This is a genomic window from Microlunatus sagamiharensis, assembly GCF_900105785.1.
In the GTDB taxonomy this organism is placed as follows: Bacteria; Actinomycetota; Actinomycetes; order Propionibacteriales; family Propionibacteriaceae; genus Microlunatus; species Microlunatus sagamiharensis.
On record NZ_LT629799.1, the window covers coordinates 3769738 to 3827408 of the forward strand.

The 57671-nt window shown below is 73.2% G+C and carries 47 protein-coding genes, 1 tRNA gene and 1 pseudogene (2 of these 49 only partly in view); 23 read left to right on the forward strand and 26 right to left on the reverse strand.

Annotated elements, in window-relative coordinates; genetic code table 11:
- Positions 1-272 carry the start of an MBL fold metallo-hydrolase gene (locus BLU42_RS17405; RefSeq protein WP_091077325.1) on the reverse strand. 331 nt of this gene lie to the left of the window's left edge, so only the first 272 of its 603 coding nucleotides appear in the window; its start codon is at positions 270-272; its stop codon lies off the left edge, out of view.
- A complete protein-coding gene (locus BLU42_RS17410) occupies positions 269-1420 on the reverse strand; it encodes an S-(hydroxymethyl)mycothiol dehydrogenase (RefSeq protein ID WP_091077329.1) in 1152 nt (383 codons plus the stop codon). The genes BLU42_RS17405 and BLU42_RS17410 overlap by 4 nt, the downstream gene beginning before the upstream one ends.
- A 173-nt stretch (positions 1421-1593) precedes the next feature.
- On the opposite strand from BLU42_RS17410, the gene BLU42_RS17415 reads away from it, so the two are divergent.
- The 3 genes from BLU42_RS17415 to BLU42_RS17425 are packed head-to-tail and all read left to right on the forward strand — an operon-like array spanning position 1594 to position 4225.
- Positions 1594-3018, forward strand: coding sequence for a hypothetical protein (locus tag BLU42_RS17415; protein WP_091077333.1), 1425 nt, complete (start codon positions 1594-1596; stop codon positions 3016-3018).
- Entirely contained in the window at positions 3015-3644 is a 630-nt protein-coding gene (locus BLU42_RS17420) for a DUF4352 domain-containing protein (RefSeq protein ID WP_091077336.1), read from the forward strand. Before BLU42_RS17415 ends, BLU42_RS17420 begins: the two co-directional genes overlap by 4 nt.
- A complete protein-coding gene (locus tag BLU42_RS17425; protein ID WP_091077339.1) occupies positions 3641-4225 on the forward strand; it encodes a hypothetical protein in 585 nt (194 codons plus the stop codon). Before BLU42_RS17420 ends, BLU42_RS17425 begins: the two co-directional genes overlap by 4 nt.
- Positions 4226-4342: 117 nt before the next feature.
- Here BLU42_RS17425 and BLU42_RS17430 read toward each other — a convergent pair whose 3' ends face one another.
- Positions 4343-5011, reverse strand: coding sequence for a hypothetical protein (locus tag BLU42_RS17430; RefSeq protein ID WP_091077343.1), 669 nt, complete (start codon positions 5009-5011; stop codon positions 4343-4345).
- 450 nt (positions 5012-5461) lie between these two features.
- On the opposite strand from BLU42_RS17430, the gene gyrB reads away from it, so the two are divergent.
- From gyrB to BLU42_RS17460, 6 genes are all read left to right on the forward strand, one after another.
- A complete protein-coding gene (gyrB, locus tag BLU42_RS17435) occupies positions 5462-7564 on the forward strand; it encodes a DNA topoisomerase (ATP-hydrolyzing) subunit B (protein WP_091080852.1) in 2103 nt (700 codons plus the stop codon).
- Positions 7565-7972: 408 nt separating this feature from the next.
- Positions 7973-10642 (forward strand): DNA gyrase subunit A, encoded by a 2670-nt coding sequence (gyrA, locus tag BLU42_RS17440; protein ID WP_091077348.1) that lies wholly within the window; start codon positions 7973-7975, stop codon positions 10640-10642.
- A 294-nt stretch (positions 10643-10936) separates the two neighbouring features.
- Positions 10937-12505, forward strand: a complete 1569-nt coding sequence (locus BLU42_RS17445; protein ID WP_157720071.1) for a DUF3566 domain-containing protein — start codon at positions 10937-10939, stop codon at positions 12503-12505.
- Between the two features lie 118 nt (positions 12506-12623).
- A tRNA-Ile gene (locus BLU42_RS17450) sits at positions 12624-12697 on the forward strand.
- Positions 12698-13069: 372 nt separating this feature from the next.
- The gene (locus BLU42_RS17455) at positions 13070-13414 is read left to right on the forward strand and encodes a hypothetical protein (RefSeq protein ID WP_091077355.1); all 345 of its coding nucleotides are present in this window, start codon (positions 13070-13072) and stop codon (positions 13412-13414) included.
- A gap of 41 nt (positions 13415-13455) precedes the next feature.
- Positions 13456-14238: a hypothetical protein gene (locus BLU42_RS17460; protein WP_091077358.1), complete on the forward strand. Its 783-nt coding sequence runs from the start codon at positions 13456-13458 to the stop codon at positions 14236-14238.
- 9 nt (positions 14239-14247) lie between these two features.
- On the opposite strand, the gene BLU42_RS17465 is transcribed toward BLU42_RS17460, so the two are convergent.
- Positions 14248-15075 (reverse strand): glycosyltransferase, encoded by an 828-nt coding sequence (locus tag BLU42_RS17465; RefSeq protein ID WP_197680494.1) that lies wholly within the window; start codon positions 15073-15075, stop codon positions 14248-14250.
- A 163-nt stretch (positions 15076-15238) separates the two neighbouring features.
- On the opposite strand from BLU42_RS17465, the gene BLU42_RS17470 reads away from it, so the two are divergent.
- Genes BLU42_RS17470 through BLU42_RS17480 form a run of 3 tightly spaced genes read left to right on the forward strand, consistent with a single transcriptional unit; the run spans position 15239 to position 21062 of the window.
- Positions 15239-16081, forward strand: a complete 843-nt coding sequence (locus tag BLU42_RS17470) for a class I SAM-dependent methyltransferase (protein WP_091080856.1) — start codon at positions 15239-15241, stop codon at positions 16079-16081.
- Entirely contained in the window at positions 16078-18933 is a 2856-nt protein-coding gene (locus BLU42_RS17475) for a bifunctional glycosyltransferase/CDP-glycerol:glycerophosphate glycerophosphotransferase (RefSeq protein WP_172825818.1), read from the forward strand. The genes BLU42_RS17470 and BLU42_RS17475 overlap by 4 nt, the downstream gene beginning before the upstream one ends.
- A complete protein-coding gene (locus BLU42_RS17480) occupies positions 18930-21062 on the forward strand; it encodes an acyltransferase family protein (RefSeq protein WP_157720072.1) in 2133 nt (710 codons plus the stop codon). The genes BLU42_RS17475 and BLU42_RS17480 overlap by 4 nt, the downstream gene beginning before the upstream one ends.
- Here the strand turns inward: BLU42_RS17480 and BLU42_RS17485 are convergent.
- From BLU42_RS17485 to BLU42_RS17515, 7 genes are all read right to left on the reverse strand, one after another.
- Positions 21036-22583: a stealth family protein gene (locus BLU42_RS17485; RefSeq protein WP_172825819.1), complete on the reverse strand. Its 1548-nt coding sequence runs from the start codon at positions 22581-22583 to the stop codon at positions 21036-21038. The two genes, BLU42_RS17480 and BLU42_RS17485, sit on opposite strands and share 27 nt — an antisense overlap.
- 241 nt (positions 22584-22824) lie before the next feature.
- Complete coding sequence (locus tag BLU42_RS17490) at positions 22825-24555, reverse strand: stealth family protein (protein ID WP_091077375.1); 1731 nt, start codon at positions 24553-24555, stop codon at positions 22825-22827.
- Between the two features lie 145 nt (positions 24556-24700).
- Positions 24701-25978, reverse strand: coding sequence for a peptidoglycan DD-metalloendopeptidase family protein (locus BLU42_RS17495; protein ID WP_091077379.1), 1278 nt, complete (start codon positions 25976-25978; stop codon positions 24701-24703).
- 170 nt (positions 25979-26148) lie between these two features.
- Positions 26149-27132, reverse strand: a complete 984-nt coding sequence (locus BLU42_RS17500; RefSeq protein WP_091077383.1) for a UDP-glucuronic acid decarboxylase family protein — start codon at positions 27130-27132, stop codon at positions 26149-26151.
- 81 nt (positions 27133-27213) lie between these two features.
- Positions 27214-28659, reverse strand: a complete 1446-nt coding sequence (locus BLU42_RS17505) for a hypothetical protein (protein ID WP_091077387.1) — start codon at positions 28657-28659, stop codon at positions 27214-27216.
- A gap of 130 nt (positions 28660-28789) precedes the next feature.
- On the reverse strand, positions 28790-30301 hold the full coding sequence (locus BLU42_RS17510; protein WP_091077390.1) for an FAD-dependent oxidoreductase: 1512 nt from the start codon (positions 30299-30301) through the stop codon (positions 28790-28792).
- The gene (locus tag BLU42_RS17515) at positions 30298-30744 is read right to left on the reverse strand and encodes a GtrA family protein (RefSeq protein ID WP_091077394.1); all 447 of its coding nucleotides are present in this window, start codon (positions 30742-30744) and stop codon (positions 30298-30300) included. Before BLU42_RS17515 ends, BLU42_RS17510 begins: the two co-directional genes overlap by 4 nt.
- A 114-nt stretch (positions 30745-30858) precedes the next feature.
- On the opposite strand from BLU42_RS17515, the gene BLU42_RS17520 reads away from it, so the two are divergent.
- Positions 30859-31530, forward strand: coding sequence for a hypothetical protein (locus BLU42_RS17520; protein WP_197680495.1), 672 nt, complete (start codon positions 30859-30861; stop codon positions 31528-31530).
- An 84-nt stretch (positions 31531-31614) separates the two neighbouring features.
- Here BLU42_RS17520 and BLU42_RS17525 read toward each other — a convergent pair whose 3' ends face one another.
- From BLU42_RS17525 to BLU42_RS17560, 8 genes are all read right to left on the reverse strand, one after another.
- A complete protein-coding gene (locus tag BLU42_RS17525; RefSeq protein ID WP_172825820.1) occupies positions 31615-32391 on the reverse strand; it encodes a 3-oxoacyl-ACP reductase in 777 nt (258 codons plus the stop codon).
- Positions 32392-32421: 30 nt separating this feature from the next.
- Complete coding sequence (locus BLU42_RS17530) at positions 32422-33792, reverse strand: aldehyde dehydrogenase family protein (protein ID WP_091077401.1); 1371 nt, start codon at positions 33790-33792, stop codon at positions 32422-32424.
- An 11-nt stretch (positions 33793-33803) separates the two neighbouring features.
- Complete coding sequence (locus BLU42_RS17535) at positions 33804-35180, reverse strand: glutamine synthetase family protein (protein WP_091077405.1); 1377 nt, start codon at positions 35178-35180, stop codon at positions 33804-33806.
- Between the two features lie 10 nt (positions 35181-35190).
- Complete coding sequence (locus tag BLU42_RS17540) at positions 35191-35919, reverse strand: FadR/GntR family transcriptional regulator (RefSeq protein ID WP_091077409.1); 729 nt, start codon at positions 35917-35919, stop codon at positions 35191-35193.
- Positions 35916-37487 (reverse strand): amino acid permease, encoded by a 1572-nt coding sequence (locus tag BLU42_RS17545; RefSeq protein ID WP_091077412.1) that lies wholly within the window; start codon positions 37485-37487, stop codon positions 35916-35918. Before BLU42_RS17545 ends, BLU42_RS17540 begins: the two co-directional genes overlap by 4 nt.
- Positions 37488-37607: 120 nt before the next feature.
- Entirely contained in the window at positions 37608-38021 is a 414-nt protein-coding gene (locus BLU42_RS17550) for a VOC family protein (protein ID WP_091077417.1), read from the reverse strand.
- A gap of 96 nt (positions 38022-38117) precedes the next feature.
- A complete protein-coding gene (locus BLU42_RS17555; RefSeq protein ID WP_091077421.1) occupies positions 38118-38897 on the reverse strand; it encodes a helix-turn-helix domain-containing protein in 780 nt (259 codons plus the stop codon).
- A 145-nt stretch (positions 38898-39042) separates the two neighbouring features.
- On the reverse strand, positions 39043-39600 hold the full coding sequence (locus BLU42_RS17560) for a type 1 glutamine amidotransferase domain-containing protein (protein ID WP_091080859.1): 558 nt from the start codon (positions 39598-39600) through the stop codon (positions 39043-39045).
- A gap of 112 nt (positions 39601-39712) precedes the next feature.
- Between BLU42_RS17560 and BLU42_RS17565 the strand changes: the two genes are divergently transcribed.
- The 5 genes from BLU42_RS17565 to nagB all read left to right on the forward strand — a co-directional run bounded on the left by BLU42_RS17565 (position 39713) and on the right by nagB (position 45284).
- Positions 39713-40807, forward strand: a complete 1095-nt coding sequence (locus BLU42_RS17565) for a spore photoproduct lyase family protein (RefSeq protein ID WP_091077424.1) — start codon at positions 39713-39715, stop codon at positions 40805-40807.
- Between the two features lie 145 nt (positions 40808-40952).
- On the forward strand, positions 40953-42098 hold the full coding sequence (locus BLU42_RS17570) for an N-acetylglucosamine-6-phosphate deacetylase (RefSeq protein WP_091077428.1): 1146 nt from the start codon (positions 40953-40955) through the stop codon (positions 42096-42098).
- Positions 42095-43060, forward strand: coding sequence for an acyltransferase domain-containing protein (locus BLU42_RS17575; RefSeq protein WP_091077432.1), 966 nt, complete (start codon positions 42095-42097; stop codon positions 43058-43060). The genes BLU42_RS17570 and BLU42_RS17575 overlap by 4 nt, the downstream gene beginning before the upstream one ends.
- Complete coding sequence (gene nagZ / locus BLU42_RS17580) at positions 43057-44490, forward strand: beta-N-acetylhexosaminidase (protein WP_091077436.1); 1434 nt, start codon at positions 43057-43059, stop codon at positions 44488-44490. Before BLU42_RS17575 ends, nagZ begins: the two co-directional genes overlap by 4 nt.
- A gap of 11 nt (positions 44491-44501) precedes the next feature.
- Positions 44502-45284 (forward strand): glucosamine-6-phosphate deaminase, encoded by a 783-nt coding sequence (nagB, locus tag BLU42_RS17585; RefSeq protein WP_091077439.1) that lies wholly within the window; start codon positions 44502-44504, stop codon positions 45282-45284.
- A 13-nt stretch (positions 45285-45297) separates the two neighbouring features.
- Here the strand turns inward: nagB and BLU42_RS17590 are convergent, their stop codons facing one another.
- Together BLU42_RS17590 and BLU42_RS17595 are read right to left on the reverse strand one after the other, a co-directional pair.
- Complete coding sequence (locus BLU42_RS17590) at positions 45298-46476, reverse strand: ROK family transcriptional regulator (RefSeq protein ID WP_091077443.1); 1179 nt, start codon at positions 46474-46476, stop codon at positions 45298-45300.
- Between the two features lie 13 nt (positions 46477-46489).
- Positions 46490-47206 carry a nucleoside/nucleotide kinase family protein gene (locus tag BLU42_RS17595; RefSeq protein WP_091080862.1) on the reverse strand — a complete coding sequence of 239 codons (717 nt, stop codon included), beginning with the start codon at positions 47204-47206 and terminating at the stop codon, positions 46490-46492.
- A 107-nt stretch (positions 47207-47313) separates the two neighbouring features.
- Between BLU42_RS17595 and BLU42_RS17600 the strand changes: the two genes are divergently transcribed.
- The 4 genes and pseudogenes from BLU42_RS17600 (at position 47314) to BLU42_RS17610 (ending at position 51009) form a co-directional block, all read left to right on the forward strand.
- Positions 47314-48420: a substrate-binding domain-containing protein gene (locus BLU42_RS17600; protein WP_197680496.1), complete on the forward strand. Its 1107-nt coding sequence runs from the start codon at positions 47314-47316 to the stop codon at positions 48418-48420.
- A 190-nt stretch (positions 48421-48610) separates the two neighbouring features.
- Positions 48611-49228, forward strand: a pseudogene (locus BLU42_RS21645) (FGGY family carbohydrate kinase); the annotation flags it as partial.
- The gene (locus BLU42_RS21650; RefSeq protein WP_269458047.1) at positions 49211-50044 is read left to right on the forward strand and encodes an FGGY-family carbohydrate kinase; all 834 of its coding nucleotides are present in this window, start codon (positions 49211-49213) and stop codon (positions 50042-50044) included. The pseudogene BLU42_RS21645 and the gene BLU42_RS21650, both read left to right, overlap by 18 nt.
- Entirely contained in the window at positions 50041-51009 is a 969-nt protein-coding gene (locus BLU42_RS17610; RefSeq protein WP_091077454.1) for a ketose-bisphosphate aldolase, read from the forward strand. Before BLU42_RS21650 ends, BLU42_RS17610 begins: the two co-directional genes overlap by 4 nt.
- Before the next feature lie 10 nt (positions 51010-51019).
- Here the strand turns inward: BLU42_RS17610 and BLU42_RS17615 are convergent, their stop codons facing one another.
- The 5 genes from BLU42_RS17615 to BLU42_RS17635 all read right to left on the reverse strand — a co-directional run bounded on the left by BLU42_RS17615 (position 51020) and on the right by BLU42_RS17635 (position 56817).
- Positions 51020-52213, reverse strand: coding sequence for an ROK family protein (locus tag BLU42_RS17615; RefSeq protein ID WP_091077458.1), 1194 nt, complete (start codon positions 52211-52213; stop codon positions 51020-51022).
- A 22-nt stretch (positions 52214-52235) separates the two neighbouring features.
- Entirely contained in the window at positions 52236-53498 is a 1263-nt protein-coding gene (locus tag BLU42_RS17620; protein WP_091077462.1) for a sugar ABC transporter permease, read from the reverse strand.
- Positions 53495-54301: an ATP-binding cassette domain-containing protein gene (locus BLU42_RS17625; protein ID WP_091077466.1), complete on the reverse strand. Its 807-nt coding sequence runs from the start codon at positions 54299-54301 to the stop codon at positions 53495-53497. Before BLU42_RS17625 ends, BLU42_RS17620 begins: the two co-directional genes overlap by 4 nt.
- An 88-nt stretch (positions 54302-54389) precedes the next feature.
- Positions 54390-55502: a sugar ABC transporter substrate-binding protein gene (locus BLU42_RS17630; RefSeq protein WP_091077470.1), complete on the reverse strand. Its 1113-nt coding sequence runs from the start codon at positions 55500-55502 to the stop codon at positions 54390-54392.
- A 331-nt stretch (positions 55503-55833) separates the two neighbouring features.
- Positions 55834-56817: an N-acetylglucosamine kinase gene (locus BLU42_RS17635; protein WP_091077473.1), complete on the reverse strand. Its 984-nt coding sequence runs from the start codon at positions 56815-56817 to the stop codon at positions 55834-55836.
- Positions 56818-57034: 217 nt separating this feature from the next.
- Between BLU42_RS17635 and BLU42_RS17640 the strand changes: the two genes are divergently transcribed.
- Positions 57035-57671: the 5' portion of a MurR/RpiR family transcriptional regulator gene (locus BLU42_RS17640; RefSeq protein WP_269458048.1), read on the forward strand. It continues 254 nt past the right edge of the window; only the first 637 of its 891 coding nucleotides appear in the window; its start codon is at positions 57035-57037; its stop codon lies off the right edge, out of view.

Here is a 57671-nt window from a genome sequence, read left to right on the forward strand (position 1 = left end):
GACTCGGCGGGGTTCAGCAGGACGGGCGCCCCGGTGACGTGCCCGAGGTCCGGGGCGAACCGCACGTGGTCGTCGTGGCCGTGCGTGCAGACGATCGCCACGACGCGGCGCGTGCCGACCACGCCGAGGATCGCCTCGACGTCGTGCGGCGCGTCGATCACGACGCACTCGGCGTCGTCGCCGACGACCCAGACGTTGTTGTCGACGTCGTAGGTCTGCCCGTCGAGGCTGAAGGTCCCCGACGTCACGGTGTGGTCGACGCGCGCGGTCACGCCCCCACCTCGTCGGTGGCCGGGGAGTTCGTCCGGCCGCCGATCGCGACGGGCGAGGTGTCGTCGAGCACGACCACCGAGCGGAGCACGTCGCCGGTCTTCATCCGCAGGAAGGCCTCGTCGACGTCGTCGATCCCGATCTCCTCGGTCACGAAGGTGTCGAGCGGGAGCCGGCCCTGCAGGTAGAGGTCGATGAGCATCGGGAAGTCGCGGTCGGGCAGGCAGTCGCCGTACCAGCTCGACTTCAGCGAACCGCCACGCCCGAAGACGTCGAGCAGCGGCAGCTCGAGCTTCATGTCCGGCGTCGGAACCCCGACGAGCACGACGGTCCCGGCGAGGTCGCGGCCGTAGAAGGCCTGGAGCCAGGTCTCGGGCCGGCCGACCGCGTCGATGACGACGTCAGGACCGAACCCGCCGGTCAGCGCCTGCATCGCCTCGACTGCGTCGGCGTCCTTCGCGTTCACCGCCTCGGTCGCACCCAGCGCACGGGCGACGGCGAGCTTCCGCTCGTCCACGTCGATCGCGATGATCGTCCCCGCGCCGGCCAGGCTGGCGCCGGCGATGGCCGCGGCCCCCACGCCGCCGCAGCCGATCACCGCGACCGAGTCGCCGCGGGTCACGCCGCCGGTGTTGATCGCCGCGCCCAGGCCGGCCATCACGCCGCAGCCGAGCAGCCCGGCGGCCGCGGGACGGGCCCGCGGGTCGACCTTGGTGCACTGGCCCGCGGCGACGAGCGTCTTGTCGATGAACGCGCCGATGCCGAGCGCCGGGGACAGCTCGGTGCCGTCCTCCAGCGTCATCTTCTGCGTCGCGTTGAAGGTGTTGAAGCAGTACCAGGGCCGACCGCGCCGGCAGGCCCGGCAGGTGCCGCAGACGGCCCGCCAGTTGAGGATGACGTAGTCGCCGGGCTCGAGGTCGCGCACGTCGTCGCCGACCTGCTCGACGATGCCGGCGGCCTCGTGACCGAGCAGGTACGGGTAGTCGTCGCCGATCCCGCCCTCGCGGTAGTGCAGGTCGGTGTGGCACACCCCGCACGTCAGGACGCGGACGACGGCCTCGCCCGGGCCCGCGTCGGGCACGTTGATGGTCACCTTCTCGACCGGCGCACCCTTGCTCCGCGCGATGATCCCCTGCACCTGCTGAGGCACGTGACCTCTCCCTCCGCTGCCGAACCGTCCGGTCATCGTAGGGCGAGGGCCCGGCCGGCCCACGGCGCGCGTGATCCGGTCGAGCACCGAGCGAACCCCGCCGTACGGGTCCGGGCGGACCCCGCGTCCCTTACCTTGGTGCCCCGTTCGCCGGTCGAGGGTCGAGGAGGGCAGTGCGCACCGACCACCCGTTCGCGCGCGCCGGCTCGGCCTTCCTGGGCGACGTCGTCGTCCTCGTCCGCGACACGCTCACCGTCTTCTGGCGGCTGTTCCCGCAGATCATGGCCGTCTTCCTGCTCGGCTGGCTCGGGGACGCGGTCGCCGTCCGGGTCGCCGCGATCGTCGGCGACACCAGCGGCTGGGCCGCGGTGGTCGTCTTCTCGTCGAGCTTCCTCTTCACCCTCGTCGCGGTCGTGGTCATCCTGCGGCTCTGCGGCGAGGAGCTCGGCATCCGGGCACTCGTGCCCCGCACCGCCGACGGGGGTGAGGAGGACGACGGACGCGACCGCAGCCTGAGCCGGCTCGTGGCGGTGACGCTGCTGCCCTTCCTCGGCCTCTACTCCGCCTTCGGCCTCGTCAACGACAAGGCCGGCCAGCTCGCCAACGAGCAGACCTTCCGCGGCGGCGTGCTGAACGGCGGCCCCTCGGTGCTCTCGTCCGTACGCGGCCTGGCGACGGAGCACCCGTGGTGGATGGTCGCCCTGCTCGTCGGCCTCTACGTGCTGCGCCGCGTCGTCGACCACCTGCACGAGCGCACCGGGGTCGGCCTGCTCGGCATCCTCACCGCCGTCGTCGAGTCGTTCTTCATCCTCGTCGTGATCTTCGGCGGCTTCGTGCTGCTCGCCCGGCCGCGCCGCTGGCTCGAGGACCGCGCGGTGGCGGCCTGGTGGTCCGAGCTCGGACGGACGGTGGAGAACGCCCTGGCCGCGCTCCACCTCGAGCTGCCCGCGCTGCTCGAGCGGCTCGGCGGCTTCCTCGCCCGCGAGGCCTGGCCCGTCTTCTGGACCGTGGTCTCGCAGCCGATCATCTGGCTGGCCGTCGCCGCCCTGGTCTACGGGTCGCGGGTCCTCTCGCTCGCCGACCTGTGGCGCCGCGGCCAGCCCGCGGCCGCCCGCGTGGTCGGGGCGTCGCGCTTCGACCGGCGCAGCGACAAGCGCGCGCTCCGCCCGGCGGCCCCGCCCGGGGTGGCCCGCGTCGGCAGCGAGGTGCGCGAGGCGTTCCTCGGCGACATCGACGACAAGTACCTGCCGACCTTCCACTCGATCTGGCTGGTGCTGCGCGCCGGCGTGCGCTTCCTCGGCGCGTTCGTGCTCGTCTACACCGCGGTCCTCGTCGCGCAGAACACCGTGCGCCGCATCTACCTGTCGGTCCTCGGCGGCCACGACATCGACTTCTGGTACCGCCTCGGCCCGGTCCTCGACCTCGTCGACGACGTGCCCTGGGAGCCGCTGCGCCTCTGCCTGCTCGCCGTCGCCTTCCGCCGGTGCCTCGAGCTCTTCCACCAGCGCAGCGACGCGGAGGCGGCGGGTCCGGCCGCGGTCGCGCCCGCGGCACCGGCACCTACCAGCACCGTTGCCCCGGCAGGAGCGGGCGCATGAGCGCGACCCCCGCGTCCCCCCGTACGGGCCCCCGCACCGTCGGGCGCTCCCGCGTCGTCGGGGTCGTGCTCGCGATCCTCCTCGTCACCCTCGCCGCCGTCGCCTACCGCCTGAGCGACCCCGGCGCCTCGGAGCAGTACGCCTCCTCCGACCTCGTGCGCGCCCCGCTCGACGTCGCCACGGGCTACCAGTCGGGCCGCGTCGTGGTCAGCGACGTGCGAGTCGCCTCCGAGCTCACGGAGGGTGACGACACCTTCCGCACGGAGGGGCTCTTCGTCGTCGTCCACCTGGCCGTGCAGGCGCCCGGCCGCGACGAGGTCACGGTCTCGGGCAGCCGGCTGCTGAGCCGCGAGGGGACCACCTACCGGCCGGCCTTCTCCCTCGGCACCATCACCAAGGCCGAGCCCGGCTTCGAGACCTCCCGCGACCTGGTCTTCGAGGTCGACCCCGCCCGCATCGACGGCCTCACCCTCGAGCTGTGGGACCAGGGCCTCACCTACCGCTACTTCGACCGGACCCAGACCCCGCTCGGCATCACCGCGGCCAACGCCGCGCAGTGGCGCGAGGCCGGGACCGGCCGCACGGTCGAGGTGCTCCGCGACGACCTCGTGCAGGCGCTCGCGTGAGCGGCCCTGCGGCCGCGCCGGCTCCCCACTCGTCCGCCGCGCCGCGCGCGGTGCCCGACGAGGGCCGGGCCCGGGCCTGGCTGAGTGCGGCAGGAGCGTTCCTGCTCGTCCTGCTCTTCGTCGTCGTCGAGCTGACCTACTCCTCGACGCACCTGCCGCCGCCGCGCTACCGACCGGTCGCCGCCGGCGCGGTCGCCGAGGGCCCGCACGCCGACTTCCGGCTGCTGAGCCTGCGGCAGACCGAGCGCTGGGGGACCGAGAGCGGCGCGCCGGGCTCGCCCGAGCCCGGGGCGGTCTGGGTCGTGGCGCAGCTCGAGGTCACCCCGCGCGAGAAGCAGGACTACCTGCTCTGCACCATGACGCTCGTGTCGGCCTCGGGTCGTGCCTGGGAGCCCGTCGGGATCGGACCGACCCACGAGGGCGAGTCGTGCGCGCCCGAGCCGGAGGCCGCGGTGGTCGGCACGACGTACCCCTTCGTGCTCGGCTTCGAGGTCCCCGCCGCCGATGCCGACGACCTGGCCGGGCTGGCGCTGGAGACCTACAGCTGGCGGGCCTCGCCGCTGCTGCGGCCGCCGGCCTGAGGTCGGCAGGACTCCGCTGCGGCGGTGCGGGGACGCCAACCCCTTCGGGGCCCTTCGACAGGCTCAGGGAGCGTCAGCCCCGTTGCCCTGCGACGGGCTCGGGGGCGTCCAGCGGGCTCAGTACTCGGTGTCGGGGAGCCGCTCGAGCGGCACGGTCATGGTCGAGGCCTCCGCCGTCGCACGCCAGCCGAGCTCGTCGCTGAAGAGGTAGGGCGTCGTGTACTCCTGCTGGAAGACCGCGAGCAGGATGCTGTCGCCCGGCTCCACCGCGAAGCGGAAGGTCAGCGTCACCGGCACGGCCGGCAGGCCCGGGGTCAGGTTGGCGATCCGGTCGAACCCGCTGCCGTCGCCGATCCCGACGGACCGCACCGCCTGGGACTCGCCCGTGCCGAGGTCCTTGGCGTAGAGGAAGCCGTTGTCACCCGTGCCCGGCGCGATGCTCGTGGTGCCGGTCGTCCGCGCGGTGCCGCGGGCGACGACGTCCCAGGTGTCCTCCGAGGTCCGGTGCTGCAGCGTCGCGGAGGTCAGGCTGATCTCGTACGGGCCGGTGGTGATCACCGAGCCCACGGCGACGGGCGTGATCAGGTCCGTGCGCCGCTCGAACCCGCCGAGCAGGGCGACGACGGCCACGACGACGACCAGCACGGCGGCGACGCCGGCGGTGATCAACCGCCCTCGCCGCAGCCGCGCGCGGGCCTCGTCGGCCTCGCGCTCGGCGTCCACCGTCCCCTCGCCCGGGGCGCCGGCGTCGGGACCGACGTCACGCTGCGGCACCGGGTGGGTCACGGCGGTGAGTCTAGGGTCCGGCGGGGTCGGGCGGGCCGGGTGGCGCGAGCGCCCGCCTAGCTCGCGCCGAGCCCGCCGGGATCCGCGCCACGGCGGCTCTGCGCGGTCGGGCTCCGCCCCCGTACGGGGACCCCCGATCCGGGGTCGATCGTCTCCTGGGCGCCCTCAGGGGCCGCTGCCGCGGACCGGGGTGGTGCTGGACGGCCCGGCGGCAGCCCTCGCTCGTGGGTGAACGGGTAGGATGTGACGTAGTTCAGGACGTCGTCGGTGGGCCACCCGGCCCTCGCGTGACGTCTGCCGCGACGTGCCGAACGAGCCGGGCCCCCAGCCCGGGTCCTCCGCGCGCGCCCGCGGCGATCCTCCGACCCAGGGAGACCTCCGCCAGTGCCCGACCAGGACGACACGCGCCAGCCCGACCAGCCCGAGGATCTCGCGAACGGCCCGCACGTCCTGCCGCCCTCGGCGACCGAGGCCCCGGACGACGACGTCACCGGCGGGCTCAGCGGTGACGAGGACGGCGTCGCCGGCGTCCCGCACCCCGACCTGGCCGCCGACGACGAGCGCTCCGACTTCGACATCGCGCGGCTGCGCGCCTCGAACGTCGACGAGGGCGTGTACGACTCCTCCTCGATCACCGTGCTCGAGGGTCTCGAGGCGGTCCGCAAGCGCCCCGGCATGTACATCGGCTCCACCGGCGAGCGCGGCCTGCACCACCTCGTCTACGAGGTCGTCGACAACTCCGTCGACGAGGCGCTGGCCGGCTACTGCGACACCATCGACGTCGCGATCCTGCCCGACGGGGGCGTCCGGGTGGTCGACAACGGGCGCGGCATCCCGGTCAAGGAGCACCCGACCGAGCACATCCCGGCCGTCACGCTCGCCCTGACCGTGCTGCACGCGGGCGGCAAGTTCGGCACCGGCGGCTACAAGGTGTCCGGCGGCCTGCACGGCGTCGGCGTCTCCGTGGTCAACGCGCTGTCCACGCACCTGACCGTCGAGGTGCGCCGCGACGGCTACCGCTGGAGCCAGTCCTTCTCGCTCGGGGTGCCCGACGGGCCCCTCGAGCAGCACGAGGCGACCGAGGAGACCGGCACCACGGTCACCTTCTACGCCAGCTCGGAGATCTTCGAGACCACGTCGTACTCCTACGACACCCTCGTCGCGCGCTTCCGCGAGATGGCCTTCCTCAACAAGGGCCTGACCATCACCATCCGCGACGAGCGGCCCGATCGCGTCGACGAGGAGGGGCTCCCCTTCACCGACACGTTCTGCTACCGCGACGGCCTCATCGACTACGTCAAGTACCTGACGGGGTCGAAGGAGACGCTCAACCCGTCGGTGATCGCGCTCGAGGCCGAGCGCGAGGAGTCGGGGATGAGCCTCGAGCTCGCGATGCAGTGGAACACCTCCTACCAGGAGTCGGTCCACACCTTCGCGAACACGATCAACACCCACGAGGGCGGCACCCACGAGGAGGGCTTCCGCACGGCGCTGACCAACACCGCCAACCGGTGGGGCGAGACGTGGGGCCTGATCAAGAAGCGCGAGGACCGGCTGTCGGGCGACGACATCCGAGAGGGCCTGACCGCGATCATCTCGGTCAAGCTGGCCGACCCGCAGTTCGAGGGCCAGACCAAGACCAAGCTCGGCAACACCCCGGTCCGCTCCTTCGTGGTCCAGGAGATGAACGACAAGCTCGGCGCGTGGTTCGAGCAGAACCCCACTGAGGGCAAGATCATCGTCCGCAAGGGCCAGGCCGCGGCCATCGCCCGGATCGCCGCCCGCAAGGCGCGCGACGCCGCCCGCGACCGCAAGGGCCTGCTCGGGCGCAGCGGCCTGCCCGGCAAGCTGCGCGACTGCTCCTCGACCAACCCCGCCGACTGCGAGGTCTTCATCGTCGAGGGCGACTCGGCCGGCGGCTCCGCGGTCGGTGGCCGCGACCCGCGTACGCAGGCGATCCTCCCGATCCGCGGCAAGATCCTGAACGTCGAGAAGGCCCGCATCGACCGGATCATGCAGAACCAGGAGGTCCAGGCGATCATCTCCGCGCTGGGCACCGGCGTGCACGACGACTTCGACGTGGACAAGCTCCGCTACCACAAGATCATCATGATGGCGGACGCCGACGTCGACGGCGCCCACATCCGTACGCTCCTGCTGACGCTGATGTTCCGCTTCATGCGCCCGCTGATCGAGGGTGGGTTCGTCTACCTGGCGCAGCCGCCGCTGTTCAAGATCAACTGGACGAACGCGACGGCCGAGCTCGCCTACACGGACTCCGAGCGAGACGCGCTGCTCCGGGTCGGGCAGGAGGCCGGCCGGCGGCTGCCCAAGGAGAACCCGATCCAGCGCTACAAGGGTCTCGGCGAGATGAACGCCAGCCAGCTGTGGGAGACCACGATGGACCCGGAGGGCCGGATCCTGCTCCAGGTGACCCTCGACGACGCCGCACGGGCCGACGAGATGTTCTCGATCCTCATGGGCGAGGACGTCGACCAGCGCCGGACGTTCATCCAGAGGAACGCCAAGGACGTGCGCTTCCTTGATATCTGAGCTCGCGGCGCTGGGTCTCTCGGTTGGGTTGCCGCCGGGTCGTGGGGCCCCCGTCCCGCCCTCGCCGCTCTGCTCCGCGAGCGCTCCGCAGGGCGGCAAACGCCCGACCAACCCGGACGGGGGCCCCACGACCCGGCTTCCCGTTTCGCCCCGCTTGCTCTCCAACGCAGCCGTGGTCGGTCCGGGTTTGTCGTCGAGTGCGCGCAGATCGCGGCGACACGCCGGCGTGTCGCTCGATAAGAGCGCACTCGACTTCGGACGCCGCCCTCGCGCCGGCACGGACCTGCCCCGTTGCTGCGCATTTCTCCCGACCGCGGACCAGGCGCACCTCGCGTTCCCCCCAGGGGTAGCACCGGACCCGCGCGCCCCCCGTACGCACACCGCCGTCACGACCCGAGGAGCTAGCCGATGACCGAGACGCCGCAGGTGTTCGACCGGCGGGAGCCGGTGGACCTCCAGGACGAGATCCAGAAGTCCTACCTCGACTACGCGATGAGCGTCATCGTCGGGCGCGCGCTGCCGGACGTGCGGGACGGGCTCAAGCCCGTGCACCGCCGGATCCTCTACGGGATGTACGACGGCGGCTACCGGCCCGACCGCGGGTGGAACAAGTGCGCCCGCATCGTCGGCGAGGTCATGGGGCAGTACCACCCGCACGGCGACGGCGCGATCTACGACACCCTCGTGCGCCTCGCGCAGCCGTGGGTGATGCGCTACCCGCTCGTGCTCGGGCAGGGAAACTTCGGCTCCGCGGGCAACGACAAGGCCGCGGCCATGCGCTACACGGAGTGCCGGATGGCGCCGCTGGCCATGGAGATGGTCCGCGACATCAACGAGAACACGGTCGACTTCAAGCCCAACTACGACGGCCGCGCGCAGGAGCCGGTCGTCCTGCCGAGCCGCTTCCCCAACCTGCTCGTCAACGGCTCGACCGGCATCGCGGTCGGCATGGCGACGAACATCCCCACGCACAACCTGCGCGAGGTCGGCGCGGCCGTGCAGTGGGCGCTCGAGCACCCCGAGGCGACCGCGGAGGAGCTGCTCGAGGCCGCGATCGAGCGGGTCAAGGGCCCGGACTTCCCGAACGGCGCCCTGATCGTCGGGCGCCGGGGCATCGAGGACGCGTACCGCACGGGGCGTGGTTCGGTGATCATGCGGGCGGTCGTGAGCATCGAGGAGGAGCGCAACGGGCGCACCTCGCTCGTCGTCACCGAGCTGCCGCACATGGTCAACCCGGACAACCTCTCGCTCAAGATCGCCGAGCTGGTCAACACCGGCCGCCTGAATGGCATCGCCGACATCCGCGACGACACCTCGGCGCGTACGGGTCAGCGGCTCGTCATCGTGCTCAAGCGCGACGCGCAGCCGCGGGTGGTGCTGAACAACCTCTACAAGCACACCCAGCTGCAGGACTCGTTCGGCTGCAACATGCTCGCGCTCGTCGACGACGTGCCGCGCACGCTGCGCCTCGACCAGTTCATCTCCTACTGGATCACCCACCAGATCGAGGTGATCAAGCGCCGTACGCAGCACCGCCTGGAGGACGCCGAGGCGCGGGCGCACATCTACCGCGGCCTGGTCAAGGCGCTCGACGCGCTCGACGAGGTCATCGCCCTGATCCGGCGCAGCCCGAGCACCGAGGAGGCGCGCGAGGGCCTCAAGACGCTGCTCGACATCGACGACCTGCAGGCCACCGCGATCCTGGACATGCAGCTGCGCCGCCTGGCCGCGCTGGAGCGTCAGCGGATCGTGGACCAGCTGGCCGAGTTCGAGCGAATCATCGCCGACCTCGAGGACATCCTCGCCAAGCCCGAGCGGCAGCGCACGATCGTCGGCGAGGAGCTCGCCGAGATCATCGAGCGCTACGGCGACGAGCGGCGTACGCAGATCATCGCGGCCGACGGCGACCTGTCCGACGAGGACCTGATCCCCGACGTGCCGGTGGTCGTCACGATCAGCCGGGGCGGCTACGCCAAGCGCACGACGACCGACCAGTACCGCGTGCAGAAGCGTGGCGGGACGGGAGTGCGCGGGGCGTCGCTGCGCGCGGACGACGAGGTCGGCCACCTCTTCGTGACGACCAACCACCACTGGATCCTGTTCTTCACCAACAAGGGCCGGGTCTACCGCGCGAAGGCCTGGCAGCTGCCGGAGGCCGGGCGCGACGCCCGCGGCGGGCACGTGGCCGGGCTGCTGTCGTTCCTGCCGGACGAGGACATCGCCCAGGTGCTCGCCGTCCGCGACTACGGGGCGTCGGAGTACCTGCTCCTCGCCACGCGGCGCGGCCTGGTGAAGAAGACCGAGCTGAGCCTGTACGACTCGCCGCGCCAGGCCGGCATCATCGCCGTGAACTTCCGCGACGAGGACGACGAGCTCATCGGCGCCGACCTCTGCGGCCCGACCGACGAGGTGCTGCTCATCTCGACCAAGGGGCAGGCGATCCGCTTCCCGGCGAGCGACGAGGAGCTGCGCCCGATGGGTCGCGCGACCTCCGGCGTCACCGGGATGAAGTTCCGTCCGGGCGACGAGCTGCTGTCGATGTCGGTCATCCGGACGGGCGAGTCGGAGGACGACCGCTACGTCTTCACGGTCACCGACGGCGGCTTCGCCAAGCGGACGGCCGTCTCGGAGTACCGCCAGCAGGGCCGTGGCGGTCTCGGCATCAAGGCGATGAAGCTCGCCGAGGAGCGCGGCTCGATCGTCGGCGGTGTCGTGGTCAGCGAGGGCGACGAGCTCATCGCGCTCAAGGCCAGCGGCCAGATCACCCGGAGCCCCGTCTCCGAGGTCGCGGTCAAGGGCCGCGACACGATGGGCGTGAAGTTCGTCGGCGTCCGCGACGGCGACTCCGTCGTGGCCATCGCGCTCTACCCCGAGGTCACCGAGGCCGACGTCGAGGCCGTCGAGGCCGAGGTCGAGGCGGTGAGCGGCGACCCGGACGTGGTCACCGAGGCCGCCGAGACCGGCGTCCCCGAGCAGGTGCTCGAGGCCGAGGAGAGCCAGGTCGGTGACCAGGCCGGCGAGTCGGCGCTGCCCGACGAGGTCGGCGACGACCCGGCTGAGGACGACTCGATCGAGTAGTCCGTAGGTCGACGTCTTCTACGACCCTGGGCCGGACCTGAGCAGGTCCGGCCCGGTTTCGTTTGGAGGGGTTGCCCGTGTACCGGACAATAGGAGGACCGGACGCCCAGCAGGGGCGTACGGCAGGGTCGGGTGCCGCGCGGTTCCGGACCTGGGCCGCGGCGTCGTGCCACGATGGGTGAAGCACGGCAGGACCGGCCATCGCCGACCTCACCGGAGGGGTCGACGGAGCAGCCGACAACACGGTCCTCGCGACGCCGACGGGCGCAGCGCGGGGCCAGGAGGATGGTCAGCGTGAGCGAAGGCACGCCGGGACGCGGTCCCGACGCCGACACTCGGACCGACGCGGGGGCAGGGCAGGGCGCGGCCAACGGCCGCCCGCCGGCACCGCCGGTGCGCTACGGCCCCCGCAACGGCAACGCCCGCACCGAGACGACGGCGCCGGGCGGTACCAACGGACGACCCGCGGGCCGTACCGTCCCCGCCTCGCCGCAGCAGTACCGCGCCCCGCAGCCGGGCACGAACGGCAACGGGTCCAACGGCAACGGCGCGAACGGGTCCAACGGCAACGGCACGAGCGGTGCCCCCCCGCAGGCGAAGAGCCCCGAGGCACCCCAGCCCGACGGCCGTGGCCCCGCGTCCTACAGCCGTCCCCGCCCGGGCGCCCAGCCCGCGGGCAACGGTCGGCCGAGCGAGCAGGACCGCGCCGTCGCCGACGCGCGCACGGCCGCCGCGGCCCGCAACGCCAGCGTCGCCAAGGGTCGGAACGGCTCGTCGGCCACCGCCGCACCGGCTCCCGCGGCCGTCGACGACACGGCCGTGATCCCCAAGGTCGAGACAGCGCCCACCGAGGACCGTGCCGAGACCGCTCCGGCTGACGCCCCGGCCTCCGGTCCGGCGACCACGGAGACGCCGAAGTCCCCGGGCCTGCGCAACCTCCTGCGCGACCGTCGGCCGAAGAGCTCCTCGTCCGCCCCGACCGCTGCGGCCGGTGGCGCGGGGGTGGCCGCCGCCGCGTCGTCCGAGACCGCTCGCGACACCTCGACCCCGGACTCCTCCGCTCCCACCTCGACCGACGAGAGCTCCTCGGAGCCGACCAGCCCCACCGACACGGTCGAGAGCACGCAGGAGCGGACGCTGACGTGGCGCGACCGCCTCGGCCTGCCGCCCAAGGCGCCGAAGCCGCAGCCCGTCGACGTCCCCGCCAGCGGACCCGGCGTGCCGACCGCCGCCGCGGCGGCCGCCGTCGCCGCCACGGTCGCGGCCGGCTCCGCCGCACCGGAGACCAAGGCGTCGCCGACCGGCCCGACCACGGCGCCCGACCAGACCGCGCTCCGTGCGCCGGTGACCCCGGCGTCGCCCGCGCCGGTCTCGACCGACACCGCCGTCATCCCCGCCGTCGACGCCGGCGAGGTCGCGCCGGCGTCCCCGGCCGCCGCGGCGACGACGCAGGCCCTGGTGGCCGCCAAGCCGAAGGTGGGCCTGGCCCGCCGGACGCGCAAGGCGCGCCTGCGGCTCTCGCGCGTCGACCCGTGGTCGGTCATGAAGACCGCGTTCCTGTTCTCGATCGCGGCGGGCATCATCCTCGTCGTCGCGACGTACGGCGTGTGGTCGGTGCTGAACGCCTCGGGGCTCTTCGACGCCGTCAACGACATGGTCAAGAGCGTCGTCTCGACGCCGGGCGACACCACGCCGTTCCGGATCGAGGAGTACGTCAACACCCAGAAGGTGCTCGGCCTCGCCGCGATCCTCGCGGTGATCGACGTGCTCATCTTCACCGCGCTCGCGACGCTCGGCTCCTTCCTCTACAACCTCGCGGCCACCGTCCTCGGCGGCCTCGAGGTCACGCTCGCGGAGGACTGAGCCGACCGGCCCGGCGGCAGCCGCCGCCGGGTCCGGCCGTCCGGCGTCCAGGAGTTGGGCGCAGGGCCGTGATCCGCTAACGTTGTCCCTCGTGCGCGGCTCGTCCGTCACACCCCTCGGGCCTATAGCTCAGTCGGTTAGAGCGCTGCCCTGATAAGGCAGAGGTCAGTGGTTCAAGTCCACTTAGGCCCACCCATCAGCAACACCCACCGGCAACCCCTGCGGCTCGGTCGCAGGGGTTCTCTGTCTAGGTGGTCCGGCCAGTGCGAGGTCGAGCCGGCACGGCGCGCGCGGCGTCGTCCCGTGCTCGCACCACGAGGACCGTCGTCCGGCCGTCCCGCACACCCGGGCGGTGCCCGCGCTCCGTCCGCGGCACCAGAACCAGGTCGAGAGAGCGCGTCCTCCGCTTCCCCCAAACCCGACGGGCGTCTGCTCGGGCTGCCTGAGGTGTCGGTGCAGATGGCGCGACGAGGGGCAGGAGCCGAGTGACGTCCGGCTCGGAGGACGCGGCACGGGCGGTGCCGCATCACGGGTGGGATCAGGTGCTCGTCTAGGCTCCGGCTCATGGGCGTCGTCGTCGCTGCCTCGGTCAGCACCGATCCGGTGCGCCAGCCCGCCCGCCGCGACAGCGTCCCCTGCCTGCTGCACGTGGTGGACGGCGTGCTCCACGTGCGGCGCCGCCTCGGGGGCCCGCTGCTGCAGGTGCCCGTCGAGCGCGTCCGCACGGCGCCGGCGACCGGAGGGGTCGCGCTCGCGCTCGATGTGGACGGTTTCCTGCTCAGGCTCGACTTCCGGCTGCCGGGGCGTCGTGCGGAAGGACCCGCACGCGTCCTGCGTCACGGGCTGGGGCTGGTCGCGGACGCCCGGGCCGTCGCCCGCCGAGGGCTCTTGAGCAGAGCGTTGCGATGACGGCGCACGGTCTTTTCCTCTCCCACGTCCGGTCGGCGCGGGTGGATCGCGCCTATCTCCGGCTGGTCGCGGAGACGGCCGGGCTGGTGCGCTGGCACTTCGTCCACAACCCCACCCCCGGAGCCCACCCGACGACGACCTTCTCCTACCCCGAGCCCGCAGCGGTGATGCCGGGTCGCTACGCGTCGATGCTGGCGCACGGCGGCGTGCAGGACGGGTTTCTCGACACCGCGATCGTGCCCCTGGTGCTCGGTCTCCGGGCGCAGCACGTGTGGTGCATGGAGTACGACGTCGACTACAGCGGCAACTGGACGGAGGTGTTCGGCGAGCTCGCCAGCGACGACGCCGACCTGCTGACCAGCACGGTCGCGACACGGGCCGAGACTCCGGACTGGTCGAAGTGGCCGCGGGCCTCCGCCCCGCCCTGGGTCGACGAGGGCTCCTTCCTGCGCGCCTTCCACCCGCTGATGCGCCTCTCGCGCTCCTTCGCCCAGTCGTACGCGCTGATGATGAGCGACCGGGACTGGCAGGGCCACTACGAGTCCACCCTCCCGACGGCGGCGCTGGCATCGGGGGCCAGGATCGCCGACATCGGTGGGCACGGCTCGTGGACCCCGGACGAGCGGCGCGGCCGGTTCTACCTGAACACCCCGTCCGATTACCGCCTCTCGCCCGGCACGCTCGTCTGGCGGCCCCACCGGAGTCACTACTTCCACGAGCGCCCGGACGACTTCGGGCAGCAGCGCCTGCTTCACCACCCGGTCAAGGCCGACGTGGAGGCCTGGTCGACGGCGACGATGAACGCCGAGCGGCCCCCGGGCTGACCAGGCCGTTCAGCCGCGCGAGGTCGTCCAGCGCTGGTTGGCGACCAGCACGTCCCTCAGCCGGGACACCGCCTCCGGCCGTACCCCGGGCCGGTCGCCGGAGAGCACCTGCAGGAAGTCCTCGGTCCACCCGAGGCGCTCCTCGCGCACGACGAGGTCGACCAGGACCTCCGTCTCCGACGCCCGGACCCCCGCAGGGAACCGCCGCCGATCGGCGTCGGAGGCGATCCAGCCCGAGACGTTGCGGTCGTGCAGCCGGTGGTCACCCAGCACCCGCAGCAGGCTCACCCGCCGGTCGAGGCCGGTGCTGAGCAGCGCGACCCAGAAGTCGTGGGATATCCCCGACCCGTGCGGTGGCCACCCCCACCGGTCCAGGAACGACCGCGCGACGGCCATGCTGCTGCCCTTGAACGAGACGGCCGGGCCGAAGCCCCGCCGCGCCAGCAGCTCGAAGCACGAGGGTGCGGCGCGTCCGGGGTCGGTGCTGAGCAGCGTGTAGTCGTGGAAGTACGCCCACCCGGGGCGGAGGGCCGACCAGGCGCCCAGCGTCTCCACCTTCTCGGGGTGCCAGACGTCGTCCTGGTCGCAGAACAGCAGCAGGTCGCCGCGGGCCGCCGCCGCCGCGGCGGCGAAGTTGCGGGCGTACCCCTCGTTCTCGGGCGCCCGAAGGACGACGACCGGGAAGGCGGCGCGGGACGCGAACCGCTCCAGCTCCTCCAGGGTCCCGTCGTCGGAGCAGTCGTCGCGCACGACGAGCTCGTCGGGGAGCCGCGTCTGCCGCTGCAGGCTGTCCAGCTGGGCGGCGAGGTGCCGCCTGCCGCGGTAGGTGGCCAGCACGACCGAGACGAGCGAGCGGCGTCGTCGGGACCAGCGGGGCAGCGTCTACTCCTCGGGCAGTGGTCGAGCACCCCCAGCCTCGCACGGCGGCGCTCCGGCAACCCGGCGCGCCCCGCCGAGGAGGAACACGGCTGCCGCCTGCTCCCCGCCTAGGGTGACCGACATGCCAGGCACCTCCGTGCGGAGCTACGCGGATCTTCCCGGGTGGTTCCGCTGGATCGACAAGACGATGTTCGACGCCCTGCTCGGCGCGCAGCGCGAGCTGCCGGCCGGAGACCTCGTCGAGCTGGGCTGCTACCTCGGGCGCAGCGCGGTCGTCCTGGGGAGCCACCTCCGAGACGGCGAGCACCTCGTCGTCGTGGACCTGTTCGGACGGGACCCCGCCGACTTCGAGCCTCCTCGCGCCGAGCACGACGCCATCCGCGCCGAGAACCGCCGCTCGTACGCCGCCCTGTCGCGCGAGCGCTTCGAGGAGGGCTACGCAGCCGTTCACGGGAGCCTTCCGGTCGTCGTGACGGGAACGAGCGGGCAGGTCGTCGACCACGTCCACCCGGAGGGCGTCCGGTTCCTCCACCTGGACGCCGGGCACGTGCACGCCGACGTCCTCGCCGACCTCCGTCGTGCCCGTGACCTGCTGCAGGACGAGGGGGTGGTGGTGGTCGGTGACCACCGCGCGGAGCACACCCCGGGGGTCGCTGCGGCGGTGTGGGAGGCGGTGGTCGTCGACGGGCTGCGACCCTTCGCGCTCTCGGGCAACAAGCTCTACGGGGCGTGGTCGTCCGCCGACCGCTACGTCGGCGCGCTCGAGGACCTCGTCCGCGACGACCCGCGGTACGCGACGGAGGTCCAGCACGTCCGCGGCTCAGGGGTGCTGCGGGTGGGCCAGGGCCGGAGCACGACTGCCTCCCGCCCGGCAGGCGCGAGCCTGGAGGAGCTCGAGGGGATCGCGGACGACGTGGTCTCCCGGGTGCTGAGCCACAGCGCGATCGGCGGCGAGGGGCGGTGACGGCGACGCAGGCGCACGACCCTCGCGTCCCGCTGCTGAGCCTGGTCGTGTCGGTCTACGGGGTCGAGGCCTACCTCCCGGCCTTCCTCGACTCGCTCGACGCGCTCGAGGGCGACCGGTCGCTCGTGGAGCTGGTGTTCGTGGACGACGGCTCCGTGGACGGCTCCCGGGGCCTGGTCGAGACCTGGATCGCCCGTGACGGGTTCGACGCGGTGCTGCTCTCCAAGCCCAACGGAGGTCTGAGCTCGGCTCGCAACGCCGGGATGGCGCGGGCCCGCGGCACCTGGGTGTCCTTCCCCGACCCGGACGACGTCGTCGCCCCCCACTACCTGCGCGACGTGGCCGCGTTCGTCGAGAGCGCGGCGGCGGACGGCGTGTCCCTGGTCGCCTGCCGGATGGTGCCCTTCGTCGAGGACCCCGCCCGCCCGTCGTCGAGGCACGTGCTGGACGGCAAGTTCGACCGGCCCGCGCGGGTCGTCGACCTCACGACCTCGCCGCACCACGTGCACGCGCACGCCGCGAGCGCGTTCTACCGGCTCGACGTGATCCGTGCGGCGGGCCTCGTCTTCGACGAGCGGGTCGCCCCCGTCTTCGAGGACGGGATCTTCACCGGGATGTACCTGCTCGAGCAGGAGCACCCGAAGACGGCCTTCCTGGGCTTCACCGAGTACTACTACCGCAAGCGCGAGGCGCAGGACTCGCTCACCGACACCGCCTGGTCCAGGCCCGGCCGCTACGGCGCGATCCTCGAGCACGGCCACCTGGCTCTCCTCGAGCGCGCGGGCGACCCGGCGCCCGCCTGGCTGCAGCAGCTCGTGTTCTACGACCTGCACTGGTACCCCCGCGCCGACGCGCGCAACGCCTCGCCCACCGCCGCGATCGACGAGGTGACCCGTGAGCGGTTCTTCGTGCTGCTCGACCGTGTCCTGGCCCGGCTCGACGACGCCACCATCGCCGGCTTCCGGGCGGCCGGGCTCTCCATCGAGCATCGTGACGCCTTCCTGGCCCGCAAGCACGGCGTGTTCGTCCCCGACCGGGTCGGCGTGGTGCGTGTCGACCCGCTGCAGGAGCTGCAGCTGCTGCGATACCACACGTCGTCCCCGGAGCCGGCGGAGCGCGTCCTCGTCGACGGTGTCCCGGCGACGCCGGCGTACGCGAAGACCACCGCCCTCACCTACTTCGGCCGGCCCTGGCTCCACCAGCGCGACCTGTGGGTGACCGCGCTCGAGCCCGTCGCCGTCGAGGTCGACGGCCGGCCGCTCGTGGTGCAGTTGGGCGGACTGCACCGCACCGCCCGCGAGGTGGTCCCGACGGAGGTCTGGAAGCGCTTCCACTCGCGCCGACCGCCGGGTGAACGCGACTGGGAGGCCCCGTACGCGCTGCCGGGGGCGGGCGCGGAGCCGCCTGTCGAACCCTCGGCCGGGACGACCGCGGAGCCGGACGCGGAGGCGTCCCCGGCGCCCGGGTCGGACAGGCGTGGCCCTGCCTCCGCGCGGCGACCGGCCATCACCCGCCTGCGCCGGGTGCTCCGGCGTGCCCGTCGGAGCGCCCGGCGCCGGACGGCTCCGTCACCTGCCGCGCCTGCCCCGCGGCCGACGGCCGAGGACCTCGACGCCCTCGTGGGCGGGGACCCCCAGGTGCTCGCCGACGCGGTCCGCCGCCGGGCCAAGGGGCGCGAGGTGCGCGACCGCTACCGCGACGCGTGGGTGCTGATGGACCGCGACACCATGGCGCAGGACAACGCCGAGGCGCTCTACCGCTACCTGCGCCGGGAGCAGCCGCAGGTCAACGCGTGGTTCGTCCTGCGCCGCGACGTCCCGGACTGGCCGCGGCTCTCCGAGGAGGGGTTCCGGCTGGTCGAGCACGGCTCGCCGGAGCACGTGGTCCTGCTGCTCAACGCCGCCTACCTCCTGTCGTCTCAGATCGACCACTACGTGGTCCACCCCTACGACGCCTCGCTCTACCCGCCGAGGCGCTGGAAGTACGTGTTCCTGCAGCACGGCGTGACCAAGGACGACCTCTCGCGCTGGATCAACGGCAAGCCGATCCGGCTGATGATCACCGCGACGCCCGCCGAGCAGGCCTCGGTCGTCGGTGACGGGTCGCCCTACCGGTGGAGCGACAAGGAGGTGGCGATGACCGGCTTCCCGCGCCACGACGTCCTGCTCGAGAAGGTGCGCCGCCTCGACGCCTCCGAGCGGCGCGACCTCGTGGTGATGCCGACCTGGCGAGACCGGCTGCTCGACCCGACGCCGGGCTCCAACGCCCGGGTGCTGCGGCCCGGCTTCGAGGAGTCGACCTACGCCCGAGCCTGGTTCGGGCTGCTGCACTCGCCCGAGCTCGCCGCGCTGGCCGAGCGGACCGACGTACGGGTCGTCTTCGCGCCGCACCCGAACCTCGAGGAGCACGTCTCGCCCGACCAGCTGCCGGAGCACGTGCGGCTGGCGCGCTACCGAGACCACGACATCCAGGAGGTCGTGGCTCGGGCGCGCGTGCTGGTCACCGACTACTCCTCCCTCGCCTTCGAGGCGGCGTACGTGGGCACGCCGGTCGCCTACTACCAGTTCGACGCCGAGGAGTTCTTCGCCGGGCAGCACGCCTACCGGCGCGGGTACTTCTCCTACGAGCAGGACGGCTTCGGCCCGGTGACCACCGACCAGGGCGCGCTGCTCGCGGCGCTCGGCGAGCTGCTGGACGACGGCCGACCGCTCCGGGAGCGTTACCGTCGCCGCATCGAGGACACGTTCCCCTTCCGCGACGGCGGGTGCAGCCGACGGGTGTACGAGGCGGTCCGGGCGCGCGAGCTGGCGTGGCGTCCGGCCGGCGAGGCGGACGGGGTCGGCGGTCGGTGAGCGCCGGGCTCGCGGCGGCGGCGCCCACGCGTCCGGCCCGTGGTGGGCCCGCGCCCGAGGCCGGCTTCCGGCCCGACGTGCAGGGTGTCCGGGCCTTGGCCGTGGCGCTGGTCGTCGCCTACCACCTGAACCCTGACCTGGTCCCGGGCGGGTTCGTGGGGGTCGACGTCTTCCTCGTCGTCTCCGGCTACCTCATCACCTCCCACCTCGCCCGCACGCTCGCCCGAACGGGCCGGGTGGACCTGCTCGACTTCTACGCGCGCCGCGCGCGGCGGCTGGTGCCCGCCGCGGTCCTGGTGCTCGTCGTGACCTGGCTGGTCTCGCTGTGGGTGCTGCCCACCACCCGGCTCGTCGACACCGCCGAGCAGGTCCGCGCCAGCGCGGTCTCCCTGCAGAACTGGCTGCTCGCGGCGAACTCGGTGGCCTACCTGAAGTCTGACGACGCCGCGAGCCCCGTGCAGCACTTCTGGTCGTTGTCGGTGGAGGAGCAGTTCTACCTCGTCTGGCCGCTGCTCCTCGTCGTCGCCGGGGTCGTCGCCCACCGTCGCTCGCTACGGGCGGACCCGTCCCGGGTGCGTGCCGTCCGCGAGGCGGCCGGCCGCCAGGTCGCCCTCCTGCTCGCCGTCGTCGTCGTCGCGGTGTCGCTCGCCGTCTCGGTGCGGCTCACCGCGACCAGCCCTGCGGCCGCCTACTTCGTCACCCCGACACGGGTCTGGGAGCTCGGTCTCGGGGCGGTGCTCGCCCTGCTGCCGTCGACCTGGACCGACCGGTTGGGGCGGCTCGGCCCACTGGCCTGGGTCGGGCTGGCGGCGGTGGTCGTCTCCGCCTTCGTGCTCGACGGGTCGTCGGCCTTCCCAGGCGTGGTCGCGCTGTGGCCGACGCTGGGCGCGGTGCTGCTGCTCGCCTGCGGCTCGGGGAGCGCCCGGCTCGGGCCCGCGCGGCTCACCTCGTCCCGTCCGGCCGTGGCCCTCGGCGACGTCTCCTACTCGCTCTACCTGTGGCACTGGCCGATGATCCTGCTCTGGACGACCTGGGTGGGACGACCGGTCGGGGTGCTCGACGGCGCGGCGCTCGTGCTGCTCGCGCTCGGGCTGTCGAGCCTCACCAAGCGCCACGTGGAGGACAGCTTCCGCACCTCGGCTGTCCTCCGGCGAAGCGCCCGTCGCTCGCTGGCGCTGCTGCTCGCCGTGCTCCTGCCTGTGGGGCTGAGCACGGGGTGGCTCTGGGCCCACCCGCCGGCGCCCGCGGTCACAGCCGATGCCGCGCACCCCGGCGCGGCGGTCCTCGCGGGCGACGCGCAGGCGCCCGCGGGGGTCGAGGCGATCCCGTCCCTGGAACGCGCGCAGCACGACTTCGGGGCGTATGGCGACGGCCCCGGCGGCTGCCAGTCCGACCAGGCGTCGACGGCCGAGACGCTGTGCTCCTTCGGCGACACCGACGACCCCGTCCGCACCGTGGCCCTCGTCGGAGACTCCGTCGCCGCGACCTGGTTCGACGACCTGGACGCCATCGCGAAAGAGCGCCGCTGGCGGCTGGTCACCGACCTCCACAGCCTCTGCCCGTGGAGCGCGACGATGGCCAGCACCCCTTACACCGCGCGCACGCCCTACGTCTCGTGCCACGACTGGGGCCGACGGGCGCTGAGCACGATGCTGAACGACGTGAGGCCCGACGTCGTCATCACCAGCGCCCGTCCCGTCGTCGGCACGGTGGACCACCCGACGGCGGGTCCCGAGGCCTTCGCGCAGATCGGCGAGGGGATGGCGACCTACTGGCGTGAGCTCGAGGAGGCCGGCATCCAGGTCGTCGCCGTCCGCGAGCCCCCCGAGATGGGCTTCGACGTGCCCGACTGCCTGTCGAGGCCCGGCGCGACCACGGCGGGCTGCAGCGTCCCGGCGAGCACCGCGATCGTCCCGGGCACGCCGGTGCTCCGGGCCGCCGAGGAGCTCGGCGACCGGGTCGACCTGGTCGACCTGAACCGCTACATCTGCGGACCAGCGACGTGCGAGCCCGTCGTCGGCAACGTCGTGGTCTACGTGGACCGCCACCACGTGACGACGACGTACGCCTCGACCATCCGGCCCTATCTCGAGGCGCGGCTGTCAGAGGTCCCCGGGCTCGGCCGCTGAGGCCGCGGGTCGCCGGACGTCGACCTCCCAGGGCGAGGGGACCGGGAAGTAGGACTCGAGGAAGGCGCGGACGACGGCGTCGGGGACCGGCGGCTCTCCCGCGACGGGAGCGTCGTTGAGGCAGAAGACCGACCGGTCGCGCCCGAGGAGGAGCCGGCGGAGCCGGTGCTGCTGCTCCGCCACCCCCACGTTCACGTAGTCGTACGAGATCGAGGAGGGCACTCCGGCCCCCACCACCTGCAGGTAGTAATGCAGCAGCTGGTCGGGCGCGATGTCCTCGTGGTGACGGAAGGGGTGGTGCAGCACCCGCGCGTACGCCTCGGGGAAGAGCGCCTCGAGCTCGCGCTGCCGGCTGCGCAGCTGCGGGTACGGCGTGTGCCGGATGGCGTGGGTCGCGGTCGTGCCGAACCGCTCCTCGAGCAGCGCACGGATGTTGCGGCTCAGGTTGATGTGGGGCTCGTCGCCAGGTCCGGCTGCGCCGAACGGACGGTGCAGCCGGGCCGGGAAGAGCCGGGCCACGCCGCTGGGGTGGAAGAAGGCCTGGGGCCGGACGTCCTGGCCGAAGAACATGTCGTCGTTGAGGTAGAGGTAGTGCTCGGCCAGACCGTCGATGTGGTGCAGACGGCTGATGATCGCATTGCTGTTGAACAGCGGGAGCACCGAGTGGTCGTCGACGATGTCCCGGTGGTCGACGACGGTGAGGCCCGGGGTGTCGTCGGTCAGCCACGCGGGGCGCTGGTCGTCGGTGACCAGCCAGACGTGGCGGACCCAGGGGGCGTAGGAGTGCAGCGAGCGCAGTGCGTAGCGCAGCTCGTCCCGGCTGGCGAAGCGGTTCGAGGCGACCGACTCCGCGTGGAAGGCGGTGCCCTCGGCCCGCGCGCGTGCCCTCAGCATCCGTTCGCGCCAGGCCGGGTCGTCGCCGTCCACCCAGGTGCACACGACGTCGACGTCGAAGTTGAGGTCCTCGAGCATCCGCCGGGCGAAGAGGCGGGGGCGGGGGTAGTCCCGGCCGCCGACCGTGACCGGCTCGGTGTCGCGGAGGACGTCCCGTGGAAGCACGTCGGAGGCGACGTTCGGACGGGGCGCCAGCGCCATGACCTCGTTCACGCCGGTGGTGGGTCCCTCCTCCCACAGCTCGACGTCGCAGCCGTAGAGCTCGCCGACCGTGTAGGACCCCGGCCGGGCACGGACCCGACGGAACACCCGGAGCACCGTCGCCCTGCGCCAGCGGGCCGCCCCCAGCGCCGGGGCGGGCACGGAGCGCCCGACGGCCCGGGTCCCGGCGACCTCTTGCACCCGTGCCGTCCGCAGCCGCGGGCTCGCGCTCAGCGCCTCGACGGTGCGCGTGCGGTCGCTCTCGGCCACCGCGACGGCATGCCGGGTCGCCGAGCTCGTACGCAGCAGGGCGTAGGGGACACCGGCGAGCTCGAGGGCCGATGCGGTCCGCTCCAGGTTGTCGTCGCGTAGCTGCTGCGGCTGCCAGGCCGGGTCGTCCACCACCCAGCCGCCTCGATCGCGCACGGCAGGATCCCCTGGAGGTCCGTGGACGGCTCGGATGCTCGCGAGCGTCCCCCGAAGGTCGACGTGCGGGCGCGTGGTGGGTAGCACGAGGACGGCCAGCGCCCTCACCCGTCGGACTCCCAGGGCGTCGCGGACGGCGGTGCCGGCACGCGTGCGGCCGAGCCTCAGCAGCGTGTCTCGGTACGTCATCGGGCGGCGAGCATGGCACGCCACGCGGCTCGGGCGGTCCCCGGTCCGGGACTCATCGTTCGAAGCTGCTCGGGAGCGGGAAGTACGACTCGAGGAAGCCCTGCACCAGCGTCGACTGGCTGTGCGTGTCCAGGGCGCTCGAGTCGTGGTCGTTCAGGCAGAAGACGTCGCGGTCGCGTCGGGCGAGGAGCTCGGCCAGCCGGTGGGGCGTGTCGGGCCGGGCGATGTCGGCGTAGAGGTAGCGGAGGGTCCCGGGCACGGAGCAGCCGACGAGGTAGCCGTAGGCCAGCCCGAGGGAGGCCGCGACGGACAGGTCGGACGGGCTTCGGAAGGTGGCGGAGGCGGTGACCTCCATCTCCTCGGGCAGCAGGGCCTCGAGCTCGTGCAGCACGGAGCGTCGTAGCGAGTAGGGGGCGTGCTGGAACTTGTGCAGCGTCGTGCGCCCGAACTCGGCCTGCAGCACGTCGCGGTTGTTCTTCGCCGCGCTGGTGATCGGCAGGTCGCCGGCGGTCAGCGGCCCGGAGCCGACCTTCACGCTGGAGAAGAAGATCTGCGACAGCCCGTTGGCCAGCACGAAGAGCGCCGGGTCGACGGGCCGCCCGAAGAAGATGTCGTCGTTGAGGTAGAGGAAGTTCTCCGACAACCCCTCGATGTGGTGCAGCTGGGACTCGATGGCGTGCGAGTTGAACGTCGGGAGCCGGCCGCGGTCCCTGAAGAGGTCCCGGTGGTCGACCACGTCGAGACGTGGGTTGGCCCGGTTCAACCACGGTGGCACCTGGTCGTCCGTCACCAGGAAGACCCGGCGCACCCAGGGCGCGTACATCTCCAGGGAACGCATGGAGTAGCGCAGCTCGTCGTGCGAGGTGTAACGCGAGTCGTTCGTCGCGAGGTCGTGAAGTGTCGCGTCGGTCTCACGCAGAGCCCGGTCCCGTCGGGCCCGCCAGCTCTCGTCGTCGCCGTCGACCCAGGTGTAGACGACGTCGACCGGGAGGTCGTGCTGCACGAGGTGCGGGCTCGCCAGCTCGGGGGCGACGGGCCTGGGGCGACGGTCCACGAGGCGTTCGACCACGGACGACGGCTCGACGGTCTCCGGGAGCGGGTCGAACGTCCGTTCCCCGACGAGGGTCTTCCGGTCGAGCGTCTCCCCGCTCTCGGTCAGCTCGTCCTCGCAGCCGACCTCGCGCCAGAACTGCACGTCGCACCCCATCTCGGCGCCGCTCAGGAAGGCGCCGGAACGGGTGGCGAGGACCTGGAACACCCTCAGTGCGTCGGCGAGCCGTGGTCTTCGAGCGCTGAGCGGACGTGACCGGGACAGCTCGTCCCCGCGTACCGCGGCGATCTGGGTCGCGCTGGCGCCGAGGTCGGCCGCGAGAGCGCGTACCGCGTGGTCGCGTTGGGACTCGGGCACGGCGATGACCCGCCGTCGGTGAGGGTCGGTCGAGACGAAGACGTGGTCGACGTCGTGTCGGACGAAGGCGTCGGCCACCCGCGCGGCCTGGTCGCCCCACACCTCGTCGCACCGGAAGGTGTCGACGACCAACGCCGGCACCGAGGTCCCCTCGGTCTTCACCGCCACGTAGGTCCGCCCCTCTGCGGCCGGCGGGAGGCTGGGCAGGATCAGTTGTCGGGCGACAGAGGCGCGGGCGTCGTGGAGCAGGCGCTGAGGTGGGCTCTGGCCCTGCGCGAGCAGGCGGGCATGGCGCACGAGGGCGGGAGGCGCGGCCCGGTCGAGCCGTCGCCTGACGACGGAGAGCAGGGCGGACTGAGGCAGGAGTGTGACCATTGAGCTTCCACCACCTCCGCGGGAGGCGTAGGGACCGGCGCCGGGGGTTCCGCGATGATAGGCGACGGATGCACCCGGGAGGTTGCTCAGGTGCGGGTGTCGGCCAAGATCGTCCGCCGGACTGGTACCGCTCCCGTGGCCAGGGTCAGCGCTTGACGGCGTGCGACGCCGACCAAGGACCGGTCCCCGCGGCGTTGGTGGCTCGCACCCGCACCTCGCAGGCCTTGGCCTTCCCCAGCCCGCCCAGGTTCACGTAGGTCGCCGAGCCCTTGAGCCTCGTCGTCTTCCAGGAGCCCAGCGCGTCGCTCCTGGTGCCGCAGCGTCGAGAGACCTCGTAGCGCGTCGTCGTGCCGCCGAAGGAGTCCGGTCGGCTCCATCCGTGGTGCAGGTAGCTCTTGGTCGTGCTGGTGGTCCGTTTCCACTGCAGGTAGCGCAGGCCGGGCGCCCCGGGTGGCGCGACCACCTCGTCGAGACGCGACCAGGCGCTCCACCCCTCACCCTGGTGCACCGCCGCCCGCACCCGGTACCGACGGTCGTCCTCGACGCCGTCGCGCAGGACCAGCCGGGTGGTGCTGGCCGGGACCGTCGCGGTCGTGAGGGTGCGCCAGCCCTTGAGCGTGGGGCGCCAGATCTGCAGGTCGACGGTCCAGCTCGTCGCAGGCGCCGGCGCGGTGAGCGAGACCGTCACGGCGCCAGCCGTGCGGACGGTGGTCGGTGCCGGCGCGGACGCCGTCGTGCTCCAGTCCGGGGTCACGCACGAGGAGTCGAGCGCCGGGCTCACCAGGCGCTTCCTCGGGTGGAGGCCCGGGTCGTTCCAGCTGTCGAACCCGAGGGCCTGCGGGAGCAGGAGCGCACCACCCGTGCCGCAGCCCCGCAGCGGGCCGAAGTCGACCCGCTCGCCGTACAACCCGCCGTGGCGGACCTCGAAGTGCAGGTAGTTCGTCGTGCACGGGGCGACGTCGCCGGAGTGGCCCATCGTGCCGACACGCGTGGCCGGGGTGACGAGCTGGCCCTCACGGACGGTGATCGTGTCGAGGTGGCGGTACTGGCTGACGACGCCGCCGCCGTGGTCGACCCAGACCCACCGGCCCCGGTCGACCTCGCTGGCGCTGCTGCAGCCGCCCTCGTCACCTCCGACGTGGGCCACGCCTGCCCCGGCGGCGTAGACGGGGGCGCCCCGCTCACCGAGCAGGTCGATGGCGTCGTACCCGTGGTCGCTGGCGGTGCCGCAACCGCTCTTCGCGCACCCGATCGTCGCCGGTGCGCGCAACGGGAACCAGAGGGGGTCGCTGTACGGGTGCGCTGCCTGCGTCGGGACGACGTCAGGGGCGGCCGAGGCCGCACCGGTCGGACCGACGAGGGGGACCCCCGCCGCAAGGACGGTGGTCGCGGCGACGAGCAGGGCGCGGAGGCGAGAGGGCACGGGGACTCCAGCTGAGACGGACCCCGAGGACGAACAACGCTCGGGCTCCGCTCTACGCGGAGGCCCGGTCGACTCGGATCTTGGCAGACCCGAGCCCGGAGGTGGGTCACGGCATGGAACTCTCGGTCGATCCTCAGGAACCGGTCGCGCGGGCCGGACGCGCTGCCGCCTCAGTCCTCGAGCTCGAGGACCTCACGGAAATGGCCGATCGTGGCCTTGAGGCCGACGTCGAGGTCGACGCTCGGCGACCAGTCGAGCAGCTCCCGGGCCCGGCCGATGTCGGGTCGGCGCCGGCAGGGGTCGTCGGTCGGGAGCGGTCGGTGCTCGATCCGGACGGGGTGGCCCACGAGGTCCGCCACCCGGTCCGCCAGCTCGGTGACCGTCAGCTCGACCGGGTTGCCCAGGTTGACAGGCCCGGCCACGTCGTCGTCGGCCTGCATCATCAGCACCAGACCCTCCACGAGGTCGTCGACGAAGCAGAACGAGCGCGTCTGGCTGCCGTCGCCGAACACCGTCACGGCTCGCCCGGTCAGGGCCTGGACCACGAAGCTCGACACGACGCGGCCGTCGTCGGCGCGCATCCGCGGGCCGTAAGTGTTGAAGATCCGGACCACCTTCGTGCGGGTGCCGTACGCGCGCCGGTGGTCGGTGAAGAGGCTCTCCGCGCAGCGCTTGCCCTCGTCGTAGCAGGCCCGTGGGCCGACCGGGTTGACGTTGCCCCAGTAGTCCTCGTGCTGGGGGTGGACCGCGGGGTCGCCGTACACCTCCGAGGTCGAGGCCAGCAGGACCTTCGCCCCGGTGCGTCGCGCCAGCTCGAGCATCGCGAGAGACCCGAGGACGATGGTCCGGGTGGTCCGCACCGGGTCACGCTGGTAGGCCACCGGTGAGGCCGGGCCGGCGAGGTGGTAGATCTCGTCGACCTCGACGTGCAGGGGGTCGACCACGTCCTGGGTCAGCAGGCTGAAGCGCGGGTGGTCGCGCAGCCCGGCCACGTTGGCGTACGCCCCGGAGCTGAAGTCGTCGACGCAGCTCACCTCGTGCCCGAGCTCCAGCAGCCGACGGACGAGGTGCGAGCCGATGAAGCCACCTCCGCCGGTGACGAGGACGCGTCGCGGCGGTCCGGTCGGTGCTGCTGACCTGGAGGTCGTCGACATCCGGCCAACCTAGCGACCTCGGGGCGTCGCGCTGCTCCAGCGACGCCGCCACGCACGGTGTGTCGTGCCCGCGGTGACGCCTCAGGACGGGCGCAGGACGTACACGTGGTAATCGCGCTCGCTCGCGACGACCGTGGACCGGTCTGTGGCTCCGACCTCGACGAGGTGCGGAGCGCTCGCCAGCGTGCTCGCGTCGAGCGGGTAGGAGAGGAGCAGGACGACCTCGCCCCCGCTGTCCCTGCCCAGCCGCGACGCGGCCTCGAGGACCTCGGGCTGGCTCGGCCGGCGCGTGCGGCGCTGGTCCCAGACCGCGAAGGTGCCCCAGCGCTCCTGCTTGACGTAGTAGACGGGGTGGTCGAGGTAGGCGGCCACCGCCGACGTCGCCGCGTCGGAGTCGGCGACGACCGGGCGGTTCCCCAACCCGGCACCGATGATCATCCGAGCGGCCGCGCGGGCGTTCGAGAAGGGGTGGCGCACGTCCTGGTAGCCGGCGACCGCGACGCCGGCGAGCTGGCCGACGACGACGACGTCGAGCAGCACCGCGGTCAGCACCCGGGTCGCGCGCGGCGCCGGCCGGCCGGTCGGCGTGCTCCTCGACAGCCAGAGGTGGACGAGGAAGACGAGGAGCACGTAGCCCTGGTGCCGGACGTTGCCGAAGTACTCGACCTTGAAGAAGGCGAGCAGCGTGGCTGTCGCCAGCACGTAGCTGAGCGCCACCAACGGCGTGCGGCGAAGTACGACGACCGCGGCCAGCAGCAGCGTGGCGGACAGCACCGTCATGACCGCGTCGTGCCCGCTCAGGACGTTGCTGTTCCAGAAGCCGACCACGCCGAGACGTGGCACCGGCACGAAGCTGCGCCACACGACGGTGAGCAGGGTCGAGAAGGGTGCTGGCGTGCCGGAGGGGAACAGCCAATCCGGCGGGGTGCGCAGCTGGAGCCAGGCCATGAGCAGGCCGAGGCCGACCACGACGGCCCCGCTGACGACGACGGGGAGCCGGAGGGTCGAGCGGTGGTGGAGCAGCAGGTCCGCCGCGAGCAGCAGGGCGAGGGACGGGACGAGCAGCACCGCCATGGGGTTGGTCTGGGCCATGAGGAGCAGGACCGCGGCCAGCGGCAGGCAGCTGCGGGTGCGGGTGCGCCACAGCACGCAGAAGCCGAAGGCGGCGAGCACGCCGAGGCTGTAGTTCCGGCTGATGACGGTGTACTCGTACAGCATCAGGTAGCCCAGCCCCAGCCCGAGCCGGTGGCGCCTGCGCAGGGGCGCGAAGCGCAGGAGCAGGTGGACCATGACCGCTCCGACGAGCAGGTGGACGACCTGCATGGTCGCCGGGCCGCCTGAGACGAGGCCGGCGAAGAAGAGGAGGAGGTGCCACAGGAGCGGGTGGCCCTCGTAGCGCGCGTTGTCCCACAGCTGGACGGGAGACCCGCTGGACCGCGCGATCAGCCACGCCTGCAGCTCGTCGCGCCACGGCTCGTGCGCGTGCAGCAGGAGGGCACCGGCGGCGGCGAAGACGAGCGTGCCCACGAGGGCGAAGCGGCCCTCGCCCCGCCGCCGGGCGAGGTCTGCGGGCCCGTGCGCCTCAGGGCCGGCCTCAGGCTGAGCTGCTGTCGCCGGTGAGGACGGTCCTCGCGCCATCCGTGCAGGTGGCACCGGACTAGACGCCGCGACCGGCGCCGGCCGAGGTCGCGCGGCCCGCCTCCTTCGCGTGGAGGTTGCCCGCCTCGAAGTACTCGCTCTCCGAGCCGACCTTCTCGATGTCGTACCGCCGGCCTTCGACGATGCTCTTGGCCGTGAGGATGCCCATCTCCAGGGAGTGGTCCTGGTTGTTGTAGCGGAAGCGCCCCGGCCGGCCGATGTAGTGCAGGTTCGTCAGGGAGTCGAGCCAGCCCTTCACCACCTCGAGGCGCCCGGTGTAGTCGAGGTCGTAGACGGGGTAGACGTTCCGCTGCCGCAAGAGGTGGTGCCGGCGCACCTCGTGGCGCTCGAGCAGGCCGAGGCCCTCGAAGTGGGAGAGCGTCAGCTCGAGCAGCGCGTCCTCGTCCGTCTCCCAGAGCTCGTCGCCCTCGGTGCAGAAGAACTCGATGAACAGCGAGGTCTTGCCCTCCGGCGAGAGGCGCGCGCTGAAGTTGCGCATCTCGCTGACCCGGGCGATGGGCGTCTCCCGGCTGGGGAAGTAGATCCACTGGTCGGTGGTGACCGAGGGCTTGTCGAGGGTCAGGAATAGGTAGACCTGGCTGCGGTAGGTCAGCCGGTCGTTCGCCGTCCGCACAGCCTGAGGCGCTTCCGGCTCGAGCAGCCGGACGAAGTCCTGCAGCGGGACCGACTCGACGAGGTTCTCCGGACGCACGAGCACCGGCCCATCGGGCGTCTGCAGCACGACCTCCGTGACCCTCGACCCGTCATGGCGCACCACGAGCGGCTCGGTGCTCAGCAGCACCTCGTGGCCCCTGGCCCGGATGCGCTCGACGATGGTGTCGTAGATCAGACCGGTCCCGAGCTCGGGGTAGTAGAAGCGGTCGACCAGCGACTTGGGCGTGCCCCCCGCTGCCGCGCCACGTCGGCGGAACGTCCGGCCGAGAGCCTCCCGCACCAGCGAGGTCAGGCTGAGCCCCTTGATGCGCTGTCCGGCCCAGTCGGGGTGGATGGTGCGCGCCGGGATGCCCCAGATCTTCTCGGTGTAGTTGATCATGTTGAACTCGCCGAGGGTCCGGCCGAAGTTCGCCACCACGTAGTCGTCGAAGGTGGTGAGCGGACGCCGCAGCAGGCCGTACGTGATCTTGGCCCGGACGTAGTCCACGAGGATCCGCACAGAGCGGGCCGGGCCGAGGTTGCGCAGCGCCTGGGCGGGGTTGACGGGGTAGTCGTAGAACTTGCCGTCGATCAGCTGCCGGGTCTGGCGGTCGACGACGATCCACTGCTCGTCGATCAGGTCCTCGATGAAGTCGTAGAGGTAGCGATTCTTGGAGAAGAAGCGGTGCGGCCCGTTGTCGGTGTGGAAGACGCTGCCGTCGTCCTCGACGAAGGTGTAGGTCCGTGCGAGCCCGCCCACGGTGTCCTGCTTCTCGACGACGAGGAAGTCCTCGCCGGCACGGGACAGCTCCATCGCGGCGGCCAGCCCGGCCGGGCCCGCCCCGATGATGAGCGTCTTGGTGGTGACGACCTTCATGTGTCCCCCTCGCCAGCGAGCACCCGTCCGGACCGGGGGCCCCGGCCGAACCACGCACGGTCCTCGGCGACGAAGACGACGTGCTTGTAGAGCAGGTAGTTCCAGACGGTGGTCAGGCAGGTCGCGGCCAGCTTGCCGACGAGGTAGCCCAGCCCGAGGCTGCGCGCAGCAGCGATGAGGCCGAGCCCGGTGCCGTAGTTCACCAGCACCAGGGCCGCGTAGAACGCCAGGTGGTGGCCGGTCGCCCGCACGAAGCCGAAGGTCCACAGCTTGTTGGCGGCGAAGTTCACGAGCAGCGACACCCAGAAGCCGGTCGTCGCCGCGACGTACACCCCGACGCCGCTCTGCGCGAGGCCTACCAGGAGCCCGTACTCGACCCCGACTGTCAGCAGTCCGACGACGACGTAGCGGAGCACCGCCGACCGGTTCCGCGGTCGCCTCACCCGCTGCCCACGCTCATCGCGACGAACCTAGTGCCGCCCGCCGGTCGGCCCGCGCAGCAACACCCCGGGAGGGGCGGTCCCGCGCAGCTGCCGTCCGCTGCCACGATGTGGCGCATGGACCGGCCGGAGGTGCAGCGGTCAGGGGCGCCGGGATGGGTGCGGACGGCGGTCCTGGCCGTCCCGCCGCTCGTCCTGGCGGCTGCCGGCGTCACCCACCCGATGGAGCTCACCCGAGCCACTGCGCACCACTGGCTGGTCGTGCACGTCGCGCTGGTGCCGGTGTTCCCGCTGCTCGCGGTCGCCGTCTGGGTCCTGCTCGCGCGCGACGACGGCGTCCTGGCCTGGCTCGCCCGCGGGTCGGCCTTCGTGTACGCGGCCTTCTACGGCGCCCTCGACGCGGTGAACGGCGTGGCCGCGGGCGTTCTGGTGGCGCAGACCCCCGTGGGTGAGGCGGCGGACCCGACCGCGGCCCTGCGTCCGGTGCTCCGGATCGGCAACCAACTCGGGTGGGTCGGCAGCAGCGCCTTCCTGGTCGCCGTCCTGCTCACCGTGACCGTGCTCCTGCGGCGCCCCGGCCGCCGCCCGTGGCTCGGCGCGGTCGTCGTCGTCGCCGCGTCGGTGTCCTTCCTCGACTCCCACGTCTACTGGCCGCGCGGCGTGGTGACCATGGTCCTGCTCGCCGCCGGGCTCGTCCTCCTCGAGCCGACGCGCGCCCGCCAGCCCGGCTGGAGCGGCCCCGTCCGACCCGTCGACGTCCGGAGCTTCCAGCGCCCGATCAGCCGTTGACGCCACGTCGGATCACCCCGGCTGCGCACTCCCGCACCCTCCCGAGGCCATGCGGTGCGGGAGCGCGCAGCCGCGCGGGGTCGCTCAGAGCGGCGTGACGTACGCCCCGCTGATGCCGCCGTCGACCAGGAAGGTGCTCGCGGTGACGAAGCTCGACTCGTCGGAGGCGAGCCACAGGACGGCGTTGGCGATCTCCTCCGGCTCGGCGAAGCGGCCCATCGGGACGTGGACCAGCCGCCGCGCCGCGCGCTCGGGGTCGGAGGCGAAGAGCTCCTGCAGCAGCGGGGTGTTCACCGGTCCCGGGCAGAGCGCGTTGACGCGGATGCCGTGGCGGGCGAACTCCACGCCGAGCTCGCGGCTCATCGACAGCACGCCGCCCTTGGAGGCGGAGTAGGAGATCTGCGAGGTGGCCGCACCCATCACCGCGACGAACGAGGCGGTGTTGATGATCGAGCCGCGCCCCTGCTCGGTCATGTGGCCGAGCGCGGCCTTGCAGCAGAGGTAGACCGAGGTCAGGTTGACCTCCTGCACCCGGCGCCAGGCGTCCAGGCCGGTGACGAGGATCGAGTCGTCGTCGGGCGGGGAGATGCCCGCGTTGTTGAAGGCGATGTCGACCGACCCGTACGTCTCCCTGGCCGCGCCGAACAGGGCGTCGACGTCCGCCGGGCTCGTCACGTCGGTGCGGACGAACAGCCCGCCCAGCTCCGCGGCGACCTCCGGGCCGCGCTCGGTATCCAGGTCACCGACGACCACGTGCGCGCCCTCGTCGGCCAGCCGCCGCGCCGACGCCAGTCCGATGCCGGAGCACCCGCCGGTGACGACCGCCGTACGGCCCTCGACGCGACCCTCTCGTTCCACCACTGCTCGTTCCTGTCTCTGGTTGTTCTGCGACTAGATCTGGCTGAAGAAGACGTTCTTGGTCTCGGTGAAGGCGTCCGCCGCCTCGGGCCCGAGCTCGCGGCCGAGGCCGGACTGCTTGAACCCGCCGAAGGGCGTCCAGTAGCGGACGGCCGAGTTGGAGTTGACGCTGAGGTTGCCGGCCTGGACGCCGCGCGCCACGCGGAGGGCGCGGCCGAGGTCGCGGGTGAAGATCGAGCCGGCCAGGCCGTAGTCGCTGTCGTTGGCCAGCGCGACCGCCTCGGCCTCGTCGTCGAAGCCGAGCACCGCGACCACCGGGCCGAAGACCTCCTCGCGCCAGACCGCCTGCTGGGTCGACTCGGCCAGCACGACCGTCGGCGGCACCCAGAAGCCGGCGCCGTCGGGCGCCGAGCCGGTGAAGGCGACGTCGACGCCGTCGAGGTAGCCCTGCACCCTCGAGCGCTGCCCGGCGGAGATCAGCGGGCCCATCTGGGTGTCCTCGAAGCGTGGGTCGTCCACGCGGAAGGCGTCGACCGCGGCCTGAAAGCGCTCGAGGAACTCGTCGCGCACGGAGTTCTGCACGAGGATCCGTGATCGCGCGCAGCAGTCCTGCCCGGCGTTGTCGAAGACCGCGCCCGGGGCCGCGGCCGCCGCGGCGGCCACGTCGGCGTCGGCGAAGACGACGTTGGCGCTCTTGCCGCCGAGCTCGAGCGTGCAGCGCTTGACCTGCTCCGCGCAGCCGGCGAGGACCTGCTTGCCGACCTTGGTCGATCCGGTGAAGGTCACCTTGCGCACGAGCGGGTGGGTGACGAACCGCTCCCCGACGACCGGCCCCCGTCCGGGCAGCACGGTGAAGACGCCCTCGGGCAGCCCGGCCTCGCGGGCGAGCTCGCCGAGGCGCACGGCGGACAGCGGCGTCAGCTCGGCGGGCTTGAGCACGACCGTGCAGCCCGCGGCGAGCGCCGGTGCGAAGCCCCACGAGGCGATGAGCATGGGGAAGTTCCAGGGGACGATGATCCCGACGACGCCGACCGGCTCGTGGAACGTCACGTCCACGCCGCCCGGCACCGGGATCTGCCGCCCAAGCAGCCGCTCCGGGGTCCCCGCGTAGTACTCGAGGACGCGCGCGACCTGGTCGGCCTCCCACCGGGCGTTGCCGACCGTGTGCCCGGCGTTGCTGATCTCGAGCTCGGCGAGCTCGTCGACGTGCGCCTCGACGACCCGGGCGAAGGCGCGCAGCAGCCGGGCGCGCTCGCCCGGCGCGACGTCGCGCCAGGCGGGGAACGCCGCGTGGGCGCGCTCGATCGCCGCGTCGGTCTCCTCCAGGCTGGCCAGGTCGACGGTGGTGATGACCTGCTCGGTCGCGGGGTCGACGACGTCCCAGCGGTCCTGCTGCGTGCTCACAGACTCGTTCCTCACATGCGTTCGAAGCTGCGGCGCAGCTCCCAGTCGGTCACGGCGGCGTCGAACGCGGTCAGCTCGACCTCGGCCATCCGCGTGTAGTGGTCGACGACGGCGTCGCCGAAGCAGGCGCGGGCCACGGCCGACGAGCTCCACGCGTCGCGGGCGTCGCGCAGGGTCCTCGGGACCTTCGGGAGGTCGCTGTCGTAGGCGTTGCCGACCAGCGCCGGCGGCAGCTCCAGCTGCTCGTCGATCCCGTGCAGCCCGCCCGCGATCATCGCCGCGATGGCCAGGTAGGGGTTCACGTCGCCGCCGGGGACGCGGTTCTCCAGCCGGGCGCTCTTCCCGTGGCCCACGAGGCGTACGGCGCAGGTGCGGTTGTCCTCGCCCCAGGCGATCGTCGTCGGCGCGAAGGAGCCGGCGGCGAAGCGCTTGTAGGAGTTGACGTTGGGCGCGTAGAGCAGCGTGAAGTCGGCCATCGTCGCGAGCAGGCCCGCGATGAAGTGCTCGTACTCCTTTGTCCGGCCGCCCTCGCTCCAGAAGGTCGTCGACCCGTCCGCCCCGCGCAGCGACAGGTGCACGTGGCACGACGAGCCCTCGCGCTCGTCGAACTTGGCCATGAAGGTCAGCGACTGGCCGTGGTTGGCCGCGATCTGCTTGGCCGCGGTCTTGTAGACCGCGTGGTTGTCGGCCGTGGTCAGCGCGTCGGCGTAGAGGAAGCCGATCTCGTGCTGGCCGAGGTTGCACTCGCCCTTCGCCGACTCGACGTCCATGCCCGCGGCGTACATCGCGTTGCGGATCTCGCGCAGCAGCGGCTCGGCCCGGCCGCCGCCGAGGATCGAGTAGTCGACGTTGTACTGGTTGACCGGCACGAGGTCGCGGTAGCCGGAGCGCCAGGCGTCCTCGTACGAGGTCTGGAACGCGATGAACTCCAGCTCGGTCCCGGCGAGGGCGACCAGCCCGCGCTCGGCGAGGCGGTCGAGCTGGGTGGTGAGCATCGTGCGCGGCGACTGCGGCACGGGGGAGTGGTCGAGCTGGACGAGGTCGCACTGCACCATCGCGGCGCCCGGCTCGTACGGCAGCCGGCGCAGCGTCGCGAGGTCGAGCGCGAACTCGAGGTCGCCGTAGCCGGACTCCCACGAGGTGAGGGCGTAGCCGTCGACGGTGTTCATGTCGACGTCGACGGCGAGGAGGTAGTTGCAGCCCTCGGTGCCCTGGCCCAGGACGTGGTCGAGGAAGTACGCGGCGTGCATGCGCTTGCCCTGCAGCCGCCCCTGCATGTCGGTGAGCGCGACGACGACGGTGTCGATGTCGCCGCGCGCGACCTCCGCCCGCAGCGCGTCGACGCTGAGGTAGCGGTCGTTCGGTGCCTGCCTGGTGGACGTGGTCATGCGGTTCCCCTCACCTGATCAACCCTCGCAGCAGCGCGGCCGTGTCGTCGCAGTGCTCCTCCATCGCCCGGCGCGCCGGCTCGGGCCGGCCCGCCTCGACCGCACCGACGATCGCCGCGTGCTGGGCGTTCGAGTGCTCGATGTTCACGCCCAGGACCGGGATGGACAGCAGCATCTCGTGCACCGCGGCCTGGACCTTCGTCACCGCCTCGACCAGCGAGGCGGAGCGGCTCAGCGTGGCCAGGACCAGGTGCAGCCGGGCGTCGGCCTGGCGGTGCTCCGCCGGACCGGCCGCCGTGCGCACGTCGTCGTGGGCGGCGTGCAGCGCGTCGAGGTCGGCGGTGGTCAGCGTCGTCGACGCCGCGACGAAGCAGGCGCCGGGCTCCACCACGCGGCGGAAGACCAGCGCGTCGAGCAGCTCGGGCCGTCGCGCCTCCGCGGCGGCGGGCTCGCTGCCGGGGACGGGCGGCTCGAGGTCGACCACGGTCCCGCCGCCGCGACCGCGCGTGGTCCGGACCATGCCGGCGGCGCGCAGCGCGCCGATCGCCTCGCGCACGGTCGCCCGGGACACCCCGAGCAGGCCGGCGAGCTCGCGCTCGGGCGGCAGCGTGCTCCCGTACGGGTAGACGCCGAGCCGGATCGCCGTGGCCAGCCGCTCGACGCAGCCCTCGAAGGCGTGGCGACCGGAGCCCCCGGACGGGGCGAGGAGGTCGTGACCCAGGTCGAGCAGGTCGCTCACCTGGTGCCCGGTGCCGAGCCGGTGCCGCTGGAGCTGTCCGCGGGCGGCTCGGCCTCGGCGACGGGCGGGCCGTTCATGAAGCGCTTCTTGCCGCTGACCTGCCAGCTGATGAGGGAGAAGGCCAGCACCACGAGCACCGCGACCGGCGCGTAGTTGAACGTGCTCACGTCGACCGGCGCGACCGGAGGCAGCACGAAGAGGATGCAGATGATCACGACCCAGACCACGGCGACCCAGCCGATCAGCCCGCTGAAGCGCCCGAGGTTCCACGGGCCGGGCGTGAAGTCGCGGTTCAGGCGGCGCAGCAGCACCGGGATCACGTAGGCGATGTAGAGCCCGATCACCGCGATCGAGGTGACCGCGAAGTACGCCGTCGAGCTGAACAGCGCGGGCGAGGCCAGGATCACCGAGAGCGTGACGCAGAGCCAGATCGAGTTCGTCGGGGTGCCGGTGCGCGGGTTGACCTTGGCCCAGATCCGCGAGCCGGGCAGCGCGTTGTCGCGGGAGAAGGCGTACGACATCCGCGAGTTGGCGGTGACCGAGGCCATCCCGCAGAAGAACTGGGCGACGCAGACGATGAACAGCAGGAACTTGGCCACGCCGGGGCTGCCGAGGGAGTCCAGGAAGATCTGCGCCGGCGGCAGCCCGGTGGCCGACTCCGACAGCTTGGCGAGGCCCTCCTCGCTGCGGTCGGTGATCGCCGCGGTGATCGAGTAGAGCAGGACGAAGCCGCCGATCACCGAGACCAGCACGCTGGTGACGATGCCGCGCGGGGCGGCGCGGGAGGCGTTCTTGGTCTCCTCGGCGACGTGGGCGGAGGCGTCGTAGCCGGTGTAGGTGTACTGCGCCATCAGCAGGCCCATGAGGAAGACGTAGGGCAGGAAGCTCCAGCCGGTCTCGTTGTGGAAGCCGGTGAGGGTCCACGAGACCGACTGGTGCTTCTCCGGGAGCGCCCACAGCGCCACGACGATGACCAGGACGCCGACGACGTGCCACCAGGCGGAGACGTTGGACAGCAGGCTGACCAGGTTGACGCCGAAGACGTTGAGCAGCGCGTGGACCAGGATGATCCCGAGGAAGAGCAGGAACGTGCGGCCCGGCGTGGCCTCGACGCCCCAGACGAGGTTCATGAAGGCCATCCACGTGGTGGCGCAGCCGAAGTCGATGGCCGCGGTGACCGCGACCTCGCCGAGGAAGTTGAACCACCCGGTGAACCAGGCCCACTCACGTCGGTTGCGCTTCGCCAGGCGCCCGGCCCAGAAGTACAGCCCGCCCGCGGTCGGGTAGCGCGAGCAGACCTCGGCCATCGCCGCGGCGACCGCGAGTACGAGGACCCCGACGATCAGCCAGCCGAGCACCAGCGTCGACGGGCCGCCCGAGCGGAGCGCGATGCCGTACGAGGTGATGCAGCCAGCCAGGATCGAGATGATCGAGAACGACACGGCGAAGTTCGAGAACCCCGACATCCCGCGGTGGAGCTCCTGGGTGTAGCCGAGCTCGGCCAGCGCCCTGGCGTCGTCGTCCATGGCCTCGTCGAGCCCGGCGTCGGCCTGCTTCTCACTGGTCATCCGCTGCTCCGTCTCGCGTCAGGTGGGCGAGCGAGATCCTGTCGGAGTCCGAGCGCTGGCGTCAATGGTCTGACCTCAGGCCTTTAAACACCGTCACGCGGCCGTCACCGACGGTGCCGGTCAGGCAGGTGGCGCCGGCTCCCCGCGGTAGCTGCCGAACGACCAGTGGTTGCCCTCGGGGTCGCGCATCGAGAACTCGCGGCCGCCGTAGCCGGGGTCGTTGAGCGGGCGGGTGATCCGGACGCCCGCCGCGGCGCTGACCCGGGCGTGCACCGTGTCGACGTCGTCGGTCACGACGTAGAGCGCGGCCGTCCCCGGCTGCGGCCCGTCGTCGTCGCGGTGGCTGCCGAGCATGATCGCTCCGCCCTCGGGCCAGTCGAGCTGGGCGTGCGCCACCAGGTCCCCGTCGGCGAAGACCGCCGTGCGCCGGAAGCCGACCACGTCGACCAGGAAGTCGATCAGGGCGGCCGCGTCCCGGGCGCGGAAGGCGGGCCAGACGCTGGGCGGACGGACGGGCTGGGTCTCCTCGGTCATGGCTCAAGCCTCGCCGTGGCGGCGGCCGCCGGCTTGGATGTTCCGGTGCTCCTCGGCCAGCCAGCCGGTGGGGTTCGTGCCCAGGTGCTCACGGAACTAGCGGCCGAGGTGCGACTGGTCGGCGTAGCCGTGAGCGGCCGCCAGCGCGGCGAGGTCTGTACGCCGTCCGGCCGCCACGACGCCGGCCAGGGCACGGCTCGTGGCGTCGAACCGCACCAGCCGGGCCACTCGCTGGGGCGGCTGGCCGACCTCACGGGCGAAGAGCGTGGTCAGGTGCCGGGGGCTGAGGGCGACGTGGCCCGCGAGCCCGTCGAGCCGGCGCCGACCGCCGCTGCACAGCAGCCAGCGCCACGCCTCCTCGAGCTCCGGGCGGGTCCCGGACGAGCGGGGCGCACGGTCCAGGCGGTCGCGGAGGTAGGTCTGCAGCAGCGCGAACCGCTCGGCCCAGGTCGGCGTCTCGGCGAGGCGCTGACGCAGGGCCTCGATCGACGGGCCCAGCACGTCGAGGCCCGTCACTCCGCGCCCGGCCAGCTCGACCGGGCCCGCCCCGAGCAGCCGTCGTGCGTGCAACGGGTGGACGGCGAGCTGCAGCCCGGCCTGCCGCCGCGGCATCCGGACCATCGCCGCCCGCGTGTGCAGCGGTGAGACCACGACGGCCTCGCGGCGCTCGGCCGACGTGCCCAGCCCTTCGGCGTCCTCGGACCAGGCGATGGGCTCGTCGAGGCTGAGGACGATCGTCAGCCAGGGTGACGGGACGCCGCGGTGCAGCCGCTCCTCGGGCTCCTCGCTCGTGTAGCCGACGGTGCTCGCGACCAGGCCGGGCAGCAGGTCGGCGCGGACGTGCGCCGGCGCCTCGGCTCCCGCGTCGTCGGCCACGGGACGATCCTGCCGCTGGCGCGGCCCGCTGTCAGCGCGTCCGGACCGGATCTGCTCGATCGCCGACCCGAGACCGGCGCGTCCACCCGTCGTCGAGCGTCGAGCCCGGGCGCACGCACGATCTCGGGTCGGCGAAAGAGCGGTCCTAGGCGGAGAGCTCCTTCACCAGCGCCTCGCCGAAGGCGGGGATGTCGTCGGGGTTGCGGCTGCTGATGAGCACCCAGCCGTTGGCGGGGCACCGGAAGACCTGCTCGTCCTTCCAGGTGCCGCCCGCGTTGGTGATGTCGGTCTTGAGCGAGGGCCAGCTCGCGAGCGTCTTGCCGCGCACGACGTCGGCCTCGATCAACGTCCACGGGCCGTGGCAGATCGCGCCGACGGGCTTGCCGCTGCCGGCGAAGGTCTTCACGAAGGCGACGGCGTCGTCCTCGAGGCGCAGCGCGTCGGGGTTGGTGGTGCCGCCCGGCAGCACCAGCAGGTCGTAGTCGGCCGGGTCGGCGTCGCCCACGGCGAGGTCGGCGTCGAACGTGTCGGCCTTCTCCACGTCGTTGTTGAACGCCTGGATCTCGCCCTTCTCGGGGGCGAGCAGGACGACCTTCGCCCCAGCCTTCGTCAGCGCGTCGCGCGGGCCGGTCAGCTCCGCCTGCTCGACGCCGGCGTTCGCCATCAGGAAGGCGACGGTGCGCCCGTTCAGCTCGTCGGCCATGGTCATGGTCCTCTCGTCCGGGGTGGTCTGTCGTGCACTACTCAACGTAGTAGGGCGCGAAACGTCGCTGCGGTGCGTCTCCGCAGGGCCCCGGCGGGTAACCCTGGGCACGATGACGAGCCCCACGACCACGAACGCCCGACGGGACCCGCAGCCGCTGCTCGACGTCACGCGGATCTACGCCGAGCCGGACGCGCTCGCCTCACCGCGCGGGCGGCAGGTGGCGGCCCGCTGGCCCGACGCCGAGGTCGTCGAGGTCGCGAGCCACTGGCGTATCCCCGAGCTGCACGGCGACGAGCACAACGTCCGTCGCTGGGTGCGCATCAAGCGCGAGGCGCTCGTGCTCGGGGTGCTCAAGACGGTGCGCACCCGGCCCAACGGCCGCTCGGCCGACTTCATCGCGCCGTCCACGAGCAACGGCTGCGCGATGGCCTGCGCCTACTGCTACGTCCCGCGGCACAAGGGCTACAGCAACCCGATCACGGTCTTCACCAACATCGACCAGATCACCGCGCACCTCGTGCGCCACGCGGCCAAGCAGGGCACCAAGCCCGAGCCCAACCAGTGCGACCCGACCGACTGGGTCTACGACCTCGGCGAGAACAGCGACTGCAGCGTCGACGCGATGATCAGCGACAACGTGGCCGACCTGATCGGCACCTTTCGCGACCTGCCGAACGCCAAGGCGTCCTTCGCGACCAAGTACGTGAACCGCGACCTGCTCGACCTCGACCCGCAGGGGCGTACGCGGGCCCGCTTCTCCCTCATGCCGGCGGACACGGCCAAGCTGCTCGACATCCGTACGAGCCCGATGGCCGAGCGGCTGGCCGCGCTCGACGACTTCGTTGAGGCGGGCTACGAGGTCCACGTGAACTTCTCGCCCGTCGTCGTCGAGGACGGCTGGCTCGCGCGCTGGGCCGACCTGCTCGACGCGCTCGGCGACGCGACGTCGGAGCGCACGAAGGCGCAGGTGGCCTGCGAGGTGATCTTCCTGACGCACAACGAGCAGCTGCACCAGGTCAACCTCGGCTGGCACCCCCAGGCCGAGGAGGTGCTGTGGCAGCCGCGACTGCAGGAGACGAAGCGCTCGCAGAACGGCCAGCTCAACGTCCGCTACGCGTGGCGGGCCAAGCAGGGCTACGTCGAGCAGCTCCTCGCCCTGATCGAGGAGCGCGCCCCCTGGTGCACCGTCCGGTACGCCTTCTGAGCCCTTCGACGAGCTCAGTGATCGTGGTCGGCTCCGCGACCTGCTCGCGAGCCACGCTGCCGGCGCCTGAGCCCAGCCACGATCTCTGAGCCGGTCGAAGGGCGGGGCCGCGCGGAGCGGTAGCCCCGCTCGTTAGCCTGAACCCGTGCCCGACGACGTCCACAGGTTCAGGGCCGCGCACGTCGTGACCCCGGACGGGGTCCTGGACGACGCGGTCGTCGAGGTCCGCGGCGAGCGGGTCGCCGCGGTGCACGCCAACGCCTGGGACGAGCGCGCCGAGCGCCTCGGCGGCTGGGTGGTCCCCGGCTTCGTCGACACCCACGTGCACGGCGGCGGCGGGCACGACTACGCCAGCGCCGACCCCGACGAGGTCCTCGCGGCCCGCGACTTCCACGCCCGCCACGGCACCACGACGACCTTCGCCAGCCTCGTGACCGCCTCGGTCGACGACCTGTGCGCGCAGCTCGACGTGCTGGCCGACCTCGTCGAGGACGGCCACCTCGCCGGCGCGCACCTCGAGGGGCCGTTCCTCTCCGCGCAGCAGCCGGGCGCCCACGAACCCTCCCTGCTCCGCGCCCCCGACCCCGAGTCGGTGGACCGGCTGGTCGAGGCCGGCCGTGGGTGCCTGCGGCTGGTCACCCTCGCCCCCGAGCTGCGCGGCGGGCTCGACGCCGTACGCCGGTTCGTCGCCGCCGGCGTCCACGTCGCCGTCGGCCACACCGCGGCCGACGACGCGATGCTCGTCCGGGCCCTCGAGGCCGGCGCCGACGTCGGCACGCACGTCTTCAACGCGATGTCGCCCATCCACCACCGCAAGTCGGGTCCCGTGCCGCGGCTGCTGACCGACCCGCACGTGGCGGCCGAGCTGATCGCCGACGGCTTCCACGTCGCCCCCGAGGTGCTGACCATGGCGCTGGGCGCAGCGGGCCCGGAGGGCGTCGTCCTCGTCACCGACGCGATGGTCGCGGCGGGCATGCCCGACGGCCCGTACACCCTCGGCAGCCTCGACGTGCAGGTCACCGACGGCCAGGCCCGCCTGGTCGGGGCCGACGGCGAGCCGGGAGCGATCGCGGGCTCGACGCTGACCACCGGCCGCGCCTTCGGCCTGGTCGCCTCGCTGACGCACGACCTGGCCGCCGCCGCGCGCGTCGCCTCGACGAACGCGGCCCGGCACTACGGGCTCGACGCCGGCACCGTCAGCGCCGGCGGGCCGGCCGACCTCTGCCTGGTCGACGACGCCGGTGCCCTGCAGCGCGTGATGCTCCGCGGGCGCTGGCTCGAGACCGCGTGAGCGAGCCCGAGCCGTTCGAGGGCGTGGCCGTGCCGGACGTCCGCGCGCAGCTGAGCGCGCCGGACCTGGCCGACCGGCTCGAGGAGCTGGGGTTCCGGGGGCCGGACGTGCCCGACGCGCTCGCCCTGGCCCGGTCCGTGCTCGACCGCCCGGACCATCTCGCCGTGGTCGAGGAGGCGGTGCGACGCCTGTCCGCGCACGTCGGCACCCTGCCGGCCCACGAGGGCGACGACGTCTGGGCCGGGCTCGACCTGCGTACGCACGACGAGCACGACGAGGGCGGCGGGCTGGCCGCGCTGGCCCTGCTCGCCTCTGCGCCGGCGCTCGCCGCCTTCCACGCCTCGCGCGGGGTGCCCGAGGACGTGTCCGCCGCGACGCTCGCCGACCTGGGGCAGCAGGTGTGGGTCCACCGCCTGGTCAGCGGGAGGTTCGGGCTCTACTCCTACGCCTGGGAGACCGGCTGGGTCTGGTCGGGCGCGCTCTACCGGCTCGGTCGGCTGCAGTTCTCGCTCGAGGAGGGCACCCGGGTCGACGGCGGCGGCCGCGAGCTCGTGTGCTCCACCCACATCCCGCGCGGCGACGGCCTGCGCCCGGCCGACGTCGACGCCTCCCTGGCGCGCGCCCTGCCCTTCTTCGCCCGGCACTTCCCGGAGGCCGGCCCGCTCGAGGTGCACTGCCTGAGCTGGATGCTCGACCCGCGCCTGCCCGAGCTCCTGCCCGGGACCAACGTGGCGCACTTCCAGCAGCGTTGGCAGGTGTACGGCGAGGAGCGCGACGCCGACGAGGACGCGCTCTTCTTCGGCTTCGCCCGGCGTGGGCGGCCCGACCCGGCCGAGCTCGAGGCGACCACCTCGCTGCAGCGCGCGATCCTGTCGGTCTGGCGCGCGGGCGGCCACTGGCGCCTGGGCGAGGGCCGGCTGGCGGCCGGGCCCGGGGGAGAGCCCGAGAGAGAGGACGCGTGAGCGTGGAGGTCCTGCCCACCCTGCTGCCCGGCTTCTCGGGCACCGAGCTCCCGGACTGGCTGTGCGCGCGGCTGCGGGCCGGGCTCGGCGGCGTCTGCCTCTTCGCCCGCAACATCGCGGGCCACGACCAGCTCGCCGCCCTGACCGCCGAGATCCGCGCGGCGAACCCGGACGCGGTCGTCGCGCTCGACGAGGAGGGCGGCGACGTCACCCGGCTCTTCGCCGACGCCGGCTCGCCCTTCCCCGGCAACGCCGTCCTCGGGCGGATCGACGACCTCGACCTGACCCGCGCGGTCGCGGCCGAGGTGGGCTGGGCGCTGCGGCGCACGGGCTGCACCATGACCTTCGCCCCGGACGTCGACGTGAACAGCAACCCTGACAACCCCGTGATCGGCGTCCGCAGTCTCGGCCCGCACGCCGACCTCGTCGCCCGGCACGGCGTCGCCTGGGTCGAGGGCCTCCAGGCCACCGGCGTCGACGGCTGCGCCAAGCACTTCCCGGGCCACGGCGACACGGGCACGGACAGCCACCTCGCGCTCCCCGTCGTCGACCGGTCCCTGGCTGAACTGCGGGAGCGCGAGCTCGTGCCGTTCGTCGCCGCGGCCCGCGCCGGCGTCCGGGCGGTCATGACGTCGCACATCCTGCTGCCGCAGGTCGACCTCGACGAGCCCGCGACGTTCAGCCGCCGCGTCCTCATCGGGCTGCTCCGCGAGGAGCTGGGCTTCGACGGCGTCGTGGTCACCGACGCGCTCGACATGGCCGGCGCGGCGAGCCCGGGCGGCCTGCCCGAGAGCGCCGTGCGCGCGCTCGCGGCGGGCTGCGACCTGCTCTGCCTCGGCAACGACAACACCGCCGAGCAGGTCGACGCCATCGTGGCGGGCGTGGAGGCCGCCGTCGCCGACGGCCGTCTGGACGAGGAGCGGCTGGCCGAGGCCGTGCGCCGGGTCACGGGCCTCGCGCAGGACCGCCCGTCACCCGAGGTCCCGGCGAGGTCGACCGAGGCGGCGCTGGCGGACCTCCTGACCGACGAGGCGGTCTCTGCGACCTTCGACCTCGCCCCGCGGGCGCTCGACTGGTGCCGCCGGGCGCGGGACGGGTTGGTCGCCGTGCGCCTCGAGGACACCCCGAACATCGCCGTCGGGGTCGTCCCCTGGGGACCCGACCTCGCCGACGTGCCGACGCTGGTGCTGCACCCCGACGACCCGCTCGACCTCGCCGGACTGCCCGACCTCCCGGTGCTGGTCCTCGGGCGTGACGTGCACCGGCACCCGTGGGCGCGCGAGGTGGTCGACGTCCTGTGCCGCGAGCGCGACACGCTCGTCGCCGAGCTGGGCTGGCCCGCGCCCGACCGCGCGTACGCCGACGTCGCGACCTACGGCGCCTCCCGGCCGGTCGGAGCCGCGCTGCTGGCTCGGCTCCGCCTCCACTAGGGTCAACAGCGATGGAGATCGTGATCTTGCCCTCGGCCACCGAGGTCGGCGCGCTGGCGGCGCGCAAGATCGTCCGCCTCGTGCGCGAGAAGCCCGACGCGGTGCTCGGCCTGGCCACCGGGTCCTCCCCGCTGGCCATCTACGCGGCCCTCGCCGAGCACGTGCGTGACGGTTCGCTGGACGTGACCGGGGTGAGCGCCTTCGCCCTCGACGAGTACGTCGGCATCCCGGCCGAGCACCCCGAGTCGTACGCGGCCGTCATCCACCGCGAGGTGACCGCGCCGCTGCACCTCGACCCCGACCGGGTGCAGGTGCCGGACGGCCGGGCCCCCGACCTGGAGGCCGCGGGGGAGCGCTACGAGGACGCGATCCGCGCCGCGGGCGGTGTCGACCTGCAGATCCTGGGCATCGGCGCGAACGGCCACGTGGGGTTCAACGAGCCCACCTCGTCCTTCGCCTCGCGGACCCGGATCAAGACCCTCACCGAGCGCACGCGCTCGGACAACGCGCGGTTCTTCGACCGCCCCGACGAGGTGCCGACCCACTGCCTGACGCAGGGCCTCGGGACGATCATGGACGCGCGCGAGCTGCTGCTCGTCGCGCAGGGATCGGGCAAGGCGGCGGCCGTGGCCGCCGCCGTCGAGGGACCGGTGACCAGCATGTGCCCGGCCTCGATCCTGCAGCACCACCGGCGCGCGACGATCATGGTCGACGAGGACGCGGCGGCGGGGCTCACGCTCGGCGACTACTACCGCTGGACGTACGCGAACAAGCCGGCCTGGCAGCAGTTCTAGGCGGGCGCGACCCTCACCCCAGGGCCCGTAGCCGGTCGTTGACCACGTCCGGGCGCAGCGTGCGGGCGGCGGCGAGCAGGGCCGCGCCGGTGGCGCCGCTGCGCTCGTCGTGGCGGCCCTCGACGATGCGCAGGTCGTTCGTGGCCAGCGGCAGCGAGTGGGAGTAGACCGAGGCGCGCACGCCCGTGAGCAGGTGCGGGCCGGCGCCGCTGAGGCTGCCGCCCACGACGACGACCGCGGGGTTGAGCAGGTTGACCGCGTACGCGATCGCCTGCCCGAGGGAGCGGCCCGCGGCGCGGAGCAGCGCGACCGCCTCCGGGTCGCCGGCCCGCACGAGGTCCATCGCGTCGCGCGTCGTGCTCACGTCCACCCCGTCTCGGCGGAGGTCGCGCACGATGCTCCAGCCCGCGGCCAGCGCCTCCACGCAGCCCCGCGCGCCGCAGCGGCACAGGGGCCCGTCCTCGGGCCGCAGCCGGAGGTGGCCGATGTCGCCCGCCGCCCCGTGCGTGCCGCGGAAGAGCTGGCCGGCGCTGATGATCGCGCTGCCGATGCCCGTGCCCGCCTTGACGAAGAGCACGTCGTCGTAGTCGCGCCAGGCCTGCCGGTGCTCGGCGAAGCCCAGCACGTTCACGTCGTTCTCCACGACGACCGGGACGTCGAGCTCGGCGCGGATGAGGGCCTCGATCGGACGCCCCTCCCAGCCGGCCATCACCGAGGGCGAGGCGACCTGGTTCGTCGCGCGGTCGACCGGTGCGGGCACCGAGAGGCCGACGCCGAGCAGGTCGCGGGTCGAGCGCCCGGTCTCCTCGAGCAGGGCGGCGCCGGTCCGGGTGACCCAGCCGAGGACGGTGCCCGCCCCGGCGGTGACGGGCAGCTCGGTCAGCCGCTCGGCGACGACGACGCCCGTGAGGTCGGTGAGGAGCAGGCGGACGTGGTCCTCGCCGACGTCGGCGCCCAGGACGGCGTAGCGGTCGCGGTCGAGGTCGAGCACCCGCGAGGGACGCCCTCCCGAGGGCGCGGCGTTGGCCCCCTCGTGGATCAGGCCGGCGCGGAAGAGGACCTCGAGCCGCTCGGCCAGGGTCGGGCGGGACATGCCGGTCGCCCGCGCGAGCGAGCTCCGCGTACGGGCCTCGCCGGACGCGATCAGGCCGAGCACCTCGCCGGCGCTGACCCCGACGCTCAGCGCCGCCATGCCGCCACCGGTCTCACGACGTGATGATCGTCGACGTCAGGCGCAGGACCGCGTCGGCGCGCCCGCGGGTGGTGGCGACGAGCTCGGCGTTGCGGCCGTCGCTGCCGACCGTGCGCGCGTACGCCTCCTCCGGGCTCCGCCCGAAGCGCTCGTGCCGCGCGACGAGCCGGTCGACGCGGACGTCCTCGCCGGGCTCGAGGAACCAGCACTCGTCGAGCAGGTCGCGGACGCGGGCCCAGTCGCCGTCGGTGGCCAGCAGGTAGTTGCCCTCGGTGACGACGAGCGGGATCTCGGCGGGGACGGGCTGCGCCGACCCGATGGACTCCTCGAGGCCGCGGTCGAAGACGGGGGCGTAGACGACGGCGTCGGTGCGGGCCCGCAGCCGCTCGAGCAGGTGGACGTAGCCGGCGGAGTCGAAGGTGTCGATCGCGCCCTTGCGCTCGCGCCGCCCGAGCCGGGTGAGCTCGTCGTCGCGCAGGTGGAAGCCGTCCATCCCGACCAGCACGGCCTGGCCCGGCGGCAGCGCGGCGACCACGGCCTCGGCGAGCGTGGACTTGCCGGCGCCCGGGGCCCCGGTGATGCCCAGGAAGGAGCGCCGGCCCTCGACCAGCAGCCCCCGGGCGCGCTCGACCAGGACCTCGACCGTGCAGCTCTCGGCGGCGCGCGCCTCGGCTCGGAGCGCCTCGTCCCCGGGAGCCTCAGCGGCCGGGGAAGCGGGGGTTGCGGACATCCGGACCATCCTCTCGTCCAAATCGTTACGCCAGGTGCTGGACGTATGGGGGTCAACTTAGGTAAGAATACCGGCAAAAGCCACCAGGAGGATCAATGCACCGTCGCTTGTCTCCCGTCCGCCGCGGGCTCGCCCCGCTCGCCCTGCTCGCCACCGGCGTGCTCGCCCTGACCGCCTGCGGCGGCTCGTCGGCCGCCCCCGGCGCCGACGGCAGCGCCGGCTCCGGCGGCGACAAGCCCGTCGCCGTCACGCTGATCACCAAGGACTCGATCAACCCGTTCTGGATCGCCATGCAGAACGGCGCCAAGGAGTCGTCCTCGAAGAACAACGTCGACCTCACCATCGCCGCGGGCAAGGAGGACGGCGACGAGGACGGCCAGGTCGAGGCCATCGAGGCCGCCGTGTCGCGCGGCGACCAGGGCATCCTGATCACGCCCAACGGTCCCGGCGTCAACACCGCGATCGAGAACGCGCGCAAGCAGGGCCTCTACGTGATCGCGCTCGACACCCCGCCCGAGCCCGCGGACGTCGTCGACATCACCTTCGCCACCGACAACTTCACGGCGGGCGAGGAGATCGGCAAGTGGGCCGCGGCCCAGATGGACGGCAAGAAGGCCACGATCGCGCTGCTCGACGCCTTCAACGACAAGATCATCTCCGTCGACTACAACCGGGACCAGGGCTTCCTGACCGGCATGGGGATCGACACCAAGGACAAGACCAAGAACGGCGACGAGGACAAGACGGGCACCTACACCGGCGGCAAGGGCGGCGACTACGAGATCGTCTGCAACGAGCCGACCAAGGGCGCGCAGGACGGCGGCAAGTCGGCCATGGAGGCCTGCCTGTCGAAGAACTCCGACATCAACCTGGTCTACACGCTGAACGAGCCGGGTGCGGCCGGTGCCGCGGACGCGCTCAAGGCCGCGGGCAAGAGCGGCGTGACCATCGTCTCGGTCGACGGCGGCTGCCAGGGCGTCGAGAACGTCAAGAACGGCACCATCGGCGCCACCTCGCAGCAGTACCCGCTCAAGATGGCCGAGCTCGGCGTCGACGCGATCGCCAAGATCGCCCGCGGCGGCGAGAAGCCGGCCGTGACCCCGGGCCTCGACTTCTACGACACCGGCGTCAAGCTCGTCACCGACAAGCCGGTCGACGGTCTCGACAGCATCGACACCACCGAGGGCCTGAACCTCTGCTGGGGCGAGAAGTAGCCCCGGGTCGCGACCGGCAGCCCCACCCCTGAGCCCGCCCGTGCTCACGACCCACCCCGCCGGGTGAACCCCCGGTGAGCACGGTCGGGCTCGACCTCGGCACCACCGGCGTCCGCGCGGTCGCCTTCGACGCCGAGGGCCGGGACCTGGCCTCGGCGTCCCGCCCCACCCCCCGGTCCTCCCCCGGCCGGGCTGGTGGGAGCTGGACGCCGAGGCCCTCCTCCTCGACGTGGAGGCCGTCCTCGCCGAGGTCGCCGCCCGCGTCGCCGGGACCGGGGACCCCGTCCGCGCCGTCGGCTTCAGCAGCCAGGGCGAGGCGGTCGTCCCCGTGGACGCGGCGGGCCGCGCGCTCGCCGGGGTGCCCCTCGGGCTCGACGCCCGCGGGGCGACCGCCGCCGCAGCGCTGGCCGCGAGGCTGGGCGCCGACCGCGTCCAGCAGCTGACCGGCCAGCCCTGCCACCGGATGTTCTCGGTGGCCAAGATCGCCGAGGGCGGACCCGCCTGGCGCTCGCGCGACGTCGCGGCGTACCGCACCCTCGCCGACTTCGTCGCCACCCGGCTGGGCGCCCCGCCCGCCGCCGACTGGACGGGCGCCGCCCGCACCGGGATGCTCGACGTCTCGCGCCGGGACTGGTCGCGTGAGGTCCTCGCCGCCGTGGCGCTCGACGCGCCCTGGCTGAGCCCGGACCGGCTCTCGCCGCTGGTGGCCCCGGGCACCGACCTCGGCCCGCTCGACGCGGCCGTCGCCGACCGCCTCGGGCTGTCCCGCTGCACGCTGCTGGTCGCCGGGATGCACGACCAGGCCGCCTCGTACGTCGGTGCGGGCGGCCGTCCCGGCGAGGTCTCCGTCTACGCCCTCGGCTCCAGCGACTGCCTCGCGGTCGGGTCGACCACCCGGCCCGGGGGGCTCTCCGGCACCGGCTTCGCGACGTACCCCTGGCGCCGGGACCGCTGGATCACCCTCGCCGGCTCGGCGGCCGGCGGGCTCGCCGTGGAGTGGGTCGCCGAGCTGGTCCGCGCGGGCGGGGTCGAGGCGCTGGTGGCCGAGGCCTCCCCGCACCCCTCGCCGCTGCTCGTCCTGCCCTACCTGGCCGGCTCGGGCACGCTCGACAACGACCCCGACGTCCGCGGGTCGGTGCTGGGCCTGACCCTGGCCACCACCCGGGCCGAGGTCGCGCGGGCCTTCCTCGAGGCCAGCGGCTTCGAGCTCGGCGTGCTGCTCGAGGCCTTCCTCACGGTGGGTGTCGTGGTCGGCGACCTGCGCGCCGTGGGCACGGGCGCGACCAGCGCCGTCGCCCTCGGCGCCCGCGCCGACGCCTGCGGTGCCCCGCTCACCCCGGCGCCCGGGCGGTCCTCGGCCCGCGGCGCCGCCCTCCTCGCGGCGGCGGCGCTGGGGGACGTGGACGTCGACGACCTGCCGCCGGCCCCGCTCGGGCCGCCGCGCTGCCCGGTCGAGCGCACCGCCGCCTGGTACGCCCGCCAGCGTCGCGCCTACCGCGCGCTGGCCCTCACGCTGCGCGACTTCGAGCACGCGCACGGACCGGCCGCGACCGACGGCCCGCCCGCCTGCCCCACCCCCACCCCGGACCACCCCGCACACCGAACCGACAGGACCACGCCGTGACCCTCACGACCCTCGCCCACCTCCTCGCCGACGCCGAGCGCGGCGGCTACGCCGTCGGCGCGTTCAACGTCTCCGACCTCAACCAGGCGGTGGCGGTCCTCGACGCGGCCCGGGCGGAGCGCTCGCCGGTGGTCGTGCAGGCCATCGCGGGAACGAGCGCGTACGACGACGAGGGCTGGTGGTGGGACCAGCTCCTTGCGGTCGTCGAGAGCTACGCCGACGTGCCGGTCGGCCTCCACCTCGACCACGGGCGCCACCGCGACGACTGCGTGCGAGCCATGGACCACGGCTTCACCAGCGTCATGATCGACGCGAGCCGCTCGGTCGACGACGACGAGCCGAACGACCTCGAGACCAACATCGCGCTGACCCGCGAGGTGGTCGAGCTCGCGCACGCCCGCGGCGTCAGCGTCGAGGGCGAGCTGGGCACCGTCGGCGGCGCCGAGTCGGGCGCGAACGGCATCGTCGAGGAGCTCGTCTACGCCGACCCCGAGGAGGCGGCGCACTTCGTCGAGGCGACCGGGGTCGACGCGCTGGCCGTCGCCGTGGGCACCAGCCACGGGACGGTGAAGTTCACCGACCCCTCCGGCGGCGAGCGCCTCCGACCCGAGCTGGTCGCGGCGATCAAGGAGCGCGTGCCCGGCGTGGGCCTCGTGCTGCACGGCAGCTCCTCGATCCCGCCGGAGTACGTCGAGACGATCAACGCGCACGGCGGTGCGCTGACGCCGTCGTACGGCATCGCGCCGGAGGCGAAGGTCGCCGTCGTCGCGCAGGGCATCCGCAAGGTCAACCAGGGCGCGGACAGCCACCTCGCCTGGACCGCCGCGCTGCGCACCGCCCTCGCCGAGCGCCCGGCGGAGGTCGAGCCGAGCGCCGCCGTGGCGCAGGCCCGTCAGGCGATGAGCGGGATCATCCGGCGCCGGATGCGCGAGTTCGGCTCGGCGGGCCGGGCGACGGCCGTCTGAGCAGCAGACCTCAGCCGCCGAGCGCGGCCACGGGGTCGAGGAGCACGCGCTGCCACACGGCCTCGGCGGCGCCGAGGAGGACGGCGTCGTCGCCGAGCTCGGGCAGGGCCAGCCGGACCTGCTCGACCGGTGCGGCCAGGGCGCCGCGGACCATGGTGCGGCGGACCTCGGCCGCGACGCAGGGGTAGAGCTCGCGCAGCAGGCCGCCGAGCACGACGAGGCTCGGGTTGAAGATGTTGACGACCGTGGCCAGGCCGGCCCCGAGGTGGCGGGCCACGGGCTCGAGCCGGCGGACCTCCTCGTCCCCGGCCGTGCGCAGGGCGTCGACGACCGCGCGCCGGGAGGCGTCGGGCCCCAGCCCGAGCGCGCGGGCGACGGCGTCGAGCCCGATCTCGGTCTCCCAGCAGCCGTCGGAACCGCAGCGGCACCGGCGCCCGCCGAGCCCGGCGACGGCGATGTGGCCGAGCTCGCCGGCGTAGCCACCGGCGCCGACCAGGGGCTTGCCGTCGACCACCACGCCGCTGCCGACGCCGACCTCGCCCTCGACGAAGACGACGTCGTCGCACCCGCGGGCCACCCCGCGCAGGTGCTCCGCTAGGACGCCGGCGTCGCCGTCGTTGACGACCCGCACGTCGGTGCCCGGCAGCCGGTCGGAGAGCATCCGGCCGAAGGAGACGTCGCGCCACGACAGGTTGGGGGCGAAGCGGACGGCGCCGTCGCGGTGGCGCGTGACCCCGGGGACGGCCACCCCGAGGCCGAGGACCCGGCCCGGGGCGGCGTGCGCCAGGTCGGCGACCGAGCGGGCCACGAGGTCGGCCGTGGGCTCGGGGCTCGGGTCGGGCAGCGGCCGGCTGTCGCGGTGCAGCACCGTCCCGCCGAGGCCGACGAGGGCGACCTCGACCTGGTCGACGCGCACCTCGGCGGCCAGCACCTGGACCCCGAGGGGGCAGGGCCGCACCACGGGCGACGGCCGGCCCCGCGTGGGGGTGCCGGCCGTCGAGGTGGTGCTGGCCGCGGTCTGCTCGACGGCGCCGAGCCGCCCGAGCTCACCGACCAGCCCGGCGACCGTGCTGCGGGTCAGCCCGGACCGGTCGGTGAGCTCGGCGCGCCGCATGGCCCCGTCGAGGTGCAGGTGCCGCAGCAGCACGGCCAGGTTGGTGCGCCGGACGTCCGGGGACCCGGCCAGAGTCTCCCGGACGCTCATCGTCGAGCCTCTCCGGGAGGGGCTAGCGGCCTGTGGCCGCTGCGCGTCTGCGCGAGATCGCGTCGACGCTCGCCGCCAGCAGCAGCACCAGCCCGGTGACGATGAACTGGATCTCCGCACGCTGGGTGATCAGCGGCAGGCCGTTCTGGATCACCGCGATGACCAGGCCGCCGATGATGGCGTCGATGATCCGGCCCTTGCCGCCGAAGAGCGACGTGCCGCCGATGACGGCCGCGCCCACCGCGAGCAGCAGGGTCGAGGCGCCACCGGTGGACGGGGAGACCGAGTTGGCCCGCGAGGCCAGCAGGATCCCGCCGAAGGCCGCCAGCGTGGAGCTGATCATGAAGCAGGCGATCTTGATCCGGTTGACGTTGATGCCGGCCCGGCGCGCCGCCTCGGCGTTGCCGCCCACGGCGTACACGTGCTGGCCGAAGCGCGTCCGCTTGAGCACGAAGCTCAGCACGACGACGAAGACCACCGCGATCGGCACGATCAGGGGCACGCCCTTGAGCGACTTGATCGCCGGGTTGACGGCCCGCTCGAGGTTGAACAGGTAGACGACCAGGCCCAGGACCACGGCGAGCACGGCGATGCGCAGCGCGGGCAGGCTCACCGACGGCGAGGGCAGACCGGCCTTGCGGCGGCGGGCGCGGCCGAGGAGCTCGACGAGCGCGTAGCCCGCGACCACGACCACCCACATCACCCAGCCGAGCACGGGCGTCAGGTTGTCGTTCATCAGCGACAGCACGAAGGGGTCGCGGACCGGGACGGTGCCGCCGGTGCCGATGACGGTCAGCAGGACGCCCTGCAGGGCCAGGAAGGCCGAGAGCGTCACGACGAACGACGGGATGCCCAGCCTCGCGACCAGCAGCCCGATGAGCAGGCCGATCACGAGCCCGACGACGAGCGCGGCGAGCACGGCGGCCGGCCAGGGCCAGCCCTTCAGCGTCAGCAGCACCGCGAGCGTGCCCGCGCCGACGCCGGCGGTGTAGCCCGCGGACAGGTCGATCTCGCCGAGGAGCAGGACGAAGACCAGGCCCATGGCGATGAAGATGACTGCCGCGCTCTGGTTGAGCAGGTTGGCCCAGTTGAGCTTGCTCGCGAACTGGTCGGGCCGCAGGATCGTGAACAGCACGACGAGGAACACGAAGCCGGCGATGGCCGGGAGCGAACCGACGTCGCCGCCACGCACGCGCGTGAGGTAGTCGCGCGCCGCGCTGCCGAGGGTCGCGCGCTCCGGCGCGTCCTCGGCCCGGGCGGCCGGGGTCTGGGTGGTGGTGCTCATCGCAGCACCTCTCTGTCGGCGGCGAGCCCGAGGTCGCCGCTGCGGCCGGTGGTGATGAGCTCGACGATCTGGCCGGTGCTGACGTCCGCGGTGCGCACGGTCGCGGCCAGCTGGCCGAGGTAGAGCGCGGCGACGCTGTCGGCGACCTGCTTGACGTCGTTCATGTTGTGCGAGATCAGGATGACCGCGAGCCCGCTGTCGGCGAGGCGGCGGACCAGGTTGAGCACCTGCTCGGTCTGGGCGACGCCGAGGGCGGCGGTCGGCTCGTCGAGGATGACGAGCTTGCTGTTCCACAGCACGGCGCGGGCGATGGCGATCGTCTGGCGCTGACCGCCGGAGAGCCGCGACACCGAGGTGCGGACCGACTTGAGGGTCCGTACGGAGAGGCCCGCGAGGGTCTCGGCCGCCCGGCGCTCCATCGTCGTCTCGTCCATGACGATGCCGTTGACCTCCTCGCGGCCGAGGAACATGTTGTGGACGACGTCGAGGTTGTCGCACAGCGCGAGGTCCTGGTAGACGACCTCGATGCCGAGGTCGCTCGCCGCCTTGGGCGAGTTCACGGTCACCGGGCGGCCCTCGAAGAGGTACTGGCCGCCGTCGAAGGTGTGCGTGCCCGCGATGCCCTTGACGAGCGTCGACTTGCCGGCGCCGTTGTCGCCGACGAGCGCGGTGACCTGTCCGAGGTAGCAGTCGAGGTCGACGCCCTTGAGGACGTCCACCGCCCCGAAGCTCTTGGTGATGCCCCGCAGGCTGAGCAGCGGCTGCTGCCCCTCAGCCGGCGGGCTGACGCTCTCGGTCGTCATCGGTTCTCCTGGTTCTGGCTGGTTCGTGAACGGACCTGGCCGCCCCGGCTCGCGAGGAGCCGGGGCGGCCAGGGGGTGCGGTGCAGGGTCAGGAGATGCCGGCCGCGGAGCAGGCCTTCTTCAGCTCCGCGGTGGTGCAGACCTTGTCGGCGGTGGTGAAGCCGTCGTCGATGACCGCCTTGACGTTGTCCTTGGTGATGGCCTGCGGGTCGAGCAGGATCGCCTTCTTGCTGGTGCCGGCCTTCGGGTCGTCGAAGGTCTGGGTGGCCAGCGCGTCGGCGCCGCTCACGTCGCCCTTGGCCAGCGCGATGCCCAGCTTGGCGGCGGCGTCGGCCTCCTTGTTCACGGCCTTGTAGACGGTGTTGCACTGCGTGCCGAGCAGGATGCGCTGCAGGCCCTCGTCGGTGGCGTCCTGGCCGCTGACCGGGACCTTGCCGGCGAGGCCGTTGCGCTGGAGCACGGAGATGACCGCACCCGCGAGGCCGTCGTTCGCCGCGGCGACCGCGTCGACCTTGCCGCCCTGCTTGGTGTAGAGCTGCTCGAAGAGGCGACCGCCCTCCTCGTTGCTCCACTCCGGCACGGCCTGCTCGGCGACGACGTCGTAGCCGGCCGCCTTGATGACCTGGTCGTAGCCCTGCTTGAACAGGGTGGCGTTGTTGTCGGTGGGCGAGCCGTCCAGCTCGACGACCTTGGCGTTGGTCTTGTTGTCGGCCTTGATGCAGCTGACGAGGCCGTCGCCGATGGCCTGGCCGACCTTCACGTTGTCGAAGGACACGTAGTACTTGGCGCCGCCGCCGAGGTTCGCGCGGTCGTAGTCGATGACAGGGATGCCGGCGTCGGTCGCCTTCTTGATGACCGCGGTGCCCGAGTCGGGGTCGATGCTGGTGATGATGAGCGCCTTGACGCCCGCGCTGATCATGCCGTCGGCGATGGTCTGGAACTGCGTCGCGTCACCCTGGGCGTTCTGGATGTCGGACTGCACGCCGGCGTCGGCGAAGGCCTTCTGGAAGAACGGCCGGTCGGCCGTCTCCCAGCGGGCGGAGGACTCGGTGTCGGGCAGGATCACGCCGATCTTGCCCTCGACCGCGGCGGAGGAACCGCCCGAGGCGGCGGGGGTGGCGTCCGAGCCGCCACCGCACCCGGCGAGGGTGAGGGTGGCCACGGCGGCGAGCGTGCCGAGGCCGAGGAGCTGCTTCTTCATGAGGTACGGACCTTTCTCGGACCGGTGGTGCACCGGCTCTGAGGGCGCGCACCGGTCGGTGCGCTGGACGTGCCCGTCGTCCTCGCGAAGGTCGTCCCGGGTGCGGGCGAGGTGGCTCGCACGGGGGTGACCGGACCGCGTCGACGATGACGGGTTTATGTAGTGAAGGTGAACATAACAGCGACCTGAGCGATTCTGGGAGCGGTCCCCATCACGGCTTGATAACCCTTGACGCCGAAAGTTTCGGCTCGGTCGGGCGACCTTTCGGCCTCGTCGGGCGCGGGCGCGGGTGCGGACGAGGGACCGTGCGGACCCGGAGGGGCGACGCTTCCTAAGCAGGCTGGGGAAGTCGGATCGCCGCCCGCAGCCGCTCGAACCTCGCGTCGTCGACCTCGGCGCCGGTGTGGCGCAGGGCGAGGACGGCCGCACCGACCAGCCCGTCGGGCACGGCGGTGACCGCGACGCCGCGGGCCGGCGGCGTCAGGTCGACCGAGAGCGCGGGCGGCGCCTGGAGCACGCCGCGGGCGACCACGCTGCCGCCGACGACCACCGGGCCCTCGAGGTCGGGCACCCGGACCGCGTCGAGCAGGTCGGCGAGGGCCTCCGACGCCGCCACGACGACGCGCCGGGCGACCGGGTCGCCCGCCGCGGCGGCGGCGAAGGCCAGCGGGGCCAGCTCGGCGAGGGCGACGGGGCGCCGCGCGTAGACCGCGGAGACCAGCTGGCGGATCGCCGACACGCGGCCGGCCTCGTACGCGGGGTCCGCGACGATGCCCAACGCGCCGAGCACGTCCTGGGTCAGCGCGGTCGCCTCGGCCTGCCCGTCGAGGGCGGACACCACGGCCCGCACCACCTCGCGCCCGATCCAGAACCCGCCCCCCGCGTCGCCGAGCAGCCAGCCGCGGCCGCCGACCACGCGCTCCAGCGAACCGTCACGCACCCGTGCGGCGACCGTCCCCGTGCCGGCGATGAGGGCGTAGCCCTCGAGCGAGGCCGTCCCGGAGCAGAAGAGCGCGAGCAGGTCGTGGTCGAGCACCACCCGCGTCACCCCGTACGCGGCCAGGCGCTGCTCGACCTCGGCGCGGAAGGCGTCGCTCTGCTCGCCGGCCATGGCCAGGACCGCCATGTCCGACGTCGTGCCCGGGGGGAGCGCGGCCCGGGCGGCGGCGGCGACCGCCTCGGCCGCCGGCACGATGCCCGCGGCCGTGGGGTTGCCCGCGGTGCTGCGGCCCAGGCCGAGGACCTCCCCGTCGTGGTCGAGCGCGACCGCCCGGGTGCTCGTGCCACCGGCGTCGAGGGCCAGGAGCTGCGTCATGAGGTCCTCACCGGGAGTTCAGGAGACGGTCGCGCGGCGGGGGTTGTGTTGCGGTTGCGTTGCACTCGCCCGCAGCGCCGCCGAGGTGGTTGCCCCGGGCGCGGCCACACACTAGCGTGAGAGCGAATTTCAGGGACTCGGGAAGCGGGCGATACTCATTCTCACGTCGGAGCGGGCTGCGCAGACGCGCGAGCAGGCCCCCGCGGTCGCGGACCGGATCCGCGCGCTGCAGCCCGACATGCCCGCCGCGCTCGCCCGCGTCGCCGACTACCTGCTGACGCAGCCGCAGGCGCCCCTGACCCTGTCGATCGGCGAGCTGGCCGAGCAGGCCGGGACCTCCGCCGCCAGCGTCACCCGCTTCTGCCGGATGATCGGCTACGCCGGCTACGTCGAGCTGCGCGTCGGCATCGCCACCGACGTCGGCCGCAGCACCGCGCGCGAGTCGTGGGCCAACGAGATCGGCCGCGAGGTCTCGCCGGACGACACCCCCGAGCTGCTGCTGGCGCGCCTCATCGGCAGCCACACGCGGTCGCTGCGCGAGGCCACCTCGGCCATCGACCTCGCGGTGATGAGCGAGGTGTCGCAGCGCATCGGGCGCAGCCGTCTCGTCGACATCTACGGCGTCGGCGGCAGCGCGATGCTCGGCCAGGAGCTGCAGGGCCGGCTCTACCGCATCGGCGTCCCCGCCTTCACCTGGTCCGACGTCCACCTCGGCCTGGTCAGCGCCGCGATCCAGGGTCCCGACACGGTGGCCATCGGCATCTCCACGACCGGGCGGACCGAGGAGACGATCGAGATGCTCGCCGAGGCCGACCGGGCGGGCGCCTTCACCGTCGCCATCACCAACAACCCGG

What these genes read in the sequence shown, in the direction of transcription:
- BLU42_RS17420 (WP_091077336.1), top strand. Translation starts at nt 3,015, where the DNA reads ATGAGCGCGACCCCCGCGTCCCCCCGTACGGGCCCCCGCACCGTCGGG.
- gyrA (WP_091077348.1), top strand. Translation starts at nt 7,973, where the DNA reads ATGACCGAGACGCCGCAGGTGTTCGACCGGCGGGAGCCGGTGGACCTC.
- BLU42_RS17455 (WP_091077355.1), top strand. Translation starts at nt 13,070, where the DNA reads ATGGGCGTCGTCGTCGCTGCCTCGGTCAGCACCGATCCGGTGCGCCAG.
- BLU42_RS17470 (WP_091080856.1), top strand. Translation starts at nt 15,239, where the DNA reads ATGCCAGGCACCTCCGTGCGGAGCTACGCGGATCTTCCCGGGTGGTTC.
- BLU42_RS17490 (WP_091077375.1), bottom strand. Translation starts at nt 24,555, where the DNA reads ATGGTCACACTCCTGCCTCAGTCCGCCCTGCTCTCCGTCGTCAGGCGA.
- BLU42_RS17500 (WP_091077383.1), bottom strand. Translation starts at nt 27,132, where the DNA reads ATGTCGACGACCTCCAGGTCAGCAGCACCGACCGGACCGCCGCGACGC.
- BLU42_RS17510 (WP_091077390.1), bottom strand. Translation starts at nt 30,301, where the DNA reads ATGAAGGTCGTCACCACCAAGACGCTCATCATCGGGGCGGGCCCGGCC.
- BLU42_RS17520 (WP_197680495.1), top strand. Translation starts at nt 30,859, where the DNA reads ATGGACCGGCCGGAGGTGCAGCGGTCAGGGGCGCCGGGATGGGTGCGG.
- BLU42_RS17535 (WP_091077405.1), bottom strand. Translation starts at nt 35,180, where the DNA reads ATGACCACGTCCACCAGGCAGGCACCGAACGACCGCTACCTCAGCGTC.
- BLU42_RS17545 (WP_091077412.1), bottom strand. Translation starts at nt 37,487, where the DNA reads ATGACCAGTGAGAAGCAGGCCGACGCCGGGCTCGACGAGGCCATGGAC.
- BLU42_RS17550 (WP_091077417.1), bottom strand. Translation starts at nt 38,021, where the DNA reads ATGACCGAGGAGACCCAGCCCGTCCGTCCGCCCAGCGTCTGGCCCGCC.
- BLU42_RS17560 (WP_091080859.1), bottom strand. Translation starts at nt 39,600, where the DNA reads ATGGCCGACGAGCTGAACGGGCGCACCGTCGCCTTCCTGATGGCGAAC.
- BLU42_RS17565 (WP_091077424.1), top strand. Translation starts at nt 39,713, where the DNA reads ATGACGAGCCCCACGACCACGAACGCCCGACGGGACCCGCAGCCGCTG.
- nagB (WP_091077439.1), top strand. Translation starts at nt 44,502, where the DNA reads ATGGAGATCGTGATCTTGCCCTCGGCCACCGAGGTCGGCGCGCTGGCG.
- BLU42_RS17590 (WP_091077443.1), bottom strand. Translation starts at nt 46,476, where the DNA reads ATGGCGGCGCTGAGCGTCGGGGTCAGCGCCGGCGAGGTGCTCGGCCTG.
- BLU42_RS17595 (WP_091080862.1), bottom strand. Translation starts at nt 47,206, where the DNA reads ATGTCCGCAACCCCCGCTTCCCCGGCCGCTGAGGCTCCCGGGGACGAG.
- BLU42_RS21650 (WP_269458047.1), top strand. Translation starts at nt 49,211, where the DNA reads ATGCACGACCAGGCCGCCTCGTACGTCGGTGCGGGCGGCCGTCCCGGC.
- BLU42_RS17615 (WP_091077458.1), bottom strand. Translation starts at nt 52,213, where the DNA reads ATGAGCGTCCGGGAGACTCTGGCCGGGTCCCCGGACGTCCGGCGCACC.
- BLU42_RS17620 (WP_091077462.1), bottom strand. Translation starts at nt 53,498, where the DNA reads ATGAGCACCACCACCCAGACCCCGGCCGCCCGGGCCGAGGACGCGCCG.
- BLU42_RS17625 (WP_091077466.1), bottom strand. Translation starts at nt 54,301, where the DNA reads ATGACGACCGAGAGCGTCAGCCCGCCGGCTGAGGGGCAGCAGCCGCTG.
- BLU42_RS17630 (WP_091077470.1), bottom strand. Translation starts at nt 55,502, where the DNA reads ATGAAGAAGCAGCTCCTCGGCCTCGGCACGCTCGCCGCCGTGGCCACC.
- BLU42_RS17635 (WP_091077473.1), bottom strand. Translation starts at nt 56,817, where the DNA reads ATGACGCAGCTCCTGGCCCTCGACGCCGGTGGCACGAGCACCCGGGCG.